This window comes from Goekera deserti, from assembly GCF_010685995.1.
GTDB classification, from domain to species: domain Bacteria; phylum Actinomycetota; class Actinomycetes; order Mycobacteriales; family Geodermatophilaceae; genus Goekera; species Goekera deserti.
This window is the reverse complement of sequence record NZ_JAAGWK010000011.1, coordinates 171,901-224,455: the sequence shown is the minus strand read 5'-3', so window position 1 is coordinate 224,455 and position 52,555 is coordinate 171,901. Positions and strand designations below refer to the sequence as shown.

The 52,555-nt window shown below is 70.0% G+C and carries 32 protein-coding genes (1 of these 32 cut by a window edge); 20 read left to right on the top strand and 12 right to left on the bottom strand.

The window, feature by feature from the left end:
• Positions 1–206 (bottom strand): hypothetical protein (locus tag G1H19_RS22600; RefSeq protein ID WP_204282666.1); only part of this gene is annotated, 206 nt, incomplete at its 3' end.
• Between the two features lie 1,360 nt (positions 207–1,566).
• Positions 1,567–1,878 (bottom strand): helix-turn-helix transcriptional regulator, encoded by a 312-nt coding sequence (locus G1H19_RS24875; RefSeq protein WP_407647081.1) that lies wholly within the window; start codon positions 1,876–1,878, stop codon positions 1,567–1,569.
• Positions 1,879–2,147: 269 nt separating this feature from the next.
• Between G1H19_RS24875 and G1H19_RS10235 the strand changes: the two genes are divergently transcribed.
• The 3 genes from G1H19_RS10235 to G1H19_RS10225 all read left to right on the top strand — a co-directional run bounded on the left by G1H19_RS10235 (position 2,148) and on the right by G1H19_RS10225 (position 7,573).
• Positions 2,148–3,611, top strand: coding sequence for a recombinase family protein (locus G1H19_RS10235; RefSeq protein ID WP_152727592.1), 1,464 nt, complete (start codon positions 2,148–2,150; stop codon positions 3,609–3,611).
• A gap of 2,051 nt (positions 3,612–5,662) precedes the next feature.
• Entirely contained in the window at positions 5,663–6,874 is a 1,212-nt protein-coding gene (locus G1H19_RS10230; RefSeq protein WP_152727593.1) for a hypothetical protein, read from the top strand.
• 267 nt (positions 6,875–7,141) lie between these two features.
• On the top strand, positions 7,142–7,573 hold the full coding sequence (locus tag G1H19_RS10225) for a hypothetical protein (RefSeq protein WP_152727594.1): 432 nt from the start codon (positions 7,142–7,144) through the stop codon (positions 7,571–7,573).
• Here the strand turns inward: G1H19_RS10225 and G1H19_RS10220 are convergent.
• Both G1H19_RS10220 and G1H19_RS10215 read right to left on the bottom strand, forming a co-directional pair.
• Entirely contained in the window at positions 7,570–8,325 is a 756-nt protein-coding gene (locus G1H19_RS10220) for a 4'-phosphopantetheinyl transferase family protein (RefSeq protein ID WP_162392266.1), read from the bottom strand. The genes G1H19_RS10225 and G1H19_RS10220 overlap by 4 nt on opposite strands.
• A gap of 1 nt (position 8,326) precedes the next feature.
• Positions 8,327–9,175, bottom strand: a complete 849-nt coding sequence (locus G1H19_RS10215; protein ID WP_162392265.1) for a metallophosphoesterase family protein — start codon at positions 9,173–9,175, stop codon at positions 8,327–8,329.
• Positions 9,176–9,399: 224 nt separating this feature from the next.
• Between G1H19_RS10215 and G1H19_RS10210 the strand changes: the two genes are divergently transcribed.
• Genes G1H19_RS10210 through G1H19_RS10200 form a run of 3 tightly spaced genes read left to right on the top strand, consistent with a single transcriptional unit; the run spans position 9,400 to position 11,641 of the window.
• Positions 9,400–9,666 carry an acyl carrier protein gene (locus G1H19_RS10210; protein ID WP_152727595.1) on the top strand — a complete coding sequence of 89 codons (267 nt, stop codon included), beginning with the start codon at positions 9,400–9,402 and terminating at the stop codon, positions 9,664–9,666.
• A complete protein-coding gene (locus G1H19_RS10205) occupies positions 9,663–10,898 on the top strand; it encodes a beta-ketoacyl-[acyl-carrier-protein] synthase family protein (protein ID WP_268895980.1) in 1,236 nt (411 codons plus the stop codon). The genes G1H19_RS10210 and G1H19_RS10205 overlap by 4 nt, the downstream gene beginning before the upstream one ends.
• On the top strand, positions 10,895–11,641 hold the full coding sequence (locus tag G1H19_RS10200; RefSeq protein WP_152727596.1) for a thioesterase II family protein: 747 nt from the start codon (positions 10,895–10,897) through the stop codon (positions 11,639–11,641). The genes G1H19_RS10205 and G1H19_RS10200 overlap by 4 nt, the downstream gene beginning before the upstream one ends.
• Here G1H19_RS10200 and G1H19_RS10195 read toward each other — a convergent pair.
• The gene (locus G1H19_RS10195) at positions 11,619–12,011 is read right to left on the bottom strand and encodes an ArsR/SmtB family transcription factor (protein ID WP_162392263.1); all 393 of its coding nucleotides are present in this window, start codon (positions 12,009–12,011) and stop codon (positions 11,619–11,621) included. The two genes, G1H19_RS10200 and G1H19_RS10195, sit on opposite strands and share 23 nt — an antisense overlap.
• A 447-nt stretch (positions 12,012–12,458) precedes the next feature.
• On the opposite strand from G1H19_RS10195, the gene G1H19_RS10190 reads away from it, so the two are divergent.
• A complete protein-coding gene (locus tag G1H19_RS10190; RefSeq protein ID WP_152727597.1) occupies positions 12,459–12,827 on the top strand; it encodes a SaoD/DsrE family protein in 369 nt (122 codons plus the stop codon).
• 134 nt (positions 12,828–12,961) lie between these two features.
• Complete coding sequence (locus G1H19_RS10185; protein WP_152727598.1) at positions 12,962–13,684, top strand: aspartyl/asparaginyl beta-hydroxylase domain-containing protein; 723 nt, start codon at positions 12,962–12,964, stop codon at positions 13,682–13,684.
• Between the two features lie 4 nt (positions 13,685–13,688).
• Here G1H19_RS10185 and merB read toward each other — a convergent pair whose 3' ends face one another.
• Entirely contained in the window at positions 13,689–14,324 is a 636-nt protein-coding gene (gene merB, locus G1H19_RS10180) for an organomercurial lyase (protein ID WP_152727599.1), read from the bottom strand.
• A complete protein-coding gene (locus G1H19_RS10175) occupies positions 14,321–15,856 on the bottom strand; it encodes a VOC family protein (protein ID WP_152727600.1) in 1,536 nt (511 codons plus the stop codon). Before G1H19_RS10175 ends, merB begins: the two co-directional genes overlap by 4 nt.
• Positions 15,857–15,908: 52 nt before the next feature.
• Between G1H19_RS10175 and G1H19_RS10170 the strand changes: the two genes are divergently transcribed.
• Positions 15,909–17,132, top strand: coding sequence for a lipase family protein (locus G1H19_RS10170; protein WP_152727601.1), 1,224 nt, complete (start codon positions 15,909–15,911; stop codon positions 17,130–17,132).
• A gap of 89 nt (positions 17,133–17,221) precedes the next feature.
• Positions 17,222–18,646 (top strand): CUAEP/CCAEP-tail radical SAM (seleno)protein, encoded by a 1,425-nt coding sequence (locus tag G1H19_RS10165; protein WP_407647094.1) that lies wholly within the window; start codon positions 17,222–17,224, stop codon positions 18,644–18,646.
• On the opposite strand, the gene G1H19_RS10160 is transcribed toward G1H19_RS10165, so the two are convergent.
• Positions 18,625–19,206, bottom strand: coding sequence for an ankyrin repeat domain-containing protein (locus G1H19_RS10160; RefSeq protein WP_152727602.1), 582 nt, complete (start codon positions 19,204–19,206; stop codon positions 18,625–18,627). The genes G1H19_RS10165 and G1H19_RS10160 overlap by 22 nt on opposite strands.
• Positions 19,207–19,371: 165 nt before the next feature.
• On the opposite strand from G1H19_RS10160, the gene G1H19_RS10155 reads away from it, so the two are divergent.
• The 4 genes from G1H19_RS10155 to G1H19_RS10145 all read left to right on the top strand — a co-directional run bounded on the left by G1H19_RS10155 (position 19,372) and on the right by G1H19_RS10145 (position 28,137).
• Entirely contained in the window at positions 19,372–19,575 is a 204-nt protein-coding gene (locus tag G1H19_RS10155; protein WP_152727603.1) for a hypothetical protein, read from the top strand.
• Positions 19,576–19,610: 35 nt separating this feature from the next.
• Positions 19,611–19,742, top strand: a complete 132-nt coding sequence (locus G1H19_RS23925) for a hypothetical protein (RefSeq protein ID WP_268895274.1) — start codon at positions 19,611–19,613, stop codon at positions 19,740–19,742.
• A gap of 88 nt (positions 19,743–19,830) precedes the next feature.
• Positions 19,831–23,040 (top strand): non-ribosomal peptide synthetase, encoded by a 3,210-nt coding sequence (locus G1H19_RS10150; protein ID WP_322099342.1) that lies wholly within the window; start codon positions 19,831–19,833, stop codon positions 23,038–23,040.
• Positions 23,041–23,070: 30 nt separating this feature from the next.
• Positions 23,071–28,137 carry an SDR family NAD(P)-dependent oxidoreductase gene (locus G1H19_RS10145; RefSeq protein WP_162392261.1) on the top strand — a complete coding sequence of 1,689 codons (5,067 nt, stop codon included), beginning with the start codon at positions 23,071–23,073 and terminating at the stop codon, positions 28,135–28,137.
• On the opposite strand, the gene G1H19_RS10140 is transcribed toward G1H19_RS10145, so the two are convergent.
• The 4 genes from G1H19_RS10140 to G1H19_RS10125 are packed head-to-tail and all read right to left on the bottom strand — an operon-like array spanning position 28,134 to position 33,697.
• A complete protein-coding gene (locus G1H19_RS10140; RefSeq protein WP_152727606.1) occupies positions 28,134–30,026 on the bottom strand; it encodes an SGNH/GDSL hydrolase family protein in 1,893 nt (630 codons plus the stop codon). The genes G1H19_RS10145 and G1H19_RS10140 overlap by 4 nt on opposite strands.
• Before the next feature lie 7 nt (positions 30,027–30,033).
• Entirely contained in the window at positions 30,034–31,767 is a 1,734-nt protein-coding gene (locus G1H19_RS10135) for a carbamoyltransferase family protein (RefSeq protein WP_152727607.1), read from the bottom strand.
• Positions 31,764–32,159, bottom strand: a complete 396-nt coding sequence (locus G1H19_RS10130; protein ID WP_152727608.1) for a DUF5990 family protein — start codon at positions 32,157–32,159, stop codon at positions 31,764–31,766. Before G1H19_RS10130 ends, G1H19_RS10135 begins: the two co-directional genes overlap by 4 nt.
• Positions 32,156–33,697: a VOC family protein gene (locus tag G1H19_RS10125; RefSeq protein WP_152727609.1), complete on the bottom strand. Its 1,542-nt coding sequence runs from the start codon at positions 33,695–33,697 to the stop codon at positions 32,156–32,158. The genes G1H19_RS10130 and G1H19_RS10125 overlap by 4 nt, the downstream gene beginning before the upstream one ends.
• Positions 33,698–33,773: 76 nt before the next feature.
• On the opposite strand from G1H19_RS10125, the gene G1H19_RS10120 reads away from it, so the two are divergent.
• The 6 genes from G1H19_RS10120 to G1H19_RS10095 form a co-directional block, all read left to right on the top strand.
• Positions 33,774–35,045, top strand: coding sequence for a Rossmann-fold NAD(P)-binding domain-containing protein (locus tag G1H19_RS10120; RefSeq protein WP_152727610.1), 1,272 nt, complete (start codon positions 33,774–33,776; stop codon positions 35,043–35,045).
• A 29-nt stretch (positions 35,046–35,074) separates the two neighbouring features.
• Entirely contained in the window at positions 35,075–35,458 is a 384-nt protein-coding gene (locus G1H19_RS10115) for an ArsR/SmtB family transcription factor (RefSeq protein WP_152727611.1), read from the top strand.
• A gap of 46 nt (positions 35,459–35,504) precedes the next feature.
• On the top strand, positions 35,505–41,861 hold the full coding sequence (locus G1H19_RS10110; RefSeq protein ID WP_152727612.1) for a non-ribosomal peptide synthetase: 6,357 nt from the start codon (positions 35,505–35,507) through the stop codon (positions 41,859–41,861).
• A gap of 15 nt (positions 41,862–41,876) precedes the next feature.
• Positions 41,877–50,063: a non-ribosomal peptide synthetase gene (locus G1H19_RS10105; RefSeq protein WP_152727613.1), complete on the top strand. Its 8,187-nt coding sequence runs from the start codon at positions 41,877–41,879 to the stop codon at positions 50,061–50,063.
• On the top strand, positions 50,060–51,817 hold the full coding sequence (locus G1H19_RS10100) for a condensation domain-containing protein (RefSeq protein WP_152727614.1): 1,758 nt from the start codon (positions 50,060–50,062) through the stop codon (positions 51,815–51,817). The genes G1H19_RS10105 and G1H19_RS10100 overlap by 4 nt, the downstream gene beginning before the upstream one ends.
• 77 nt (positions 51,818–51,894) lie before the next feature.
• Positions 51,895–52,555: the 5' end (the start) of an aspartyl/asparaginyl beta-hydroxylase domain-containing protein gene (locus tag G1H19_RS10095; RefSeq protein ID WP_162392260.1), read on the top strand. It continues 1,268 nt past the right edge of the window; the window shows 661 of its 1,929 coding nt (coding positions 1–661); its start codon is at positions 51,895–51,897; its stop codon lies beyond the right edge, outside the window.

Genomic DNA, 52,555 nt, shown 5'->3' with positions numbered 1-52,555 from the left:
GCTGCCCAGAAGGCCGCCTCGGCTGCCTCGGGGTCGTTGCCGGCGCACGTCCGGCACGGCCCCTGCCCTCGCAGAAGATTGGCGGGGCGGGGCGCGCAGTGATGGCCGGTGGCGCAGATCAACGCCACCGGCGTCTGGGAGTTCTTGTAGACGGCGTGGGGAGCGGGGAGCGCGCGGCATTTGTCGACGGCTGCCCAGAAGGCCACCTCAGCGGCCGCTGCGTCGTTGCGGGCACATACACGGCATGGCCCTTGTCCTTGCTGAAGGCTGGTTGGCCTGGGGTGGCATGCGTGGCCAGCCGCGCAGATGAGCGCCACCGGGGTGCGGCTGTCCCGATACTTGGAATCGGGAGCCGGGCGAGCGCCGAGTTCGCGGACGCGGGCCCAGAACGCCGATTCGGCGGCGTTGGAGTCGTGGTTCGCGCAGATTCGGCAGGGGCCACGGCCCCGCTGCACGTTGGCCGGCCGTGGCGTGCAGAGGTGCCCCACCGCGCAGATGAGGGCGACCGGTGTGCGGCTGTTCCGGTACGTGCTGCCAGGTGCCGGGCGGGCCCCCAATTCGGCGACGCGCGCCCAGAACTTCGAACTGTGTGAATCGCTCACGGAATGCCTCTCTGGATGTGGGTGGCCAATACCTGCCAAGACGGCTGGCTCGGACACGCATGATCGAGATGAACGCGGCCTGGACACAGAGATTGGTCGTCGAAGGCGCAGACAGTTAGCGGACGATCTTCAGGTGCCGCCGCGCCTTCCCGCCTCGGTCGGTCCCCGGCGCGGAGCCCGTGCTGCTGTCCCTGGGCGGGGTCGAGGTATCGGGCCCGGCCGGCGGGGGGTGCCCGCCGGGGACCGCGAAGGGATCGATTCCGGAGGGGTCGACGTAGTAGGGGCTGTCTGTTGTCGTCGAGGGTGAAGGCCTGGCCTTCGCCATCCGATAGCCGGCGGGGAGTGCGAAGGGGTCAACCTCTACCCCCGGAGCGCCAGCGGCACAGGCAGTGGGCGTCGATCCGTGGGGATGCTGGGCTGGGATAAACCCGTAGCGGCGTTCGGTCAGCACTCGGACGCCTCGGACCTCGATCTGTCCGGGCGCGACCGGATACCCGAGCGCCTCGCATGCTTCAAGACGCAGCACCTCGGCGTCGTGCTCCGCGTCGCCCTGCTCGGTGTACGCGACGTCCCCAACGACGACTCCGTCGTCGAGCAACAGCCACAGTCCTGCCGGAACCATCCGAGTCGCTCCTCAGCCATCGGGTCAAGTGAGGCCCGAACGTACTGACTACTCTGCGTGCGCGCAACCGTCACTCTCAGTTGACACAATGTATGCATCGCTCGTGGATTGGCGGCGCCGCCGCGGCTCATGCCAGCCGGACACCGGGGTCTGGTCGGACACCCAATGTCTGACAGGACCTGCTGGGCGAGGGCGTGAGGGTCGTCTGCCGTTCGGCGTAGCCATGCCACTGAGGGCGCGGTGCTCCTGCAGAGACGGGGCACGTAGGGGCGGCGGGACTCCCGGCTGAACAACCTGGTCGAGGGCGTCAGCCCGGTCGGCGAGAGACGCTGCGAGCAGCGATCAGGCAGGGGACCTGGCGTGGTCTCCACTGGCTGCCGGCTGGACCGACTGAGGTCTCACTGCGTCGTGCAACGTGTAGCCAGCGGGCGCCAGAAGTACGTGGAGTGGCAAGCCGAGGGCGTCGCCGATGCGCCACAGCCTGTCCACGGACGGGGAGTAGGCGCCTGTCTCCACTCGGCTCACCGACTTGCGCTCGATGCCGGCCCTGTCTGCGAGTTGCTCCTGGCTCATCCCTAGGGACTGCCGACGCAGACGGATCGCATCGCCAAGGGCCTTCCGTCGGGCCGTCCTGACTTCGTCGGCGCAGGGCACCCGTCGATCTTGGGGTCGGCCTCACGACGTGTCTGTACCATTCTTGGTACACTTGACTCAAGGTGATGACCTCCCCGCGGCCGACTTGTCGGACGGGGGCCGTTCGGCGGCGAGAGAGGAGGGAACCGCATGCATTTCACCAAGTGGACCTGAGTAGAGCCCTAGCGAGGTTGGTCGAGAACACGCACCTGGCGCTTCTAAAGCCTCAGGGCGTTGCGGCCGATGATCAAATGAAACTTCCGCCACGAGGATGACGAGGGTCGAGCAAGATGCCGTTGCGCGCGCTCATCTATGTGCGCCTTTCGTCTTTCGCGGGCGAACGGGACACGAGCACCAGCCCAGAGCGGCAGGAAGAGGCCTGCCGCAATTACGCGCAGGCGCATGGGTGGACCGTCGTCGAGGTCATCTCCGACCTCGACGTGTCTGGCAGCGACAAGGGTCTTCGACTGGATCGACCCGGGTTGCGCAAGGTGCGCGAGCGTTGGGCCGACGTCGACGTCCTGCTCTTCGCCAAGTTGGACCGCATCGCTCGCAATGTCGCTGACTGGAACAACCTGCGGGAAGAAGCCGAGCAACACGGCGTCGCTCTGGTCAGCATCGGAGAGAGCCTCGACCTTACGACGCCCAACGGTGTCTTCGTCGCGAACGTCCTCCAGTCCTTCGCGCAGTTGGAGGCGGCTGTCATCAGTTCCCGCACGCGGGAGGCCGTGGCATATATGGCCCGGGAGGGCCGGCACCGCGGTGGGATGCCGGCTTTCGGCTGGACAGCGGGGCCGCACCCGGAGCAGCGCGGCTTCCGGCTCGTCCTCCACCCGGAGCGGTCGGTCGTCCTTCGCGCAATCATCGAGCGCGTGCTCGCCGGGGAGTCGACCTGGAACATCGTCGACGACCTCAACCGTCGAGGAGTCGGAAGCCCAGAGGGCAAGGGCTGGGCGCCCGACACACTCCGGAAACTGCTGCGTCGGCCCATCCTGCGCGGCATGCAGATGCACCGTCGCCAACTCGTCCGCGGGGACGACGGGCTGCCGATCAGGCCCCACGAACCACTCGTCGACGACGACACGTGGCATGCGCTCCAGGCGGAGTTGGACCGCCGATCCACGACCGGCGGCAACAACGCATCGGTGCCCTATCTCCTGCGGGGCCTCGTTGTCTGCGACCTGTGCGGCGTGCGGATGAACCGGCAGTCGCAGGCGGGCAAGCCGTCTGTGATGGTCTGCGGTCGCCGATCTCGGACGGGGGAGAGGTGTCCTGGCGTCGCGGTGGGGCGTCTTCGCCTCGAGTCGCATGTCGCGGAGCGGTTCCTCGCGATCTTCGGCGACCTGCCGGTCACGGAGGAGGAATCCATCGAATCTCCGCGGGGCAACCTCCGCGAGGTGGAAGAGGCGCTGGCGGCAGTGATGCAGGAGATGTCCACCGTCGAGCCCGGCACCAACGAGGACGAGGTCCTGCAGGAGCAGAGAAAGGCTCTGTATCGGGAGAGGCAGCGGCTGCGCGCCGTGCCCAGTGCGCCGGCTGTTCGTATCCGGCAGACGGGGGAGACCTTCGCCGAGGTGTGGGAGCGTTCCGAACTGCTGGAGCGGAACGCACTACTGATGAGTCAGATTGCGGAGGTGCGGATCAAGAAGGGGTCACGCGGTCGGCACGGTCTCGACCCCAACCGCGTGGTCATCCGCTGGAAGGGCGTCCTCGCCGAGGCCGCGGGCGCGGAGGAAGTCGTCCCAGTCGGTTGAGACCCGTCCGTCCGCGTAGACCACCTGGGCGATCAGGCGTGGTTCGGGGTCGCGAACGATCCGGATAGTGGGGACGCCGATCTCTTGGGCTCCCTTTGTTCTCCACTGCTGTGCTGACATCTCGAATCTTCTCCAGTGGCCATTTGCTGTACGGGCCCTTGGAATCGGTCGAGCCATGCGCAGAACAGACCGATAAGTCATCCCTCAATATGGTGAGATCTCTTGTGCCCCAACTCTGGCCGCCCAGCAGGACTTTATGGACGACGGACCTTGCGCATCGCAGTGGTGTGGCGTCTCTCGGTCGGAGTTCCGGAGAGCGTCATATCGACAGTTGGACGGTCCGCCACAGGCTGGAGCCTTATGGAAGCAAAATGACCCGATGGCGCTCGCCGCCGTGTCGTCGTCACGACAGCCCTTCGCCCTCCCGCCGTTGACCCTGCCGTCTCCCGTGACAGAACGACCGTCGGCGCACCGGGAGACGGAGAACCGGGAAACCGGGGCCCCGGGCTGTCCATTCGGTCGGGGCCCTGAGCGGCACGCATTGTCGGTTGCCGACGAGCAGGCGGACGACTCAGGTCGCCGGTGCTTCTGGCCAACCCACCTATGCCGAACGGTGTTGTACGCCGCCCGCCGTCCGTTGGGCCTGCGGCGGACCGGGAACCTACGGTTCCCCGGAGCCCTCTCCTCTGCGGCGAAGCCTGAGGTCGCCCGCTTCGGGCTCGGCCCGCCTTGCATACACCGCCAGCGCCCCGGCCGTGAACGGTGACGGCTGTCCGCTGAGCACATAGAAGAACGGCAACCGGCGGTAGGGGCGACTCCGCGTTGCGCGGCTGTTGGTCCCCGCCGCCTGGCCGAGATCCGCCCTGGGGGCGCCCAGGCAGGCGGCTCCCCTGCGCAAGCGTGTTCGCGATAGGACGATCCGGCGGGCGCGATCGCTATCCACGATCAGTCCACAGATGTAGACACCGACCGCAAGTCAGAGGACCGGCGGCAGAGCCAGGTAGGCACTTAGAACCGGAGTGGAGACGGGACCAAGCGCTGCTGGACTGACGCGCAACGCGCCGATTGTCTGCGTGTCAGGTGCGGTCTTTGGGCCTTCGGCCCGTCGGGGAAGAACAAGGAGCAGCGCGATCCGCGCAGCGGGTCACGCTGTTGAGCGCGAGCGCAGCGAGCACCAGTCGAGCGAAGCGAGCGCTGTAACTTGTCGGTAGCCACGCGCTCCAGGTCCCGAGTGAGATGGCGGGACGCTCAGGGAGCGTCCCGCAGCAAATCGTCTGGCCCGTCAGCCGTCGCCGCACCCGCCCTCCGAGGTGAGCCCAGGGTTACGCGCGACCCTCAGCCGTCCCCGTCAGGGACGGGTGTCGGGGTACCCCACCCGCACAACACCGGGTACCCCTCCCGTGCGACACCTGCCTCGGGTACCCCTCCAGGTCACCTTCGGGAGGGCGATTCTTCGTTGTGCGGTGAAGGGAGGGGCGACCTCACCAACCGGACGGGGAGGGGAGGGCGCGGCTGCGGCCTCCCCGGCGGGGACGGCATTCGAGCGCCAAGCGGGTGGAGAGCCCAACGCCGTCCACCGATCGACCAGCGCCTACCGGGGCCCCGGGATTCCGTCGTTCTCGCGTATCGATCGGGCGAAGGCCGAGGGTGCACGACCCGATGCGATGGGAGCGCAGCGACCAGGCAGCGGGGAGTGCAACCAGGCCGCCCCAGCCACCGGAGCCGATCGCAGATGCAGCGAAAGTCCGGTGGACCGCTTGACCGGAGCGCTGTTCGCAGTCTCTGGAGGTCGCGAACGCGCCTTCAGCCGATGGGGAGCGGGCTGAGGGCGCGAAGGTCGAATCATGGCTCTGACCTGCGGACATACCGATTCGTGGGCGTCGCGACGGACATTGCATCCGAGCAACTGTGTGTGTGAGGACTGTCGTGAAGGGTGACGCCCTCTCGTCCGCTCATTGCAGGACTTCTCGAGCAACTTCTCGAGCAACCTCAAGTGGGCCGCCTGCCGTGTCGAGACGTCCGAGCGGAAGCCACCCACTCAAGGAGCCTCGATGACCTACCCCGCACACGACCGCGACGACAGTCCTTTCGCCGTCCCCGAAGACGGGGTCGACATCTTCTTCGGCGCGCCCGATCTCGCCCCGCCGGGTACCCCGGACCCGTCGACGAGGAAGGGGAAGGGACGGCGGAAGGAGGGACCCGTACTCCTAGTCGCACAGAACCGGGCCCTCGTTACCTGGTTGTGTCGGGTCCGGTATGCAACGCGGGCCCAGATCCAGGAACGCTGGTACCCCCTCGATCAGATGCCCACCCGCCAGGCGGTCGCTGCACGCTTGGCTGCCTTGCAGGCAGGGGGGTGGATCGAGAAGCACCCGGGTATCGGGGGGTACCCGATCTACCAGCCCACGGTCCGGGCTTACAACGAGGTGGGGGACGGCACGCGCTACCACCCTAACCCATCGCTGGGCACGATGGAGCACACCCTGCGGTTGACCGACCTCATCGTCGAACTTGAGACCGGTCGCCACGAACTCCCGGCGGGTTATCCGACGTCGGTGACCGTGTTGACGGAACGAGAGATCACGGCGGAGGACAAGGCTCCGCCCAAGATGCGTCATCGCGCCGGCGCTCGATCAGACGTGTGGCGGTACCAGCCCGTGTACGGCTACCTATCCGACGACGGGAAGCGGAGAGGCTTCCCGGACGCGCTGGTCCTGCCGATCGACCCGGCGGAATGGGAGTCGGGGCAGTCGTTCGCCAACGCGATCGCCGTCGAGTACGAGCGCAGCGAGAAGCCTCTGGCTGAGTACAGGGCCATCATCCGTGCATACCGCGACACCACTCGGCGCACGGCACCACAGGAGGCGGTGGCCGCCGCTCGGCAGTCGCTTGCGGGACTGAACCTGCCGCAGATCGAGGCCCTACCGGTGATCTCGGTTCCTCGAGGGGGGCGCTATCGGTATGTGCTCTACGTCTGCGAGACCCCGCGAATCAAGGTCCTCGTCGAGCGAGCAGCACTCGACCTCCGAGTCGGCGATTTCGTCCTGACCATGCTCGCGCCCCCGCCACGGTTCAACAGATCACCCGAGCGCACCACCAAACCGTGGCCGCCGAGCAAGCGTGGTCGTCCCGAAGCCCCTTTGGGTGTTCAGTTGATGCGCCTGCCGAAGGCTCGTCTCGTCGACTACCTCTTGTCGATGGGTGCCGGGGAAGCAGCGCTGGAGGTGTTGACCTCCGGTGATGGGTCCGGCACGGCGGCTTGATCGACCTCGTGCCGGCAAGCCGAGCCTCGCGCCATCCATCATCGCGGTGGAACGGTGAGTCGGCCGCAGCAACGTGAGGTCGGCTCGTCTTCTGAGACGGGACCGGCCGGCGCTTCCCCCCTGGTGTCGACCCGCGCGGTACAGGAACCCGCTCGCAACGGAGCCCGTCGGAGTGCCGGAAATGTCGGAGGCCCCTCCGATGATGGGCCCATGCCAGACCCACGCCGGATCCAGTGGACGCCCGGCCCCGTCGCCATGCTGTGGGACATGGACAACGTCCTGACCCGCCGACAAGACGTCGCCGGGTTGGCTCGCCTGCTGGGGGACTTCGGCGGGCCAGCCGTGCGGCGCATCGCTGCCGGCCACTTGGTCACCTGTCGGGCTCACGCGGCGACCGCGAGCGACATGGGCTTCGAGGTCCTCAACGGCGGTCGTCGACGGCAGGGCGCAGATGGTCTGTTGATTCGGCATGCGTCCAGGCAAGCCCAGCGTGGCGCCCTGCACTTCTGGGTGGCCAGCAATGACGGCGCCTTCTCACGGATCGCCGAGTTGGGGTACCTGACTGTGCTCACCCTCGACGAGACGCGCGTGAGTGCCCGACTCCGTGCGGCGGCGATCGCGGTCATCTCTCTCAGGCGGGCCGCCAATGAGTGGAGAACTCACTACGAGAACTGCGTTCCCTATACCTGGCCCGCCTAGCGAGGGTTGGCCGCTCCTCCCGCCCCGGTCACGTCATCGAGCCCGTGGGAGAACGTCGCAGCGTTCGTCCTCCCACGGGGTTCAGGCAGGGGGCCGGTCGCCGGGGTCGCGATCGCGGTCAGCACGAGCCCATCGCGGGCGAGCCACCGACCCTGGAAACCGGTGACTTCCCGACCGTCGATCATCGGCCCGGGAACCAGGAGGCGCGCGGAGAACGTATTGGTCGTCGCCTCCGCGGACACGGTCGCCTCCTCGAAACCCAGCCATCGCCCGGTGAGCGGAAACCATGCTTTGTAGACGGACTCCTTCATGCTGAACAGGAGCCGGTCCCAGCACACGTCCGGCCGCGAGAGTGCCAATCGCTCAAGTTGTGCTCTCTCTTCGGGGAGCGAGACCAAGGGGAGTACTCCGCGCGGCAGCGGAGCGTTCTCCTCCGCGTCGATGCCCACGGTCACGACTTCGGCAGCACGCGCCACGGCACTGCCGCGGTAGCCGGCGCAGTGGGTCATGCTCCCCACCACCCCAGGCGGCCAGATGGGGGCGCCTTTCTCGCCGGGCAGGATGGCGCCGGCTGGGGCGCCGAGCCGCGCCAGCGCCTGGCGGGCGCAGGATCGCACGGTCGTGAACTCCAACCGCCGCCTTTCCACCGCCCGCGCCACCACCGCCTCCTCCTCGGGAAACAGAGGAGACGCATTCCCGTCCTGAAAGGCCTCGACGACGAGCACGGCTGGGGGGAGCAGTTCCTCGAGCACGTCAGTTCTCCGGGGGGAGGACCTGGCGCATCACAGGGGTGCTCAACCGCGGCTGCCATTCGCGCGGATATCCGAGCGACACCTCTTCGAACCGCACGCCGTCGTACCAGGTCGTCCGCGGGATGTGCAGGTGGCCGTAGACGACCACCTCAGCCCGATAGTCGAGGTGCCACGTCGCGCTCTCGACGGTGCCGCACCACTGCGCGAACTCGGGGTAGCGCAGGATCCGCGTGGGCTCCTGCACGAGCGGCCAATGATTGATGAGGACCGTCGGCATGCGCGGATCGATGTCGGCCAGCCGGGCAGCCGTCTCGTCCACGCGAGCGCGACACCATGCCTCCCGGCTCTCGTACGGGTCCGGGTGGAGAAGGAACTCGTCCGTGCAGATCACGCCCGTCTGCTGTGCGCGTGCCATGGCGGCCCCTTTCGTCGGCGTGTCGTCGGGGCGGAACGAGTAGTCGTAGAGCAGGAACAGAGGCGCTATGACCGCCGGTCCACCGGCACCCCGCCAGACCATGTACGGATCCTCGGGCGTGACCACGCCCAATCGGCGCGCACACTCCACCAGATGTCGGTAGCGGGCCTCTCCCCGGAGTCGGACCGGGTCGTCCCGCGTCGTCCACAACTCGTGGTTGCCGGGGACCCAGAAGACGGTGTCGAACCGTGAGGCCAGCAGCCCGAGCGCCCACTCGATGTCCGCGACCGATTCGCCGACGTCGCCCGCGACGAGCAACCAATCACCTTGCGATGTCGGACGGAGGGCTTCGACGACCTCCCTATTGGCGCCGTACCGGACGTGCAGGTCACTGATGGCGAGCAGGCGCGCTGGAGGGAGCTCGCCCGCGACCACGGAGGCAGACTAGTCAGGCCGGGGGAGTGCAACGAGGGGGAAGGCCGGTGCGCCGCCGCTGAGCAGGTGCCGAGGACGTCGCCGCCGCGCCCAGATTGTCTTGACGGCGCTCAGCGCCGGTGCTTCATTGAGCCGGCACAGACTCGATTCACCGAGCCTGCGGGGGCTGTCGTGCGAGGGCACGCCGCGCCGCACACTGACGACAGCCTTGCGGAGGAGAAGCGGTGGACCAGACGGAAGTGTTCAGCCGGGTAAGGCGCGTTCTCGAGGACGAACTCGGTGTCCCGGGGGACCGCATCCGGCCCGACGCAAATCTGCGCGACGACCTGGAGATGGATTCCCTCGACCGCGTCGAATTCGTGACCGCCATGGAAGGCGAGCTGGGCGGCCGTATCGAGTCGAGCCAGGTAGAGCAGGTGCGCACCATCCAGGACGTCGTGGACGCGGTCGTCGCCGCGAGCAGGGATCAGCGACCCTCGGCGGCCTCGTGACGAGCAGGCCCCGCGTCCTCATCACGGGGATGGGGGTGGCCAGCCCGGCGGGAGTGGGTCTCATGGAGTTCCACGCCGCCCAGTTCGGCGGTCGCAGCGGGGTCCGTGCCATCCGGTCATACGAAGCAGCGGGCGACGGTGTTCGAATTGCAGGTGAGGTCGACATCCCTGCCGACATGGACCTCGCGCGTCGTGAAGCCCTCAAGACCGATCGCTGTACGCGGCTGGCGGCGGCGGCGACTCGGCAAGCCCTCGAAGACGCGAACATCGCCGACGTGAGCGAGCTCGACCGCGCGCGGGTCGGGGTCGTCATCGGTTCCGGCGTCGGAGGTGCCACGTCGGCGGAGCAGAACTACCTGACGTACTTCCGTGAGGGACCCGACGGACTACGGGCCCGGGCCATCCCCATGGCCATGATCAATGACGCGTCGGCCTGGGTCGCCATCAACTACGGCTTCCGGGGACCGTGCACCACGGTGGCGACAGCCTGTGCCTCGGGCGCGGACGCCATCGTCGCCGGCTATCAGATGATCGCGCTGGGGGAGGCCGACATCGTCCTGGCCGGGGGCACGGACGCCCCCATCACGCGGACCATCGTCTCCGGCTTCGACAAGTTGGGCGCGCTCTCGCGGAGGAACGACGACCCGGCCGGGGCCAGCCGTCCTTTCAGCGCGGACCGCACCGGCTTCGTCATCGCTGAGGGCTCGGCAGTCGTCGTCCTGGAGTCGGAGAAGTCCGCCCGCGCCCGGGGTGTCCGGGCGCATGCCGAGCTCCGGGGCTTCGGGCGGACGTCGGATGCACACCACGTGACGATGCCCCACCCGGACGGCCGCGGAGCGTGCGAGGCCATGCTCCAGGCACTGCGCAGCGCCGACGCGGCACCCGGCGATGTCCGAATGGTGAATGCTCACGGCACCTCGACGACCCTCAACGACGCCATCGAGGCGAGGGCCGTGCGAGCCGCGCTGGGCACTGCCTCCGCCCCGGTCACGGCCACCAAGTCCCTGATCGGCCACACCCTCGGCGCGGCTGGTGCGATCGAAGCAGTTGCGACCGTCCAGGCGCTGGCCAGTGGCATGATCCCGCCCGTCCTGAACCTGGAGGACGTGGATCCCGAGATCGAGCTCGATCTCGTGCGAGGAGAGGCCCGAAAGATGGCTCCGGGGCTGGCCCTCTCGAACTCGTTCGCGTTTGGCGGACACAACGTCGTTCTTGCCTTCGCTCCCGCGTGACTGCATTTTCGCCCTCAGCTACCTGGCTGCGGAGGTGGCTGGCGCCGGCACCCGCTCGCATCCGGCTCGTGGGCCTGCCGCACGCCGGGGGCGGACCGGCGGCGTTCCAGGGTTGGCGGACACGGCTGCCAGACGACGTGGACCTCCTCGTCGCCCACCTGCCGGGCAGGGAGACACGGTTGCGAGAAGCGCCGCCGTCGGACGCCGGGCGGGTGGTGCGCGAGCTCGTGGCGGCGATCGGCACGGGAGCCCCGATCGTGCTGTTCGGGCACAGCTGGGGTGCGCATCTCGCGTTTAGGCTGACCCGACACCTACCTGACGTTCGACACCTGATCGTGTCGGGGGCGGGAGCACCCCATTGCCCCCGGGTGATGCCGCCGATAGCGCACCTGCCCCGCCGCGAGTTCCTCGACGCGCTGGCTGCCCTCGGGGGGATCCCCGAGCCGGTGCTGGCCCATGAGGAACTCATGGATGCCTTGCTTCCGGCCTTGCGTGCGGACTTTCGTCTGGCCGAGGCGCCGGCTTCCGAACATCCTGGAGCCCCGCTGCCCTGCCCGATCACGGCGCTCGGCGGATCTCGCGATCCCCTCACGACCGACGAGTCGCTGTCGGCTTGGTCCAGCTACACGGCATCGACATTCCGCCGGCTGACCATCGCGGGCGATCACTTCTTCCACGTGACCCGGCAGGACGAGGTGGTCGCCCACGTCGTGCGGGTGATCAGCGAGGCGCGACCGGTCTGACCCCGCCACCGGTGGCTGAGTCGATGCGCACACAGTGCGCCAGGGCAGCCGAGTTGTCCGCGGCGATCAGGCGGACCAGAGCGATCAGGCTCGCCACCCGCGGATCGGTCACCTGGTAGTAGACGAATCGACCCTCTCGGTGCGAGGACACGTAGCCGCAGTCGGAGAGACAGGCGAGATGTGCAGACACCCGGCCCTGGGAGAGGCCCACCCGCGCCACGCAGTCGCCGACCGTTCGAGCGTCGTCGAGCAAGAAGTCCAAGAGACGGAGTCGTGTGGGGTCACCAAGCGCGCGGAAGAACTTCGCGATCAGTTCGATGCCAGAATTCTCGCTGGGCAGCAACGACCCGACTGGCCCCGAAACTTCCACCCGCTGGCCTCCTTAATGAATTTGCCTATCCGAATATGAGGTATGCCGTGGAGCCGATCGACGCGTCGAAGCGTTCACGAACACTCTACGGCGACTGACCCGTGATGGGCCAGGTTCAGCCGTGCTGCCTCTGACCGATGACCTCGTAGGCCCAAGAACCGGGGGACCGGCGAAGCGTGGCGACTCGCTGACCAGCGGATACGACCGCGACCGGGCGGCGCGAGGCGCGGGGATGCCACGGAACTCCCCATGATCACGGCAGCTGAGCAAGGTCGCCTGGAGGGGAGTTCGCCTCGAATTCGCTGACCGGTCACGGTGACTCCGCGAACGGAGATGCGGGCTTCCGGATACGAGCGGTTCTGCACCTCTACGACGGCGGAAATTTCGCTGCTACGTTCCCGGCAATCGCCTCCGAGCGCAGTGATCAGCCGACGAAAGGGAGTTTCGATGAAGGTCGCCTATGTCTTCAGCACGTCCGGCCACACCGCGAGCTACAAGCTGGGCCGCATGATCCTGCCCCAGCTCGAGGAGAACCGGCACGGGGCGGAGGTCGTCGGGATGATGTTCTTCGACGACAACAACTACGTACTGCGCTCCGGGGATCCGATCGGTGAGCGCCTGTCCAAGGTCGCGCTCGAACAGAACATCCTGCTGATGATGTGCGACCAGTGCGCGATCGAACGCGGTCTCGCCGAGGGCGAAGCGGGAGCAGCGACTGTCGCAGCTGGGGTCGTGGACGGGGTGGCCGTGGGCTGCTTCCCCGACCTCTACGGGGCGCTCGCCGGCAACCCGCCCGATCACATCATCACTCTCTGAGGCGAGGCCTCAGGGGCTCGTCGGCCTCCGCCGAGGGCGGTACGGTTCCGGGACCTTCGACCCGGACCGTGCCGCCCTCGGTGCTGTCCGGCGCCGAGTCGAGATCGTCCGTCGTGGACCGGAGTGCGTAGTCGATGGCTCTGCTGGCTCGTCTTGTGACATGGCTCAACGCATGGTTCGTGAAGCCGGCGGGCGGTGATTCCAGGCCGCCGTTCCTCGACATCGACGCCGTCTATCCCTCGCTCCGCTCGCTGGAGGCCGCGTATCCGGCGATCCGGGACGAGGCACTGGCGGTGATGGAGGGGGTGGACAGCATTCCCGTGTACGACGAACTCGACCCGGTGCAGCACTGCATCTCCGCCGTGACCCCCGGTCACTGGCGGGTCTACTACCTCCGGGCCATGGGTAGGCCGGCGGAGCCACACAGCTCGCGATGTCCGCGAACGACGGAAGCACTGGCGGGCGTCCCGGACGTCTTCCAGGCGCAGTTCTCGATCCTGGACCCGGGCAAGACCGTGCCGGCCCACCGGGGACCCTTCAGCGGGTACCTGCGCTACCACCTCGGCCTCATCGTCCCCGAGGTGGAGCCGCCTCGCCTGCGGGTGGCCGACGAGGTCCGCGCCTGGCGGAACGGCGAGGGGATGTTGTTCGACGACCGTTTCGAGCACGAGGTGTACAACACCTCCACCGAGTTCCGGGTGGTGCTCATCGTCGACATCCTCCGGCCGATGCCACTGCCGCAACGGCTCGTCAACCGTGCCCTCGTGCCGGTCATCCGGAGGTTCTACGGGCGGCCGGTGCTGGAGCGGGCTCGTCAGTACGCGGAGGCGACCGAGCGGCTCGACCGAGCCGCCTGAGCTCTCACTCCGCGAGGCGTTCCCGCCAGCGATCCGACGCAGCGGCGGTGGCCACGGGAAGGCTGACCTGGCGTCCGCGCACACCGGCTCCGGCCGCCCACCGCTCGGCTGCGTCGGCGTCCGGAAAGAAGTTCACGGATGGGCACCAGCTGTCGATCACCGGCGCCCCCGCCTGGTGGTCGGGCATGAAGACCACGCTGTCAAGCGCGCCGGCGGTGGGATGGCCGTCGGTGAACTGCACTTCGACCGATTCGTCGGTCGCCGGCACCGTCGAGCGAACCGTCCCGGTCTCGGAGAGCGCTCCGAGGATGCCCAGCGCGTCGATCACGCACCAGGTGTGCCAGCTCGTCGAACCGATGAGGAGCTCGTGTCGGGTCGTGTCGATGGTGAGGCCCAGTGCACCGGTGACGCTCCCGTTCCGGTCACGCCCTACCCGTCCCGCCGCGGCGAGTTGCGCCAGCTCCTCCTCGACTTCGACAGCGGCGACGCCGGACAAGTTGGCGAGTCGCTCGACACCGACAGCCGCGGAGGTCGTCATCAGCTCGCGGAAGGCGGCACGCAGAAGGGCGTCCTGCGTCTTGGTGAGGCGGGGCAACGGGATGGTGCACGTGGTTTCCGCGACTTCCCGAGCGTCATTCATGAATTCCGTCCTAGCACTCGGTCAGCGGTGACCTCGGCCAGGCCGCGATCGTGGACGAGATGGTCCCGAAGCATGGTGACCCCCTCGTCGGCGGACAGGCCGTGCTCGGACAGCTCTGCGCTGAGCTGGTCCGCCCTTTTCACGTAGGAATCCGGCAGGTCCCCGTCCGCCGCAGCGATGAGGGCGTACTCCGCCGCCAGGTACATCGCACGCAGGGGACTGGAGTGGAAATCCCGCCGGTAGTAGCTCACCGCCCCGACGTGGACGACCTCGTCCGACATGTCCTGTTGCCAGACGGGGGAGTCCTGAGCCGCGCTGCTGAGGCCCGCCTGCGTCCGGTGCGCGAGTGGGCGTACGGCTTCAGTTCGGAAACCTCGGGCATAGGCCCCTACCTGGTAGGCGACCAGCGTGTCGAAGAAGGTGCTCCCGCCCGGCGGCCGGGGCCGACCGGAGGGGTCTTCCGGGAGCACCCGCAGGAGCAGCTCGCGTTGGCGCTTGGTGGGAACTCGGCACTGCGTCCGAGGATGCAGCAGCGAGATCGTCGCCCCGGTCCAGTCGTAGTTCGTGGGACTCAACGCGTCGCCCTGGGTCCGGAGGTCGCGCAGTACCTCGGCGTTGATGAAGGCGAAGTGCGTGCAGGCGATCGGCGCTCCAGGTACGGCGTCGTACGTCCACATCCCGTTGACGGCCACGCCGGGCTCGAAGCGAGTCATCTCCGCGAAGAGAGCGGGGTTCAGGACGAAGCAGTCGATGTCCAGCCAGCCGAAGTCGGACTGGTGCGCGTCGAACAGGAACTCCCAGGTGGTGTTGTCATCGACCCCCAAGGCGATGTTGTGCACGGGTCTGTCCAGCCGCTGCCGCAGCCACTCAAGCTCGTCCGGTGGCAGATCCGAACCGATCAGCGCCAGCGTGACGTCCGGAGGAACCTGCGCGGCGGCCTGACGCACCCAGTGCAGCAGGCCTTTGGTGAAGAACATGTAGAAGGGCTTCTGGCCGTCGAGGGCGGCACAGAAGTCGCGCACCGCCTGGGCCGGAGCGCGCTCCTCCCGCGCTGCTCGCAGCTCTCGTACCCGTCGCATGACGGGTGGCGGCAGCAGCCGCCGCGCTCGGTCCGTCGCGTGGCTCAGCAGTCCGACCGGTGCGCCGGCGAACGCCAGGAGATTGCCCCAGGGATCACGGACCTCGAGGGTGTGGTCGGAGACGGGCGTGATGCCCAGCCCCACGGTGATGCGTGCTCCCCTCGCCTTGAGGTCGGCGGCCAAGGCCTCGACATCGTCGACGAGGAGCAGGGCATCCCAGGCGTGCACCGCCAGACGACGTGGCGACACCTCGGCGACGGAGGCGTCTGCCCGGTCCGTGGCCTGCAGCAGGAGCGTCGCGGATCCGCGACGGACGTAGAGCGCCACGGGGGGATCCTCGAGGAACTCGATCTCGCTGAAGCCCAATGTGTCCCGGTAATACCGCGCGGCCTGTGCCACATCCGCCACGAGGAGACAGGGAACAGCTGCCAGCGCCGGTCGAGCGATGCTCATGGAATTGCCTCGATCTTCTCCGCGGCCGTCTTCCCGTTGCTAGCCTGCCAGGATGGCGCGGTACGCGGTACTGGCAGTCGTCGCCGCGCTTGTCGGAGTTGCCGGCTGCAGTGGTGCCGAGAGCGACATCGGCGAGGAAGGACTGGGCGACACCGCGGCGGTGGACATCCCGGTCGCCCCGGGCGGGTCGGAGTTCTACATCGCGCCGCCGACCGCCGTGGCCTCGGAGCCGGGAGATCTCATCTGGGCTCGCCAGATCGAATCCCCCGAGGACGGGGAGGGCTACGGGATTCTCTACTGGTCGACAGCCGCGGACGGATCCCTGATACCGGTGTCGGGCGTTCTGTTCGTACCCGAGTCCGGTGCCGACACGGCCCCCGTCCTCGCGTGGGCTCACGGCACGGATGGGCTGGGCGACGGATGTGCGCCGTCCGTGAGCTTCTTCTCCGGTCAGGGTGACCTGGCGGCGCTGGCTGAGCATGCGATCGACGACGGTGCGGTGTTCGTGGCGACCGACTACCAGGGGCTCGGTACGCCGGGAGAGCACCCGTACATGGTGAACGAGCTCTCGGCCCGAAACGTGCTGGACTCGGTCCGGGCGGCGTCTCGGTTCACGGGTGCGGAGTCGCCGGCCGTCGCTCTCATGGGCCAGTCGCAAGGTGGAGCCGCCGCGCTCTTCGCGGCGGAGTTGCAGCCGACGTATGCCCCAGAGCTCTCGCTCATCGGCGCCGCCGCCCTGTCGGTGCCCTACGGGCTCGACTCGCTCGCCGACGTCCTGGAGGGCGGGCAGGCATTCGGATATGTGCCCATGACCGTGCACGGATACGGCGCCACCTACCCCGAGCTGGATGTCGACGGGGCGGACCTGAACGACGCCGGCCGGACGGCGTTGGATGACATCGGCGATCAATGCATCGGGCAGATCATCGAGGAGTTCGCCGGTAAGTCGCAGGACGACTACGGACTCGACGCGGTGCTCGACGACCCGCGGTTCCGCGCCGAGCTCGACCGCAACGATCTGGGGCACGTCATGCCGACCGTTCCGGTGTTCCTCGCGCACGGGAAGCTCGACGACACGATTCCCGTGGAGAGCGTCCGCGAGCTCGGCCGCGCGTACTGCGAGGGGGGCGTGACGGTGGAGGGCAAGGTCTACCCCGACGCCGGGCACGTCGACGTTCTCGAGGCCGCGTCGGACGACCTGTTCACCTTCCTCGAGGACAGGGCCGCCGGCGAAACTGCAACCTCCACCTGTGACAGCCTCACGCAGGATCGTTGACACGCCTCTCTGCCGGTGTTCTGCTTGCGCGGCTTGCCCGGTGAAAGGACGTGACGGTGTCCGGTCCGCTCCTCGATCCGACCCGCTCGGTGGTCCGCGAGCCCCTACGGGTCCTGCTGATCTCCACTTACGAACTCGGGCACCAGCCCTTCGGGCTGGCCTCACCTGCAGCCTGGTTGCGTGCATCGGGCGCTGACGTCACCTGCGTCGACCTGTCGGTGGAGATGCTCACCGAGGCGGTCGTGCGGTCGGCGGACCTGATCGGTTTCTACGTGCCCATGCATACGGCTACCCGCATGGCCGTCCCCATGATCAAGCAGGCGCGCGAGGCCAATCCCGACGCGCACATCTGCGCGTACGGCCTGTACGGGCCGCCCAACGCGCCCATGCTGCGCGAGGTCGGCGCGGACTCGATCCTCGGCGGCGAGTTCGAGGAGCCGTTGCGTCAGCTGTGCGCCGATCTTCGCGACCCTTCGGCAGCGTCACCCGCGCTCCTACCGATCGTCTCGTTGGCCAGGCAGGACTTCCTGGCGCCGGACCGATCGGGCCTCCCCGACCTGTCTCGGTACGCCTACCTCCAGATGCCCGACGGCACTCGCCGCGTCACCGGGTACACCGAGGCGACCCGCGGTTGCAAACACCTCTGCCGGCACTGTCCCGTCGTCCCGGTCTACGGCGGCCGCTTCCGGGTCGTGCAGAACGATGTCGTCGCCCGCGACATCGACGCCCAGGTGGCGGCCGGCGCGCAGCACATCACCTTCGGCGACCCGGACTTCTTCAACGGTCCGGGTCATGCCATGACCGTCGTGCGGCGACTGCACGCCGACCACCCCGGCCTGACATACGACGTCACGATCAAGGTCGAGCACCTCGTCGGCCAACCGGACCTTCTTCCGGTGCTCGCGGAGACCGGATGTGTCCTCGTGACCAGCGCCGTCGAGAGCTTCGACGACCTGGTCCTGGAGGTGTTCGACAAGCGGCACACCAGAGCTGACCTCCACCGCGCCATCGGCCTGCTCGCCGACGCGGGGATCGCTCTCAACCCGACCTTCGTGGCGTTCAGTCCGTGGATCACCGCCGACGCCTTCGCCGACTTCCTCGTGGCCATCTACGAGCTGGACCTCGTGGGCACCGTGTCTCCGGTCCAGTACGCGATCCGGCTGCTCATACCAGCCGGCTCGCGCCTCCTGGAGCTTCCTGATCTCGCGCCCTGGCTCGGACCGTTCGATCCGGACAAGCTCTGCTACGAATGGGCTCACCCGGATCCGGTCATGGACCAACTGCAGCTGGCGTTGTTCGCCGTCACCGAGGAGGTCGCCGGAGCCGAACTCACCCGTGGGGCGGTGTTCGACCGCATGGTGGCGGTGACCAGCGAGATGCTCAGCGGGGCGGCGGCCGACCGGGTTCGGGCCCTACCGTCCATGGCTGCAGCTGACGTGGGAGTGCCACACCTGAGCGAGCCGTGGTTCTGCTGCGCGGAGCCGGTGGCGACTCAGATGACCCCGCTCTTCTGATCGGGCACCAGGTCGAAGTCATCGGGTACGGCGAAGCCCAGCTGTTCCGCGCAGAAGGATGTCCACTCCGCCGACACGTCGGCGTAGAGGACGTCCTCGTCCCGCCACATGTCCCGGGTGACCGTCAGGTCGTCGTGCACGAACACGATGGCCGCGTCGTCGAGGTCGGCGGCGTCGTCCCGCCAGCCGGGGGCCGCCCGGAGCCTCCCGATCGGATAGGCCCGGCAGTACGGCCGCCACTGGTGCTGCGCTGCTGTCGCGGGGTCCGCGGCCTCCAGCGCGGCCCGCAGCACCCGCGCGGCGTCGACGTGTCCGGCAGCCAGAGCGATCCGGTAGGCAGAGCGCTGCTCACGGCCCTCGGCGGCGGGGTCGGCACCGGCGTCAAGCAGAATGCGGACGATCTGGGCGTCACCCCGCCCGGCGGCGTGGTCCAGCGGACTCCAGTCGTCCCCGTCCCGAACAGCGGGGGAGTCGCCCGCGGCCACGGCGGCCCGCACGGCATCCGCGTCCCCGGCGGCTACAGCTTCGAACAGGGACTGCGCAGGACGGTCCTCGGTCATGTCGGCTCCTTCGACGAGACGGTTCTGCCCGATCGGATGCTACGGGCGCGCCGGCGAATCGCCGATGCTTGTGGCGACCGTTGTTGACACGGAGAGTGCCCACGCGGTTCCGTTGTCCCTCTCGCCGCTGGTCGGCGGCCGAAGGCGCGTTGTCCTGGGGGCGACATGGCAGTGGTGGATGACCCGGACCGGTCCCGCGCGCTCAGTCTCCCCTTCGGGTCCGAGCTCGCCCTCTCGGACGAGGACGTGCGTGACCTCTTCCCGCGAGCCGTGCGGCCCGCGGTATTCAAGATCCTCTGGGCAGTGCTCGTCGCCCTCCTCGTTGTCCTCGTGCTCCTGGCGCTCCAGTACCGCCGACTGTTCGGCTGAAGTCGATTGTTTCGCGCTCGGAATCCGGTGGGGAGGTGAGGGAGATGGACGAGAAGGAGCTGGAGGCTCTGGAGCTCGACGACGCCGAGCTGTCAACCGTGTACGGCGGCATGGAGGCGCAGGCGCGGTGCGCCGAGGCGGCGTACGAGGAAGCAATGGTGATGTGACCCTGCACCCGACCGTGCTCGTCACCCGACGGGGGCCGAGCACGGTCGGGGCAGAGGCCGCCGCCCGACACTTGGGGGCACGACGGAGATCGGCACGGACGACGACGATTGGTTCCGCCTGCCACCGCCACAGGCGCGGCTGTGGTTCCTGCACCAGTTGGACCCGTCCGACACTGCGTACAACGTGTGTCTTGCCGTGGAACTGCGCGGCGCCCTGAATCCGCACGTCCTCGGCGCGGCGCTCTCCGGAGTCGAACGACGCCACGCAGCCTTCCGCTCGCGGTTCGACGTGCGCTCCGGAAGAGCTGCCGGGACCGTCTGTCCTCCTGGTCCAGTGGCGCTACCAATCGTCCGTCTGGAGCACGGTCAGGACGTCACCGCCGTGCTCGGCGCCTTCGCGCGACACCCCTTCGACCTCGTGCTTGCCCGTCCCTATCGCTGGTGCCTCGTGGCGGTCGCGGAGGAACTCCACGTCCTCGCTCTGGTGGTCCATCACATCGTGTTCGACGGGCGGAGCGTGACCCCGCTGGTCAGCGACCTCGAAGCGCTGGCCCGCGCGTCCGCGTTGGGCGTCCCCGCCGCCGTTCCCGGGGGATCCCGAGACTCCGGCGCTCGTCCGAACCCCTCGGGAGGCGCGAGCGATCTGGACTTCTGGCGGTCGGCGCTGTCCGACCTCCCCCCAGTCGCGCATGTGTGGCCGGAGCCCGAGGTGGGGGACGCGGACCCGGCTGTCGCAGTGCCCACAGCGCGCTGGACCCTCCGGTCTACGTCGCGGCGGCGCGCACAGGAGCTGGCCCACCGGCATCGAAGCACGGTGCCGGCAGTGCTCCTGGCGTGTCTCGCCGTCGTGATGCACCGGTACACCGGCCGTACTGACGTCGTGATCGGTGTTCCCGTCGACCTGGACGACGACTCGCAGGAGATCGGCCACCGGGTCAACGTGCTCCCCGTGCGAGTACGGATCGCGCGTCATGAGTCATTCGATGCGGTGCTGGCCCTCGCTCGGGAGGCTCTCCTCGAGGCACTCGGGCATCGGCACACGCCGTTCGAGGAGATTGTCGACGTGTCGAGGCACTTCCGGGCGCCCGGGGTCGCTCCGTTGTTCCAGGTACTCCTCACTACGGTCAGCAGGCCGGCCCCCCCGCGGTTCGATGGCCTCGACACCCGACTGCTGCGGGTTCCCACTCCGGCGGCCAAGTACGAGCTGGAGATCACGGTGAGTGATGGCGAGGACGGCGCGGAGGTGCTGCTCGAAGCCGATCCCCGACGTTGCTCTCCGCCGCTGCTCGAAGAGTTCGCCGAGCACTTCCGGACCGTGGTCGAGGCGGCTCTCTCCGATCCCACGACGCCAGTGACTCGGCTGACCGCCGTCCGGGCCGGCGGGCCGCGCCCGACACTGGCCCGCAGACGAGCACGCCAGGGTGGTGCGCCCGCCGGCCGCGAGCGCGGGATGTTCGACGTCGTGCGCCCGGTGGTGCGAGCCGGTGCCGACCGGACCGCGGTCAGAGCCTTCGACGGGCAGCTCAGTTACGGGGCCCTCGACCACCGGACCCGGTTGGTGGCCCGAAGTCTGCAAGCGGTCGGCGCGGGACCCGAGCAGGTTGTGGCGGTCTGCGTTCCCCGAGGCCTTTCGCTGCCGGTCGCCCTGCTGGCGGTTGCCCGGACCGGAGCTGCGCCTCTTCCGCTGGACCCAGAACACCCGGAGGAGCGGCTCCGCGCGATGCTCGACGACAGCGGCGCGGTTGCGCTCGTGGGTTCCCGGGCCGCTCTGGCACGGTGCGCATTCCGCGGGCCGACCGTCTGCATCGAGCACGGCTCCGTACAAGCGGAACCGCAGGACGACGGTCCGGCCGGGGGATCCCTCTCCGGCGTGCCGTTCCCCGCCCGCAGCCATCCCGAGCAGGCGGCCTACGTGCTCGCCACGTCCGGATCCACCGGCCGTCCCAAGTTCGTCATGATGAGGCGGGAGGGGTTCACCGCGCTGCTGGACTGGACACGGGCGGCCTACGACGACCGGGACCTCGGCGAGGTGGTGGCGCTGACCTCCGCGAGCTTCGACCTCTCGGTGTTCGAGCTCTTCGCGCCCTTGTCCACCGGGGGCACCGTCGCGTTGGTTCGCTCGCCCGGAGATCTCGTGGGGCATCCCGCACTCCGCCATGCCACCCTCCTCAACACCGTCCCCTCGGTGCTGGAGACGCTGCTGGACCTCGACCTGGTCCCGTCCACGGCCAGGTGTGTCAACGTCGCGGGAGAACCGCTCGAGGGTCGACTCGTTGCCCGCGTCCTCGACCGACACCCCGCGGTCGCCGTACGGAATCTCTACGGGCCCACGGAAGCGACGACGTACGTGACCGCGACTGAGCCGTTGGGACCGGATGGCACACCGACCATCGGCTGCGGCATCGCAGGCGTCCGGCTGTACGTCACCGACGACGACGCAACGACCGTGCCGACCGGCGTTCTCGGAGAACTCCGCATCGGTGGGCCCCTACTCGCGCGGGGCTACCTCGGGGAGCCGGCCATGACCGCACAGGTGTTCGTCCCGGATCCGGCTGCTCTCGACGGCTCCCGGGTCTACCGCTCCGGTGACATCGTCCGTCGAACCGCGACGGGAAATCTCCGGTTCCTCGGTCGACGTGACCACCAGGTCAAGATTCTCGGCGTCCGAGTGGAACTGGGCGAGGTCCAGGCTCATCTCCGCGTTCACGCGGCCGTGCAGGAGGCCCTCGTCATCGTGGTGGGAAGCGGTCGAGAGCGGCGCCTCATCGGTTGTGTCGGGGCGGGGGCCGCAGCGGCCGAGCTCCGTGGCGCCGATCTTGCGGCCTGGCTCATGGCCCGTGTGCCAGAGGCGATGACGCCGCGCGAGTGGATCGTTCTGGAGCGCCTGCCACTGACGCCGAACGGAAAGGTCGATCGGACTCGGCTGGCGGCCCTTCCCGTAGCTCCTGCGTCTACCGAGGTGGTCGCGCCCCGGTCGGAGCTGGAAGCCGCCATCGCGCGCTGTTGGCAGTCGGTGCTGGGGCGGGACGCCGTCGGCGTGCACGACGTCTTCTTCGACGCCGGCGGGAACTCCTTGACGCTCTTGCTGCTGCACGCTGCACTTCAGGAGCAAGTCGATACCGGGGTCCGCCTCGTTGACCTCTTACGGAGCCCGACCATCGCAGCGCAGGCCGACATGGTGCAGGAACGTCGCGGCCAGGGCGGCGCGTCGGCATTCCAGGTCGCTGGGCTCTCCGAAGGGGCCGCCCGGGGATCAGCGCGGCGCATGGTCAGGGCTCGACGGTCGGGAAGGGGATGATCCTCGATGCCACAGCGTGACGATCCGGCCGTGGCCGTGATCTCGATGGCCGGCCGGTTCCCTGGAGCGGCGGACGTGGCGTCGTTCTGGCGGAACCTCACCCATGGCGTCGAGTCGATTAGCCGGTTCGGGCTCGGCGACGCCGCGGTGGATGCGCGTGCATCCCATGACGATGACCGCTTCGTCGGAGCCGAGGGCGTACTCGACGACATCGACGTGTTCGCGAACGACCTCTTCGGCTTCACCCCGCGCGATGCCGAGATCACCGATCCACAGCACCGCGTGTGTCTCGAAGTGGTGTGGGAGGCGTTGGACACCGCCGGTTACGTCTCGAGCCCGGCTCCTGGACCGGTCGGCGTGTTCCTGGGCGCCACGATGAGCTCCTACCTGGTCCGCAATCTCCTGCCCCACGAGGAGCTGGTCCGAGATCTGGGCGGCTTCCGGGTGCTCACGCGGAACGACAAGGACTTCCTCCCGGCAACCATCTCCTACAAGCTCGGCCTCTCCGGGCCCAGCATCGCCATCGGCACCTCCTGCTCGTCCTCGCTCGTCGCTGTCCACGTCGCCGCGCAGAGCCTCTTGTCAGGAGAGTGCGACATGGCGATCGGGGGAGGCGTCTCGCTGCTCATCCCGACCAGGCAGGGCTACCACTACCGCCAGGACGGGATCTACTCACCCGACGGGCACTGCCGGGCCTTCGGCTCGGGCGCGTCGGGGACGGTAGGTGGCAGCGGTGTCGTCGCCGTCGTCCTCAAGCGGCTCGCGGACGCCGAGCGGGACGGCGACCACGTGCACGCCGTCCTGTTGGGCTCGGCGGTGAACAATGACGGCTCGGCCAAGGCCGGCTTCACCGCTCCCGGGGTCGCGGGGCAGGCGGCCGTCATCGCCGAGGCACATGCGGTGTCCGGCGTGACTGCCCGCGAGGTCGGGCTCGTCGAGGCGCACGGCACCGGAACGGCACTGGGCGACATGATCGAGATCGAGGCCCTGACCCAGGCCTTCCGGCTCGGCACCGCCGACCGGTCCTTCTGTGCGATCGGCTCGGTCAAGAGCAACGTCGGGCATCTCGACGCCGCCGCTGGAGCGGCCGGGCTGGTGAAGGCAGTGCTCGCGGTCGAGCACGGAGTCATCCCCGCCACCCTGCACGCAGACCCGCCGAACCCGGCGCTGGACTTCCCCTCTACTCCCTTCCAGCCGGCGATGGACACCCTGGCGTGGGACGGCGACCGGCGAACCGCAGGTGTCAGCGCATTCGGCATAGGTGGGACCAATGCCCACGCCGTGGTGCGGCAGGCGACGGCCGACGTCGCCACCCGGCCGCCCATGGTGCCGCTCGTCTTGTCAGCGGTGGACGCAGAGACGCTCTCGACGGGTGCCCGGCAGCTGGCCGACTGGCTGGAGGGCGATGGCGTGGACGCGGACCTCGCTGCGGTGTCCCGGACCCTGGTCAGCCGCAGCCCGGCGGCCCACCGCCTGGCCGTCCTGGCGGCCGACCCCCGGACGGCAGCCGACCTGCTCCGGTCGAGGCCCACGACTGGTGGCTACCGCTTCGCCGGAGATGCGCCCGCAACTACCGCCCCCGTGCTCCTGCTGAGTGGCCCTGTGCTCGAGCCCGACGTAGTGACCAGGCTGGCGCAGCTGCCGATCTTCGCTGACAGGCTGGCGGCGATCGGATCCCGCGGCGGTAGCGGTGCAGCAGCGGACGAGGCACTCGTTCGGACGCTCCTGGAGCTGGGTGTCCCGGTCGGCGGCCTGACCGGTGCGTCCGAGCGCTGCGCCCTGGTGGCTGCCGAGACGGGGATCGCTCATCGTCCGGATCTCGCCCCGTCGGCCGCGCTCGACGTCACCGCCTCGGTGAGCGGGCCGGATCCCGATCCCGTCGTCAATTTGTATGCCTGCGTGGCGGCCCTGTGGGCGGGCGGCCACGACATCGACTGGGGGCGGTACCGCCGATCCCACCCGGGGCCGCGGGCCCTGGTGCCCGCACGGGCGTTGCGGAGACGGCGGTGCTGGATCGATCCTCCGGTCACCGACCGAATGGCCGGCGGTGCGGACCGTGGGGGCCAGACCCGCCTCGACCAACTGACCGACGGGCTTACCGCCAGCGAGCGGTCCCTGCCTGCCGGCGCGGACGGTTCGCTGCTCGACCCGTTGTGCGCGGCCCTCGCGCTCACCACTCTCCGACAGGCCGGCCTTCCGCTGGACGAGGGAAGCTCCTTCCAGCTGTCGGACGTCCACGAGGCGCTGCAGGTGCTTCCTCCGCTTCGCCGGCTCGCTGACTTGCTCGTCGGCATCCTGGTGGAGGATGGTCTTCTGATCCGGCAGGGGGCCGTCTATGCGGCAGGCCCAGGAATCGGCGACGCGGCCACGCCGGACGCGGTGGCGGCGGCGGTTCGCGAACGGGCGCCGGCCCTCGCCGGGATGATCGAATTGCTCAGGCACTGTGCGGCCAGCTACCCGGTGGCCCTGTCCCGGCCCGGAGCAGCTCTGGCAACGCTCTATCCGGACGGCAGCGGAGCTCTGCTCGAGCGCACCCTCGGGGGCGCGCCGGACGGCAGCGCACCCGCCGGGACGCGGGACGACGTGGGCCACGCCGCCGGGCTGCTGGCCCGGCTCGCCAGACGGATACAGCGCTCGACCCCGCGACTGCGCGTGCTCGAGATCGGTGCCGGAGACGGACGCCTGACCCGCGCGCTCGCGGCGGAGCTCGATCTCCGCCGCGCCGACTACCTCGTGACCGACATCAGCAGAGCCGTCGTCGACCGATTGGCCGACCGTGCCGCGGACGTGCTGACCACACCGGTCGACCTCCGGTTCGGGGTCCTCGACATCTCGACGGACCCGGTGTCCCAGGGGCTCGCCCCGGGCTCCTTCGACCTGATCGTCGGGCTGGACGTCCTCCACGCCGTGCGCGACCTACCGGGAGCACTAGGACACTGCGAGCGGCTACTTGCTCCCGGCGGCGTGCTGGGAATCGTGGAGACCACCGCTCGCCACCGCTGGCTGTCCATGGTGTTCGGCCTCTCGGCCGCTTGGTGGCACTTCGATGACGACCTGCGGTCGACGTCGCCACTCCTCGAACCGGAGGGGTGGCGACGGGCCATCTCCGACATCGGCGACGAGCAGCAGGTGATCGAGGCCGGCACCGACGCGGCGCTCGTGCTTGCCCGCAGGTCCGGTGCTGCACCGGTGGAGGAGCCCTCTCTCCAGCGGATGCCGCCGCGCCGACCGGACCCGGGGGACTGGTGTTACCTGCCCGGCTGGCGGCGGGTGCCCCCCGCGTCGGTGCCGGACGACGAGCACTCTCCCGTTCGGCGTTGTCTGGTGCTGGGTGACGGCCCACTCGCTGCCGCGGTCGTGGTCGTGCTGCAGGCCCGCGGGGTCGATGCGCAGAGCGTGGAGCGGCGGACCCTGTGCGGGGCCCGGGGGTTCAGCATCGAGGCCGACCGCGTCGGTTCGGTTCTGGACGAGTACGACCCGGACGCGATCCTGTACCTGTATCCGGCCTGCACGGAGTACGGCGAGGGCGGCGCGGAGGACGAGCAGGAAGCCGGGCTCCACGGGCTCGTCGCAGTGGCGCAGGCCGTCGGGAGGCGGCGGCCCGGCCGAACGCACCTCCTGCTCGCCGCGACGCGCGCCGCGCAGGAGGTCGTCGGCCAGGACCTTCATCGGCCAGCCCAGGCCACCGTCGCTGCGGCTACCGCGGTCATGGGACAGGAGTACCCGGCGCTACGGTCGGCGGTGCTGGACCTGCCGGACGACGCCGGCGCGGACGCGGTTGCGTCCGTCGTGGTCGACGAGTTGCTCGCCGGGCTGCCCGATCAGCGGGTGGCCGTGCGGGGTCACCTTCGCTGGCTCCCCACGGTCGAACCGGTGCCCCTCCCAGCCTCGCGGTGGCTCCCTCGCGGGCTCCACGTCATCTGTGGCGGTACGGGGGGAGTGGGGCTCGCCCTCGCGGAGCACCTAGCGAGCGCCGGTGCGCCCGTCGTCCTCACCGGGCGGACGGCCCTTCCCGATCCCGCGGACTGGGAGGCCCACCTCGGAGCGCAGATCCTGCCGGAGCGGCAGAGGACGGTGATGGAGCGGCTGCGACGCATCTCGGCTGCCGGCGGCATCGTGGTCTACGAGCAGGCCGACGTCACCGATGCCGAGCGAATGCGAGAGGTGCTCGCCCGGGCAACGGACCGGTTCGGGCCCCTGCGCGGACTGGTACACGCCGCCGGGGTAACCGATCCGGCAGGCGTGTTGCAGCGGCGGACCAAGGCGGAGACCGTCACGGCTCTCACCGCGAAGCTGCACGGTGTATCCGCGTTGGCCGAAGTGCTCGCGGTCCATACGCCGTCCTTCGTCGTGTTCTGCTCCTCGATCGGCACGGTGCTTTCGAGGCTCAAGTTTGGCGAGGTCGGGTACCTGGCCGGCCATGAGTTCCTGAACGCCTGGGCGGCCCACCGTGCCACGGGTCCCCGGCCCGACGTCATCACCATTGCCTGGACCGACTGGGTGGAGGCGGGCATGTGGGCGCGTGCCCGTGAGCAGCTCTCCGCCCGCCCGCCGCGTCCCGGCGCCACCCTCCTGGACGACTCCGACCTGCTCCAGGGCCTGACGGACGCGGAAGGCGTCGACCTCTTCGACCGGATCGTGAGCCACCGACCCGGTCCGGTGGTGCTGGTGTCGACCCAGCCGCTCGACCAGTTGCTCGATCTCCAGGGCCGATACGAGTCCCTCTCCGCAGTACCGACCGTCAGTCCCGCTGCCGCACCCGTGCCCGCGCCGAGGCGGTCGGCAGAGGAGACGATCAGGGCCATCTGGATGGAGCTCCTCGGAATCGACGACGTAGGCATGGACGACGACTTCTTCGAGCTCGGCGGGGACTCCCTGGTGGCGCTGCGGGTCCTGGCGCGGATCCGGGAGGAGACCGGCACTGAACTGCCGTTCGACGATCTCTTCGAGGCCCCCACGGTGCGCGAGCTGGCCGTCTCCGTGGAGGCAGAGTCAGGGACCGAGTCGACTGACGGTGCGGCGGCGGCATCGGCGGACGACGCACTCGGTGAGCTGGTGATCTCGGTGGACGGGACCCGCGAGGAGATCGTGATCTAGGCCGGCATCCCCGTGATCTGGATGCGGGCGTCGTACAGCTCACCGAACACCGGGACGATCATGGGGAACTCGCCTGTCTCCAGGGCGTCTGCGTCGGCGCAGATGGCCGCCTCTGTGTCCTGGCGTGGAACAGGCCAGGAGATTCGGATCCGATTGACGCCCTGTTTCGTCTGGGCCGCTGCGATCGACAGTCGCACCGTCGACCAGCTGCGACTCGCTTCCGGGCCCGCGAGCCGTGCTGAGTTGCACCCGACCTCCACCGACGCGGCTGGGTCCGCCCATGGGGTCCGGAACTCGATGGTGAGTTCGAGGTCACGAGGCCCGTCGAGAGCGAACAGCAGGACCGACTCCGACGAGCAGGCCACGTGGTGCGCCCACGGCTGCGTCCAGTTCGGGAGCGGATGACCGTCGGGATCCGACGGGAGGAGCAGGTCGACCTGGGACTGGCTGGCCACGGTCTCCGACTGCCCCAGCACGCTCTCGAGGCAGTCGCGGAGGCTCCAGAGCTCCGGTGTGAGCCCTGGGTTCCCGGTCATGACGCCCACGAACGGCTGGATCTGCGGGTCCTCGGACAGACGTGCCATGGCGGGATCGGTCCAGCCAGGAACCGGGGCGCTCAGCAGTTCGCGGACGTCGCGCAGCAACGGGACCAGCCCCGGCTCCAGGTCCAGCGCCGCCTGCAGGTGCGCTTCGACGGCGTCGGCCGGTTGTGCCTGGAAGGCGAGATGAGCCGCTGCGCGCGCGTGGCCGAAGGCGCGAACGACGGGGGACAGGCCCGGCCCTGGCGCGGTCGATCCCGCAGGCCTGGCCAGCACGGCATCAGTGATCGCCGCTGCGGCGCGCTCGATGCCGGTATCGCTGAGATGGCAGTAGTCGTGGAAGCAGGACTCGTCCGGAATGTCCGGAAGGTCGGGATCGGCCAGGACCCGTCGGAGATCGACACAGGGGAACCCGTTCTCGGCGGCGACGTCGACAAGCAACTGCTGCACATCCCGCGTGACGCGTGGCGTGTACCGCAGCATGAGTCCGCATACCGAGTCACGCGACTGCTCGAAGGCGAGGCGAGCCGCCCGGCCGTCGGCGGCCAGTACAGCCGCGCGGCCGGCGAGCCAGCCGGGCACCGGGCTGCACCCACCGTCGATGTCGATCATCTCGGCCGCGAGCCGGGCGACAGCCCGCGCGTTCCCGGACGCGAGCGCCTGTTGGGCCTGCCTCCGTAGCTCGTGCCAGCGGGCGAGGTCGGATCCTGGGAGAACCGGTGTCTGGATGTCCGGGGGTGGAGCGAAACCGCTCAGGTTGTACTCGGTCACGACGATGACCACGGTGGCGCCCGTCTCCGCATGGAGGCGCACCAGCTGCTCGGTGTACGCACGCACGGCAGTCATAGCGTGCGCGGTCGCGGCCTCCTTCAGCCCGCGATAGCCCCCCGCCCGGAGCGCGTCGGCCAACCGGCGGTTGAGCCCGTCGTCTGCGCACTGGTCCATCCGGCGGCCGTCGGTAGCCGGCGGCATCATCCAGTTGTTGCCCGCGAAAGAGACGACCACGTCAGGGTGCAGCAACGACAGCTTTCCGGCGAGATCGAGCAGGACGCGGCCGTCCGCTCCCACCTTCGCCAGGTCGATGCACTGGAACTCGCCGGCCGACTGCAGGTTCCGGGCCAGCACCGATGTTGGTGATCCGAACGATTCGAACGGCCAGCCCCGGGCGGTGGACTCCCCGAGCACGACGACCCGGCGCGCATCGCCGGCGGCCGGAATGCTGTCGATCGGATCCCAGTCGGGGCCGGACGCACCGGGCCGCGACTCCTCGTCGCTGCGTCGGAGCGCCGCCCCGCCGGCCACCGGTTCGATGAGCCAAGGGCCGACGTACTGAGCCTGGGTGCCGGTCATCTCCCGCTCATCCGAAGCTGTAGATGTCCCCACTGACGCCCCTCGGTCTGATCGGGGCGACCTGGTCGACCGCCGACGCCCAGAACGGCGGCACGTCCGCCGCCCGGAGGATGAGATTGCCGATGACAAGGGCGTCGAGACCGCATCGGACGAAGCTCGCCAAGGCATCGCCCGGCGTGCAGACGATGGGTTCCCCGCGCAGGTTGAAGGAGGTGTTCAGCAGGATCGGGAACCCGGTGCGAGCGGCGAAGGCAGTGAGAAGGGCGTGGAAGCGGGGATCGACGGCGGCGTCCACCGTCTGCAGGCGGGCCGACCCGTCGACGTGTGCGATGGCGGGCAGATCCGCGGGGCGACGGACCTGGGCGGTGTCGAGCATGAAGGGTGACGAGCCGTGGAAGTCGAAGAACTCAGCGGTGCGCTCGGCGGCGACCGAGGGTGCGAAGGGACGGAACGCCTCACGCTTCTTGACGAGGTCGTTGATCCGGTCTCGCATGCCGGGGTCCCGGGGGTCCGCGAGTATGGACCGGGCGCCGAGGGCGCGCGGCCCGAACTCCATACGTCCCTGGTACCACCCCACGACGGCGCCCGCCGCCAGCATGTCCGCGGTCTGGGAGATGGGCCCGTGCTGGTCATCGCAGTGATCCGAGAAAGGCACGCCGGCAGCCTGTAGGGCGTGTGCCAGCTCCGTGGTGTCGTAGGAGGGCCCGAGCCGGGCGTCGACCAAGCGCTCGGCGCGGAAGCCGCCGGTGAGCCGATGGTGGGCCAGGGCGGCGGCGCCGATGCTGCCGCCCGCGTCCCCGGCCGCAGGCTGGACGAACATCTCCGCGAACGGGCCGTCCTGCCGGATGCGCGCGTTGGCGACGCAGTTGAGGGCCACACCCCCCGCGTAGCAGAGGCGTGGGTTGCCGGTGACCCGGAACAGGTGTCGCGCCTTCTCGAGCAGCACGTCCTCCAGGACGACCTGCAGGCTGCGTGCCACATCCGTGTGCGCGCCCTCTGTCGGCGCATCCGGAGGCCGTGGGGGGATGCCCAGCACGTCGCTGAGAGCGTCGGTGTACATGCGGCTCGGGTCGGTGAAGTCGAAGTACCGGGCGTCGAGCTCGAATTGGCCCTCCGGCAACTGGTGGATCAGCTCGCTCAGTGCGGCGACGAAGGTCGGTCGCCCGTAGGGCGCCAGACCCATGACCTTGTTCTCGTCGCTGTTCACCTCGAACCCCAGGTAGGCGGTGAGGGTGCTGTACAGCAGGCCGAGGGAGTGCGGAAAGCGCACCTCCTCGAACGTGCTGATGCCCTCAGGTCCCGCGGACCCGTAGCTGGTGGTCGCCCACTCGCCGACGGCATCAGCTGTGAGGACGGCCGCGTCCGGGAAGCCGGAGCAGTAGAACGCGCTGGCGGCGTGGGCTTCGTGGTGGCGCACGGTGGTCACCGGTCCCGCGTAGCCGAGACGGTCCCGGATTTCCCGCAAGGGCCGTCCGGCGTCCGGTGGCATCGCAGACGGCGTTCCCGCGGAGAGAATGCGATCGCATCGCGCCACGGGATCTTCGTAGTAGGCGACGTGCTCGACGTCTCCTATGCCGGCACCGATCTCGTGGAGGCAGGCGCGGAGCGCTCGTGCCGGGATGGTGGCGTCGTATCGCCGGCGGGTGAACCGCTCCTCCTGCGCTGCCGCGACCAAGCGGCCGTCCAGGAAGATCGCGCACGCGGCGTCGTGGTAGTGCGCGGAGATCCCGACGACGATCATGGCGCTGCCGGCTCGGCGGGGGCTGCGGTCCAAGCGGCTTCTACCGTCACGCGGGTCGTGCCCGTGTCCCGGACCCGGGTGACCAATGTGTCCGCCGTCGCCGCCACATGGTCCGGTAGGGCGATCTTCGTGCGGCGCATCCACTCCCCGTCCGAGCCCCGGTAGCTCAGGTAGAGGAATCGATCACCCGATTTGCCGTGCACGTACGGACCGCCCGGGACACCGGCGCCGTCGGAGCCCGTGCGCACCGTGATCAAGCAGCGGAACTCCTCTCCGTCGTCCAAGGGGATCCCGGTCGCGAGACCGCCGGACTTGTCCTGCAATCCGTACTCGAGACCGCACGGCCGGACCCCGCCGACGGAGACGACGAGCGAGACTTGACGCGTGCTCATCGAGCGCTCCTACGGGCCGTCGGGGACTGGTCGTGACCGCTCAGGACGGGCGGCCGGACAACCAGCTGAGCGGCTTCGTCCGTCAGCCCCCGTACAGCCACGAGGTGGTCGATGACCAGTGCGGGTGCCCCCTCCGGGTCCAGGCCGACGGCGGTCAGGGCGTCGTCGATCAGCGTCGCCCGGCGTTGGTACCAGTCGGGCAGCGATCGCGACAGCGGTGTCAGCACGACACGCTCGGCGAGCAGGTACAGCTGGCGGACCGACGGATCGTGGAAGTAGCCGCTGAACTCCTCCAACGGGTCCGCATACGAGAGCGCCCCGATGTACACCAGCTCGTCGGAGTACTGGTCCTGCACGTCCTCTGCCCGGGCGTTGCCCAGGGCGGACAGGTGACGCACCTGGTGCACCTGGCGACCAGCCGCTCGGGCGAGGAGTTGGTAGAGAACGGTCGCCTCGTAGAACGGCAGGCCGGCGGGGACGGGCGGATGAGCATCGGTGGTCGGGACGACACCCGCCAGCAATCGGCGCGCGCGCCGGGACGGAACTCGGCTGTAGCAGCGGCGCCCTTCCACCTGCCGGTTGAAACGCTGCCAGCTGTGGATTCCCGCGGTGGCCGATGGATCCAACGCGGCCACCTCACGCAGGCCGCCCGCCGACAGGTACAGGAGATAGGGAGCCGCCACCGGAAAGCCCCAGCCCGATTCGAAGGACCAGGTACACCCCAGCGACGCGTCGGGGGGCAGCATCGCAAGATCGTGGAGTACGGCTGGGTCCAGGACGAGGCACCCGAGCTCGACCCAGCCGAAGTCGGATTCCTCGGCGGCGGACAGCAACTCGAGCGCGCCGGCGTCGTCCAGCCGGTCGGCCACCGCATGGAGCGGGCGGCGGAGCTCCGTGGTGATCCAGCGTTGCTCGTCAGCCGTGAGGTCCGATCCGATGACCACCACGTCGAGGTCTGCGGGAAGTCTGCCGACCGTGGCCGCCAGCCAGTGCAGCAGGCCACCGTGCACGTGCACGTAGAACGTGGGGGGGCGTGAGCCTCGGCCGGTGAGGAACTCCCTCAGCCGGCGGACCTCACCGGACTGCGCGCGGTCACTCTGCCTCCGCCGGAAGGCGCGCCGCGTCCTGTCGACGCGGTCGTCCAGCGCCCCCCGCAGAGAACCCAGGCCCGTGGTCGGGCAGAAGGTGAGAACGTTCCCGTAGAGGTCCCGGACGCCGAAGCAACCGCGACCCGCGGCCTCGGGTGGCACGTCGACAAGGTGGGCGCCCAGGTCGTCCAGGTGACGTCGGAGGACTGCGGGGCGATCGACGAACAGCGGTGCTGCCGGCTGTTGCTTTCCGGCTTCAGGTCCGGCGGCCAGGCTCAATCGGACCGTCACCCCGTGGCCGGTCAGCCAGGCCTCCCGCTCGTCCTGGCTGCGGACGAGAAAGCCGAAGAACCGCTGGTAGTACGCCACAGCCTTGCCGAGGTCAGGCACGTCGACGGAGAGGGCACCGGTGGGCCGCCGTGCCCGCGCATGCAGAGCCTGGCCCGCCACGCGGCGGACGCTAACACTGACCGTCGGCGGGACGACATGCTTGTGCGCCGCTACGTCGCGTGGTCCAGTGAGCCTCATGACCCGCATCGGCGTCGTCGGTCTGGGCAAGTTGGGCCTCCCCGTCGCGATCTGCCTGGCTCTTCGTGGTCACCAGGTCATCGGCTACGACAAGGACCCGTCCCGGATGAGCGTGGCGGCGCTGTCGCCGCTCGAGCGGGCCCCGGGCGGGCCGGGTCGGCTGGCGGACCTGGTCGAACCGTCGCTGCCGTTGACCTTCTCGTCGCTCGAGGATCTCGTCCGGGGCAGCGACTGCGTCCTGGTCGCCGTCGAGACACCGCACTCCGCCGCGCACGAGGGCATCACGCCCCTTCCGGACGCGCGGGCCGACTTCGACTACCGGCCGCTCCTGAAGGCTGTCGGCGACCTGGTCGCGGTAGCGGACCGCCCCATGGAGATCGGCATCATCTCGACCGTGCTCCCGGGCACCGTCCGGCGACTCGTCCTGCCGCTCCTGGGCGACCACCGGTTGGTGTACTGCCCCCAGTTCGTGGCCATGGGCCAGGTGGCGTCGGATCTGTTCGGCCCGGAGTTCGTCCTGATCGGTCGTGACCAGACCGGCCCGTCGGTGGTTTCCGAGGTCCTCGCAGGACTCTCCGACGCTCCCGTGTTCGACGTGGGGATTGAGACCGCCGAGCTGACGAAGGTCGTCTACAACACGTTCGTCAGTGCCAAGGTCACGATCTCCAACGTCGTCCAGCAGATGGCTCACGAGACCGGAGCGGATGCCGGAGACGTCTTCCGGATCGTGCGTGCCGCAGACCGGCGGCTCATGGGTCCGGCCTACATCGGCCCCGGAATGGCCGACGGTGGTCCGTGCCATCCCAGGGACAACATCGCGCTGTCATGGCTGATGCGAACGACGGGAGCGGGAGCTGACCTGTTCGGAGACCTGATGCGGAGCCGTCAGGCCTACGTGGAGTGGCTCGGCGCTCGCTTCGTGGAACTGGCCGGGTCGTTGCCCCTCGTGCTGTTGGGTACCGCGTACAAGCCGGGAACGGATCTGCGCACGGGGAGTTCCGCGCAGCTCCTGGCCACGCTGCTGCAACTGCAAGGGGCGCAGGTAACGGTCGTCCACACGTCAGCGGACCTCGCAACCACGCTGGCGGCCGAGGAGCCGGCCGCCTTCTTCGTCGGCTGCCCGGAGCCGGAGTTCGTGCGACGGAACTGGCCGGAGGGCTCCGTCGTCATCGATCCGTGGCACGTCGTCGAGCCCGCCGAGGGGGTCACCGTCCACCGCCTCGGGGCGAATGGGAAGAGCACTCAAGGCGACGCGTCCGACCCCTGTTGATATCAGGCTGACCTGTTTACGATCCCCGCATGCCCACGGCCCCGATCGACCAGCGAGGGCCGGGCCACGAGACCGCGTTGACACATCTGATCGACGACATGGCCGTCACCGGCCGATTCTTCAGCGTGCTCGCCGACCCCACGCGGCTGGCGATCCTCCGGCTGCTCCTTCAGCGCGAGCACAGCGTCGGGGAACTCGTCGAGAGCCTCGGGGTCTCGCAGAGCCGGGTGTCCAACCACCTGGCCTGCCTTCGGTGGTGCGAGTTCGTCACGGTCGAGCGCCAGGCGCGCCGGGCCATCTATCGCATCGCGGACACGCGACTGGCCGACGTCCTGAACGCGGCCGACCGCCTTTCCGGCGACATGTGCGATCACCTGTCCAGCTGTACGCGAATCGGGCCGGCGTGGATCTGAACCGCTGACCTGCGCGGCCTGAGCACGTCGACGAGAGGACGCACGGGTGGACGACCACACGGTCCAGGGCTTTCGCACTTCCCCGGTCCAGCGCTTCCTGGCTGCACCGACCAGCGATGACGGAGGCGCCTGTCCACCGTGCCCGTGGGTGCAGGCGACCGTCGAGGTCGACGCGGAGGTCGACCAGCGCCGGCTCGACCGCGCGCTGCGGTCGGTCTGGGAACGGCACGAGGCGCTACGCACCCGCGTGGTGACGAGGCCGGGTCTGCCCGAAGCCGTCCAGGTGGTCGACGACATCCGGACGTTCACCGTGGAGGAGTCGGCGGGCGATCCCGATGACCGCTCCGGATCCGTCGCGCGCCTGAGGGAGGACGAGCGACGGCTGGTGGAGCCGGCGCTCCGCAGCGTCCGGGTGCTCCGGGTCGGTTTTGGCGCAGAGGGCGCTGCCCTCCTGGTCACGGGATCGGCGGCGACCGTCGACGAGCGGTCCCTCGGGATCGTCCTCGACGAGGTCTTCGCGGCCTACCGCGGCGAGAGCTGGCCGGACGAGCCCGTCCAGTACCCGGACGCCTCGATCTGGCAGCACGAGGTCCTGACCGACGCCGACCGCTCGGACGCCCGGGAGCGCTGGGCGGATGCTCTGCGGCTCGAGGCGGCATCACCGCTCCCCTCGATCCTTCTGTCCGGTCGTGCGCCGGGGGAGTGGCGCCGGATCGAGCGCCCGTACGACCAGGGCACGCAGGGCTTCCTCGACCGGTTCGCCGAGAAGTCCGGTAGCGATAGGGCCGAGGTCGCCGCGGGCGCGTGGCTGGCGCTCCAGCTCCTCCTCCTTGGTGAGCGCGACATGGTCGCCGGCGTCACCGTCGCCGGCCGCGGTCCGGCCGAACTGGCCGATGCTGTCGGCCCGTTCGAGCGCGAGGTCCCGCTGCAGCTCCACGTGCCGGAGGGCACGACGTTCCGGCAGTTCCTCGACCTCGTGCGGTCCGCGTGGCAGCGGGCGGCAGACGACGTGGACGACCTCGATCCGGCTCGGCGGAGCGGACCTGTGGCGGCCTCGGTCTCCGCCTCGATTGGGGAAGCGGTCCCGCACGGGGCGCACGCCGGCGTGCGGTCGATTCGTCTGGACGGACGCGGCGGTGCGCCCCTGCACATGCGGTTGGGAGCTTCGACGGCCGTGCTCGACCACGACGCCGGCCGACTTCCCGAGTCCTCGGCGCAGGTTCTCCTCAACCGCACCCTGCACCTGCTCGCCACCGTGGCCGCCGACCCGGACATCGATCTAGACGAGCTGTCTCTGCTGCTGCCTGGGGAACCGTGTGCAGCGCCTGCCGCGGTCGGTCCACCGGCCGGGGTCCCCGAGGAGCCGACCCTCTCGGCGGTCGTGGCCGCCCGGGCGGCGGCCGCTCCGGACGCGCCGGCCGTCGACGACGGCCGCACGTCGCTGACCTATACCGAGCTGGTCCGTAGGTCGGACGAGGTCGCTGGACTGCTCCGGGAGGCGGGGGTGACCGCCGGCTCCCACGTCGTCCTGTCGATGCCCAGGTGCTCGGAACTGCTCGTCGGACTGCTCGGCATCATGCGCGCGGGTGCTGTCTACGTACCGGTCGACGCTGATGCCCCGGCCAGCCGTCTGCAGACCATCCTTGCCGACGTGGGAGCCCGCGTCCTGGTCCGGGGACCCGAGACCATCGTCGAGGTCGAGGCCGATAGCGACGGGGCTGCCCCGGCTCCCGGCGTCCGGATCATTCGCATCGACGCCATGTCGGGAACCGACGGCGGGGCGACTCCGCTGCCGGACGCCGTGCCCCAGGACTGCGACGCGGGCGCGTACGTCCTCTACACCTCGGGGTCGACGGGCGTGCCCAACGGTGTGCCGGTCACCCACCGAGCTCTGCTGAACTACCTGGGCTGGGCAGCCGAGGCCTATCGGCTCCACGAGGGCCGCGGAGCCATCGTCCACTCGCCCATCGGGTTCGACCTCTCCCTGACGACGATGCTCGCCCCCTTGATGGTGGGGCAGCGCGTCCGATTGGCGCGGGGCAGCGGCATCCAGGGACTGCTGGACGCCATCCGCGTCGAGGACGACATCTCGTTGGTCAAGGTCACGCCGGCCCAGATTCCCGCGCTCCTCGAAGGCCTCGGCGACGGAGAGTTCGGCCGCCGGGTCCGCACGCTCGTGTGCGGGGGAGAGGGACTGTTCTGGGACGCGGTGACGCCGGTCCTCGAGGCCGGGGTGCGCGTGGTCAACGAGTACGGCCCTACCGAGACCGTCGTCGGCTGCACGGCCTACGCAGCGACGTCGCCGGCGGGCACGGGCCCCGTGCCGATCGGCCAGCCGATCGCGGGCACGGCCGTGCACCTTCTGGACCGCCGGGGCCACGCCGTACCGCAGGGCGGCGTGGGGGAACTGGTGGTCGCGGGCGTCGCGGTGGGCACCGGCTACCTCGGTCGTCCCGAGGAGACGAGCCGGCGCTTCGTCGCCGATCCCGGGGGCGGAGAGAGCAGGGCCTACCGGACGGGCGACCGCGTCCGGTGGCTCGCGAACGGCGACCTGGTCTACCTCGGACGGATGGACGAGCAGCTCAAGGTGCTCGGCATCCGGGTGGAGCCCGGCGAGGTCGAGGCAGTGTTGCGCCGCCACCCTGCCGTTGCGGAAGCGGCCGTCGTGGGGTTGATACCGCCGGCCGGCGGGCCGCCGACCCGCCTGGGGGCGCAGGTCGTACTCACGGCGGGGGCATCAGTGACCGGAGCCGCTCTCGTGGCTCATTGCCGTGCCCTGCTCCCTGCCGGCCTGGTTCCCGCCGTCGTAGCGCCCGTGCCGCGGCTGCCGTTGACCACCAACGCCAAGCTCGACCGGGCGGCGGTTCGGGAGGCGCTCCAGCGGTCGGTCCCGGAGGTCGAGCACGTCGAGCCCCGCGACCGTACGGAGACGATCCTGTGCACGGCCGTGGCGCAGGTCCTCAGGCGGAACCGGGTGGGCATCGACGACAACTACTTCGCCATCGGCGGCGACTCCATCCGCAGCGTGATGGTCGCGAGTCGGGCCGCGGCCGAGGGTGTGCCGGTCGCCGTCGTGGATCTGCACCGCTGGCCGACGATCCGAGCGTTGGCCGCCGAACTGAGCACCCGGCCCGCTGCCGAAGCGGCGCCGGCGACGGCACCCTTCGGACTGATCGACGATGCCGACCGCCGCCTCATGCCCGAAGACGTCGAGGACGCCTTCCCCTTGAACCTGCTCCAGCAGGGGATGATCTTCCACCGGAACTTCGCAGCGAAGTCCGCCGTCTACCACGCCATTGCGTCGGTGCGCATCCACGCCCCGCTGGATCTCCAGGTCATGCGCGAGGTGATCCGCCAACTGGTCGCACGCCATCCGATGCTGCGGACCTCGTTCGACCAGCGGACGTTCAGCCGTCCCCTGCAGCTGGTGCACGGCACCTTCCGCGATCCCCTGGGGTTCGCGGACCTGTCGTCGGTGGACCCCGGGGACCACCAGCGGCGGATCGACGAGTGGGTCCGCGCGGAGAAGGAACGGGGCTTCGACCTCGACGCGCATCCCCTCATCCGGTTCATGATCCACCGCTTGGACGACCAGACGTTCCAGTTCACCTACGGGTTCCACCACGAGATCGTCGATGGCTGGAGCGAGGCCCTGATGGTGACCGAGCTGTTCACCCACTACTTCTCGGAGGTGTTCGGGGAGAAGTGGGTGCCGACGCCTCCGGCGTCCTCGATGCGCGACGCGGTCGCGCTGGAGCTCGAGGCACTCCGACGGCCGGAGGACCTCGCGTTCTGGACGGAGTACCTCGACGGTGCCTCGCTCATGAGACTGCCGCGGCTGGACGTGCCGCTCGGGGCGGACACCGGGGCTCGCGACATCGTCCGGATACCGGTCGAGGTGGGGCGACAGTTGTCCGACGGCCTCAAGGCGCTGGCCACGTCGCGGTCGATGCCGTTGAAGAACGTCCTCCTCGCCGCCCACATGGCCGTGATGAACCACTACCACGGCCAGCCGGACACGTTGAGCTACACCGTCACCAACGGGCGGCCCGAGGAGGTCGACGGAAGTTCCGCGATCGGCCTGTTCGTCAACAGCCTGGCGCTCCGACTACGGATGCACGGGGGAAGCTGGACCGATCTCGTCGCCGACACGCTCGATGCCGAACGCCGGACGATGCCCTACCGACGTCTGCCGATGGCCGAGCTGAAGCGGCACCAGGGGAGTGAGCCGCTGGCGGAGACGCTGTTCTTCTTCACCGACTACCACGTGTTCCACGCGCTCGACCGGTGGCGGGACCGGGGCGTCCGGCACGAGGCGAGCGAGCTCTACGGCGAATCGACGTTCCCGTTCTGTGCGATCTTCCGGACCAACCGGGAGAGCGGCGAGCTGGAGATCCGCGTGGAATACGACGGTCTGCAGTTCACCGCGGACCTGATGGACCGCGTCGCCGCCTGCTACCGCCGCGTCCTGGATCGGATGGTGCAGGACCCCGACGCCGCCTATGACGCCGATTCGCTGCTGAGTGCGGAGGAGCGACGGCTCGTCATCGACCGGGTCAACGGTCCCGGTGACGCGCTCGACGACGGCTCCTGCATGCATCAGGTGATCCGGCGGCAGGCGGAGCGGACGCCGGACCGGATCGCCGTCGTCGGAGAGTCCGGCCAGCTCACCTATGCCGGCCTGGTGCGAGCAGCTGACGGCGTGGCCGCATCGCTCCGGGCAGCGGGCGTCGGCCCGGAGGACGTGGTCGGCCTGCTCGCGGAGCCCGGCGTCGACGCCGTCGTCGCGATCCTGGGGATCCTGGGCAGCGGAGCCGGCTATCTGCCTCTGGATCCCGCACAGCCGGCCGCTCGTCTGGCCGCGCTGGTCGAGGCGGCAGGGGCGTCGCTGGTGCTGGCTCCGGCCGAGGGTGACCTGTCCGATCTGCCCGTCCGCCGGCTCACGCGCTCGCAGTACCTCTCCGCGGCCACGGGTGGGGACCGGGCACCCGACGTTGCGCTCAGCCCCGAGTCCGCGGCCTACCTGATCTTCACGTCCGGTTCGACAGGGGCGCCGAAGGGGGTGGTGGTCTCCCACCGGGCGCTGGTCAGCTCCACCGCGGCGCGCACCACCACGTACCCGTCCGATCCCGAGCACTTCCTGCTGCTCTCGTCACTGGCCGTCGACAGTTCCGTGGCCGGCCTCTTCTGGACGCTGGCTCGAGGCGGCACGCTGCACAGTCCACCCGCCGGGAGCCGGCGCGAGCCGGCAGTCCTCGCCGGCCTGATCGCCCGACACGGAATCACCCACACGCTCGCTGTGCCGGCGCTGCTGTCGGCGCTCCTCGCTCGGAGGGAGCAGACGTGGGCCCGTTCGCTGCAGCACGTGATCGCGGCGGGCGACGTAGCCCCACGACAGCTCCAGGAGGAGCTCCGGCGCATCGCACCGCAGTCTGTGCTGCACAACGAGTACGGGCCCACCGAAACGTGCGTGTGGAGCACGCACTTCTCCGGTGACGCGGACGGCTTCCGAGCCGCCCTGCCGATCGGATCGCCCGTTCCTGGCGCACGCGTCTACCCACTGGACGGTCGTCTCCACCCCGTGCCACTCGGCGTCACCGCCGAACTCCACATCGGCGGTGCTCATGTCGCCCGTGGTTACCACCGGGACCCCGGCCGCACCGCCGCGGCGTTCCTGCCGGATCCGCACGCCGGACAACCGGGTCGCCGGATGTACCGCACTGGCGACCTGGTCCGCGCCACGAGGGAAGGGCCGCTGGAGTTCCTGGGCCGCTCCGACAACCAGGTCAAGATCCGCGGTTATCGGGTCGAGCTCTCCGAGGTCGAGACGGTGCTCGAACAGCGGGCCGATGTCCAGCGGGCCGTCGTCGTCGCCCGGCCGGACGCCGGTGGGGACGCCCGGCTCCACGCCTATGTCGTGACCGTCCAGGGAGCGGACGTGGACGCCGCCTCGGTGCTGCGTCACGTGCGCGACCGGCTACCCGCGTCGATGGTGCCCTCGGACGTCACGGTGGTGGATGCGCTGCCTCTGACGCCGACCGGCAAGCTCGACAGGTCGGCGCTCCCGGCGCCCTCGGCCGCGACGGGGGCGGGTGCCGCGTGGGTCGCTCCGGCGACGCCCACCGAGGAGCTCGTGGCAGCCATCTGGTCCCGGGTGCTCGGAGTCGAACGGGTCGGCGGGAACGATGACTTCTTCGGACTCGGCGGCGAGTCCCTGCGCGCCATGCACGTCATCAACCGGGTGAACGCCGCCTTCCTGCTCGAGCTGCCCGTCCGCAGCCTGTTCGACGCTCCCACGCTCGCTGCCTTCGCCGGCACGGTCGACCGGACCCTCCGGGAATCCGGCGATCCCGGCCGGCCCCACAGGGTCGACGACCTCCCGGTGGGCGTGGTCGCCGGATGAGCAGCGGGCGGATCCATGGGTGGTGACCGGTTCGCGACCCTCGTCGAACTGATCGAGCACCGTGCCACCCACGACGCGGAGCGATCCGCCTATCGGTTCCTCCCGGACGGACTCACGGAGACAGGGCACCTGACGTTCGAGGACGTCCATCGCCGAGCCACTGCGATCGCGGCTGCGCTCCAAGGAGCCGGAGCCGTCGGGCAGCGCGTACTGGTCACCTATCCCGGACAGCAGCTCCAGGAGTACGTGACCAGCCTTCTCGGGTGCGTGATGGCCGGGGCCACGGCGGTCCCGTGCGACAGCCCTAGGTCTCGAGGGGGTCCCGAAAGGTTCGCGGGGATCGCCGCCGACTGCCGCCCCGCACTCGTCCTGGGCCCGTCCGCGGACATCGGTCTTCTGGGGCCGCTGGTGGCCGACGTGCGCCATCTTGACGTGGCCGACGTGCCGCCCGCCCTCGCCGGTGAGTGGCGACGCCCGGACGTGGCGCCGTCCTCTTTGGCACTGCTCCAGTACACGTCCGGCTCGACCCGGTCCCCGCGGGGTGTACGGGTGACGCATGCCAACGTGCTGGCCAACGAACGGGCGATCGCCGAGACGTGCGAGCACGACCGGGATTCGCATTTCGTCGGATGGCTGCCGCTCTTCCACGACATGGGGATGATCGCCAACGTCCTGCAGCCGCTGTACCTCGGTGCGACGTCGGTCCTCATGCCCCCGGCGGCCTTCCTCGCCGAGCCGCTGCGCTGGCTGGCCGCCATCCAGCGTCACGGTGGAGTCGCCGGTGGGGGGCCGAACTTCGCCTTCGAACTGTGCGTGAGCCGTATCCCGCAGGAGCAGCGCGCCGATCTGGACCTGTCGACCTGGCGGACGGCGTTCAACGGGGCGGAGGTCGTTCGGGAGGCGACCCTGGATCGGTTCGTCCGCGCGTTCGGGCCGGCTGGTTTCGCTCCCGAGTCCTTCTTCTCCTGCTACGGACTGGCCGAGGCGACCCTCATCGTGGCTGGAGCGCCGCGCCGCCGTCCTCCAGTGGTGCTCGCCGCGGACGCCGAAGCCACCCGGGGGGGACGGCTCGTTCCGGCCGCCGAGGGCCTGAGCGGCATCTCCGTCCGCCCTGTCGTCAGCTCGGGTCGCGTCGTCGCGGAGACCACTGTCGCCATCGTCGACCCGGGAGACCACAGCCGGCTTTCGGAGGGCGCGATCGGTGAAGTGTGGGTGCGCGGTCCTGGCGTGGCCGACGGCTACTGGAAGCTCGACGCCCCGCGGGACGACTTCGACGGCTTCGTGGCCGGCGATGAGGTCCCGTACCTGCGTACGGGGGACCTCGGTGCCCTGGTCGAGGGTGAGCTCTACATCGTCGGCCGCACCAAGGACCTGATCATCGTTCGGGGTGCCAACCACCATCCCGCCGACATCGAGTGGACGATCGAGGACAGCACCGACGCCGTCCGCCCCTCGTGCATCGCCGTGTTCGCCGACTCCGACGGGGCAGCGGGGGAGGAACGGATCGTGGCGGTGTGCGAGCCGGCCTCCGACGACAGCGTCGACCGGTTGCCGGAGATCTCGGCGGTCATCCGCTCGGCCGTCGCACGGCGCCATGGGCTGCACCTCCACGACGTGGTCCTGGCGGCGCGGGGCACGGTGACGAAGACGACCAGCGGCAAGGTGCGGCGGGCGGCGTGCCGCTCGGCCTACGGTGCTGGCAGTCTGCGGGTGCTCGCGCGTAGCGCGAGCGAGACCGCCGGTGCAGGGATCACACTGCCGAGCCTCCCCGGGGTGGAGGACCTACGTGAAGCCCCGGCTGCGTCGGCCACGCTCGCGCTCGCGGACGCCCTCGTCAGGGTCTCGGGGCGGGAGTGGTCCCCGGGGGCGGCCCTGGGCTTGCGTCCGTCGGCACTCGGGATGGATTCAGTACGAGCGGTCGAGCTGCAGCACCACGTGGAGTCGACGTACGGCATCCGCCTGCCGCCGTTCACGCTGGTGGGCGGAGGAACCCTCGGCTCGATCTGCGAGGCGATCATCACGGAGGTGCGCAAGGGTGCCCTTCCAGTCGCACCATCCGTCGAGGCCGGCTCGAGCGGACCCGCGTCGCTGATCCAGCAGGGGATGCTGCTCGAACAGGAGCTGGCCCCACCCGGACCGGCCTACGTGCTGACCCGTGCCCTACGTCTTCGGGGGACCGTGCAGGTCGCCGCCCTGGCGCGGGCCGTCGCACGTGTCCAGGCGCGTCACCCGGCCCTGCGCACCCGCTTGTCCCGGGCTGACGGCGCCGTCGTCCAGATCGAGCAGCCCTCGGTGCCCGACATGCTGGTGGTCGAGCCCCTCACCGGTGATGTGCAGGCCGCGATCGACTCGGAGGCCTCGCGCGGCATGACGACCGACGGGGAGAGCCTTGTCCGCTTCCTCCTCCTGCGGCGCTCCGGCAACGACTCGGTCCTGGTGCTGCGCGCTCACCATGCCGTCCTCGACTTCTGGTCCGCGACCCTCCTGGTGCGCGAGCTGCTGGCCTTCTACGACGAGGAGGCAGGTGGCGCCGCGGCCGTCCTCCCCGTGCCCGGCCCGGGTCCCGTCGTCCAGGCGCAATTGGAATCGGCTCTGCTGACGTCGCCACGAGGGAACGAGCTCCGCACCTACTGGTCGGCCCGGTTGGCGGACGCGCCGGCCTCGTCGGCGCTTCCTCATCCACGGCCACGTGGGCAGGTCCGTCTGTTCCACGGTGGCCGGGCCGAGATCCGGATCGACGAGCGGACGACCGCGCGCGTGAAAGAACTGGCGTCAGGTGCCGGCTGCACCCCCTTCACGGTCCTACTGACCGCGCTCCAGGTGCTCGTTGCGCGATTGTCCGGCCGGCGGGACGTCGTCGTCGGCACCTTCGCGATGCGGCGTGACAGTGCCGGTCTGGCGAACTCCATGGGGTGCCTCACCAACCTCGTCCCCGTGCGGGTGACGGTCGATCCGACGGAGAGCGTCGCGGCCCTCCTGGGGCGTGCCGGAGCTGGTCTCGCCGCCGATCTCGCTCACTCGGCTCTGCCGTTCGCCGAGACCGTCCGGATCTGCGCGCCAGACCGCGACCCCGGCCGGCTGCCGCTCGTGCAGACGGCGATCGTGCTCCAGAGGGAGCCCGGCCGGCCCGACGAGGGGCTCCGGGCGCTGGCGCTGGGCACCGATGGGCAGATCGCCGAGGTCCCAGCGGGCGTGCGGGTCGAGGTCCTGCCGGTCGTCCAACGGTGGACACACCTGGACCTCACGCTCAACGTCGCCGAGATGGCCGGCGGACTGTCGGTCGTGGCTGAGTACGACGAGTCGCTGCACGATCAGGAGAGCGCCGCGGTCCTCCTGGAGCAGTGGGCAACGCTGGTGCAGCACATGGCCGACGACCCGGACGCGCCGGTCGGCCGGCTCCCGCAGCTGTCCGCGCGGATGCTTGCCGATGCGGTGGCGGCCGGCAGCGGCTGCGACGTGCCGGCCGACCCCACGCCCGTGCACGTGCTGGTGGATCGCCGGATCGCGGTGGCGCCGGACCGAGTGGCCGTCAGCATGGACCGCGGCGACCTGCCCGAGCACCTCAGTGCGGCGGCCGCCCACCGGTGGGCTCGCGAGCTCGCCATGCGGCTCCGCGCGGCGGGCGCCGGGCCGGGCACCCGTGTCGGCATCCTGCTCGACCGTTGTCTCGCACTCCCGGTGGTCCTGCTCGCCGTGCATCGGGTCGGTGCCGCCTACGTGCCCCTGGACGCGAGCGACCCGGCCGAACGGATCGCCTGGACCGCGGACGACGGCGGAGTCACGGTGATCGTCTGCGATGCGGCGCACGTTGGGCTCGCACCGGCGGGCTTGCCCCTCGTCGACGTCGACCCAAAGACGACCCGGGAGGGCTCGGCAGAGCCGGCCGCACCCACTCACCCGGAGCTCCCCGCCTACGTGCTCTACACGAGCGGGTCGACCGGACGGCAGAAGGGCGTGGTGGTGCCGCACCGCGCCGTGGTCAACCGACTCCGTTGGATGCAGCGTGCGCTGCCGCTCGGTACGGACGACCGGGTACTCCAGAAGACGCCGATCAGCTTCGACGTCTCGGTCTGGGAGCTGTTCTGGCCGCTCATCGTTGGCGCCACGCTGGTGATGGCTCCTCCCGGCATCCAGCGCCATCCCGACCGGCTGGCACGGCTGCTGCGCAGGGAGCAGATCACCGTGATGCACGCGGTGCCGACCGCCCTGACGCATCTGCTCCCGCATCTCGATCAGACCGAGGGGGAGGCGCCCCTCGCGCTCCGGCGGTTGGTGAGCAGCGGCGAATCGCTGACCGGTGCTCTCCGAGACCGGACCCACCGGACGATCTCTGCCGAGTTGCACAACATGTACGGCCCTACCGAAGCCGCCGTGGACGTGACCTGGTGGCCGTGCCGCCGCACGGACACCGGGGCCGTGCCGATCGGTCGGCCCATCGACGGCACCGAGGTGTACGTGGTCGACAGGGACACGCAGCCGCGCCCGGTCGGGACCATCGGCGAGGTGGCGATCGCGGGGCTGGCGCTGGCCCACGGGTACAGGGACCGGCCGGCGGCAACGGCCGCGTCCTGGCGTCCGCATGCCTTCGGCTCGCGGGGCGCCCGCATCTACCTCACTGGTGACCGCGGGACGCGAGGCCGGGACGGCGCGATCCGGTTCCTCGGGCGCGCGGATGCCCAGGTGTCGGTGGGTGGCCGTCGGGTCGAGCTGGGTGAGGTGGAGGAGGCGCTGCGCCGTGCGCCGGGCGTCCGGGATGCCGTCGTGGCGACCGAGGACGCGGGCCACGGCGTGCGGCTGGTGGGATTCGTCGTACCCGAACAGGACGATCCGGGGGAGTCCGGCCGGATCCGGGCATGGCTGCGACAGCACCTGCCTGCTGCCCTCGTTCCCTCGACGCTGCGCCTGCTGCCGCAGTTGCCGGCGACCGCGAACGGCAAGCTCGACAGGGCGGCACTCGCCGAGCGTGCCCGGGAGCCGTCCGCCGATCCCGCGCCCACCCCCTCCACGGACCCCCTCGTCCGGAGGGTGGCGTCCGTCTGGTGCTCGGTCCTCGGGGTGGCCGCCGTCGATGTGGACGACGACTTCTACTCGCTCGGTGGTGACTCCATCACGGCGCTCCGGGTACTTGCGTCGCTGCAGGCCGACGGCCTGCACGTGACGGTCGCCCAGCTGCTGGCCAACCCGTCCGTCGGTGCGCTGGCGCGCGCTGTGTCACCGACCCGGGAAGCCTTGCCGGCGAGCCCACCTCCGGCCGCCTTCGGGCTCTGCCCGGATGACGTGCGTGCACTGCTGCCGGCAGACGCGGTCGATGCCTACCCGGCGTCCTCGGCGCAGCTGGCGGTGCTGTTCCACCAGATGCAGGGGCAGCGCCACGAGGTGTACGTGACGAGCCTGCACGTGCGAGGCGCCCTCGATCCCGACCGGATGAGGGATGCGGCCCGGATCGTTTCGGAGCGTCATCCGTACCTCCGTTCCTCCCTCGACCTGACGGCGCACCGTGAGCCGCTGCAGGTGGTGCACCGCAGCCTCGAGCTACCGGTGCAGTTCGTCGATCTGTCTCCACTCCCGGTCGCGCGGGCTGATGCCCTCCTCTCGGAGTGGCAGCGCTCCGAGAGGACCCGGCCCTTCGACGTGGAGAAGGGACCGCTGGCTCGGGTCACGGTGCATGTCCGCCACGACCGGACCTGGCAGCTGACGTTGAGCAGCTTCGCGTTGGACGGCTGGGCCACGGCCACGGTCCTGACGGAGTTGTTGTCGGCCCACGCCTCCGGCAAACAGCTGGCACCCCCGCCGCAGTCCGACTACCGGCACTTCGTCGCCCTCGAGGAGGCTGCGGTGTCGGACCCCGCGCACCGCGACTTCTGGGCACGGGAACTCGATGACGTCCCGGCGGTCCGGCTCCCACCTCCGTCGAGCGGAGGCACGGCCGGGCCCACCACTCGCCGCGTCGAGATCCCGATGTCTCAGGACACCGCACGCGCGATGGGGAACCTCGCGCGGCGGCTCCATGTCTCGGAGCGCACCCTGCTGCTGTCCGCACACCTTCGCGTGGTGCAGGCACTCACCGGCGCCCCGGAGGCGCTGACCGGGGTCGAGTGGAGCGGCCGGCCGGAGGAGCCGGACGGTGACCGGGTCGTCGGCGTCTTCAACAACATTCTGCCCCTGCGGGTGCCGTTGACCGGTTCGTGGACCGATCTGGTCCAGGCCACCGCGGAGGCGGAGCGCCGGGCCGCACCGTTCCGGCGGTACCCCCTGGCCCGACTGGAGCGGGACCTCGGCCGGCCCGGTCTCCTGCAGACCATGTACGTCCATACCCACTTCCACCTCTACCGGGATCTCGAGCACCAGGCGGCCGCGCAGATCCTGGACAGCTGGGCACCGGACCGGACATACATCCCCCTGACGGCGCACACCAACGTCGACGCGCATAACGGTCAGATCCGGCTGCTGCTCGACTACGACCCAGCGGAGGTCGACGACCACACCATCAGGCTCGCTGCCGAGCTGTACCCGCGCGTCTGGCAGGCGATGATCAGTGATCCGGACGCACCCTGCACCGCGGTCCCTGTGGTGGACGGCGCCCGCCTGCGAGCACAGCTGGCGGCCTCCGACGGCGGGGACGCTTCCGCCGGCCCAGCCTCGGCCTTCGACCTCATCCTGCAGCAGGCCCGCCGGACACCCGATCGGATCGCTGTCCGATCGGGCGCTGTGCAGTACTCCTACCGTGAGCTCGTCGAACGGGCCGTTGCCCTGGCGGCGGTCCTTGTCGGGGTGGGCGTGCAGCCGGACGCGGTCGTCGCTGTTCCCGCCCGCCGGACCCCCGATCTGCTGATCTCCCTCCTGGGGGTCTGGGAGGCCGGCGCCGCCTATCTGCCGATCGACCCGACGGAGCCGGCGTTGCGGGTCCGCAGCATGTGCGCCACCGCGCAGGTGACCCACGCCGTGGCACTCGGAAATGACCCGCTGGCCGCGGTCGTCGCGGCTGCGGTCCCGCCGCGCGGACAGGCAGTTCCCGCGGCGAAGCAGTCCGCCCGAGACGGCCGGCTGCTCGCCTACGTCCTGCCGACCTCGGGATCGACCGGCGCACCGAAGCTGGTCGGGGTTCCTCAGGACGCCCTCGTCAACTACCTGCTGTGGTCTGCAGCCTCCTACGGCGGCGCGGGGCGCACCCCCGTGCACTCACCTGTCGAGTTCGACCTGACGGTCACGTCGCTGCTCACCCCTCTGGTGGCCGGGGGAACGGTGGAGCTCCTGCCGGAGAACGCGGGACCGGAGGCGATCGGGCAGGTCGCCCCCCACGTGGACGGGATTATCAAGATCACTCCGGCGCACCTGGCCGTGGTGGCCGATCAGCTACGGACAGCGGGCGAGCGTGCGCCGGCTGCATGTGTCGTGGTGGGCGGCGAGGCACTCGCGCACCAGCACGTGACGGCCTGGCGGAAGGTCGGTGGCAGCGGACCGATCATCAACGAGTACGGACCGACCGAGGCGACAGTCGGTTGCATCACCTGGCGCATCGAACCGGGACAGGATGGTTCGGAGCAGCATGGTTCCGACATCCCGATCGGGCGGCCCATCGCCGGAACGCGGGCCCGCGTGCTCCTCGCTAGCGAGGTGCTCCCCGACACGGTGACCGGCGAACTCGCCGTCGGCGGGCGGGGCCTGGCGCGGGGCTACGTCGGGTCACCTGGACGCACGGCGGTCCGCTTCGTGCCGGACCCTCTCGGCCGCGGTGAGCGGCTCTACCTCACCGGAGACTGGGCCAGACGGGACCGCGACGGGCTGCTCCATGTCCAGGGACGGCGGGACCGCCAGGTCAAGGTGCGCGGACGCCGCGTGGAACCGGCGGCCACGGAGGCCGTCCTGCGGTCACATCCCCAGGTGCGGGAAGCCGCTGTCACGACCGTCCACGGAAGCGGAGGACGCCGCCAGCTGGTCGGCTACTGGGTGTCCGACCACGCCGACGTCCCCGGCGAAGCCGCCCTCCGCACCTGGTTGCGCCGCCAGCTGGCCCCGCACCAGATCCCTGATGTCCTGATGTGGCTGCCTCTTCTTCCGCTGACGACCCGAGGCAAGACCGATGTGTCCGCTCTGCCGGACCCTCGCGAGGGGGCGGGGCCGGCCATCGCCGCCTTGGTGTCGCGGATGTCGGATGAGGACGTCGCGGCACTCCTGGGCCAGGGTGCGGCGGGTCCGGGATGAATACCCCCGATGCAGCCGACCGAACGGCGGCGCGTGAGGCCCTGGTCCGCCAGCTCCTCGCTCGCGCCGGTGCGAACGCCGGCATCGACGAGGCTGCTCCCCGGCCCACCCAGCCCGGGGAACTGCAATTGATCGCCATCTGGGAGGAAGTCCTCGAGCGCACTGCGATCGGCGCCGACGACGACTACTTCGCTCTGGGCGGCGACTCCATCTCAGCCGTCGCGGTGGTGTCGCGCGCCCAAGCCGCCGGCATCGCACTGACCACCCAAGACCTCTTCGAACTGCGCACGGTCGGGGCCATCACGGCGGCCTTGGCAGACCTCTCGCCCGTCGCCCCGCCCGGAGCCTCCCGATCAGGTGCGAAATCCAGGCCCGACCGGATCCGGCTGACGCCGCTGCAGGACGGGATGCTCTACCAGAGCCTGGCCGATCCGAGCGGGACCACGCAGCTCGTGCAGGTCGGGGCACAGCTGACCGGGGACATCGACGTGGATCAGTTCTCCGCCGCTTGCCAGACAGTGGCACGGCGGTATGGCGCACTCCGGGCGTCGGTGCGCTGGGACGCGACCGGTAGCTGGATGGTCGCCGCCGACGACGTCGTCCTGCCCGTCCAGGTGGTCGACCTGCGCGACGTCCCGGTGATGGCCCAGCCGGCCGCCGTTCAGCGTGAGATCGACCGGGATCTCGCCCGGGGGATGGACCTCCGTTCGCCTCCGCTCGTCCGCATCACGCTGCTCCGGCTCGCCGATGATGTCCTCCGCTTCCTCCTCACCCATCACCACCTCGTCCTGGACGGTTGGTCCCAGCAGATCGTCCTCAGAGACATGCTCGATCTCTACGACGGAGTGGATCCGGCGGCCCTCCCCGCCCCGCACGACGGGACCGCGGACCACCGCACGTGGCTGTCCGGCCTGGACGCCGGGGGCGGGACGTCCCGCTGGCGAGAGCTGATGGCGGGATTCCGCCCGGCCCCTCTCGCCCCACGCCCATCCGACGCGGTCAGCGGGCCCCGTGCCGTCACCGTTCCCGGTCCCATCCCTGACCTGTCCGCCGCCGCCCGTCGATGGGAGGTCACCCCGGCCACGCTGGTCTACGCCGCCTGGTCGGTCCTGATCGCCGAGATCACGCGCTCGGACGACGTGGCCATCGGTGTCACACTCTCGGGTCGGCCCGCACTGCTTCCCCGCGCCGGGTCTGCCGTCGGCATGTTCATTGCCACCCTGCCGCTGCGGGTGCGACCGGATCCGGGCGAGATGCTCGCGTCGTGGCTCCACCGGGTCCAACGCGGACGGGTGGAACTGGAGGGGCTGCAGCACTGTGCGCTCACCGACATCGCTCGAGCGACCTCCACGGTGCCGGCAGCCGGCCATGAGCGGCTGTTCGACACCATCGTGGTCGTCGAGAACTTCCCGGAGTGGGTAGTGGAGGGAACCCACAGCCGACGACTGGCCGTGAGTTCGGTGACGGGGTCCGTCTGGGAGGGATACCCGCTGGTCCTCGAGACGAGGATCGGACCGCAGGGCTCGATCCTGCTGCGCGCCGACGCGTCGGTTCTCCCGGAGGCGCGGGTACGGACCCTGAGTTCGACTGTCCACGCTCTGCTGGAGGCGATGGGTACGGCCGACTCCGTGGCGGACCTGCGCTCGATCGCCCGCCGTCACCTCGAATCGGCCGGGGACCCGGGCCGTGCCCCGCGGGAGGCCCGTCGCCAGGTCGTCGCCGGACCATCGGCCGACGAAGCGGGATCGGCATGACCGTGCCAACTCCTCGCGAGCGGCCCCTCCGGCAGTTCGGGCGGCTCCTCTCCGGCCATCTCGCCAAGAACCGGACCGTGCCCCTGCAGGACCTCGCGACCTCCATCCTCAGGGACCCGTCGGGTGGCCGAGGTTGGATCATCCCGGCGATCAACGCGTCCATCCGGGCGCGGGTGGCGTTGACCTCGGCCCGCGACAGGTCCGTGGCCATCCTCGGCAACCAACCGCCGGTCCGCGACGACGACGTGCCGCACGCCCGGCTCTCCGTGCTCTGTCCCTCCCGCCAGCGCCCGGGCGGCCTCCGCCGGTTGCTGCGGAGCATGGCCGGCACGGCCACCCATCCCGAGCGGATCGAGGTCCTGTGCTACGTCGACTCGGACGATCCGGCGGTGGCGCGCTACCGGAAGATGCTGGACGGCCGATTGGTCACGGGCCTGGACCGGGTGGTGCTCCAGGTCGGAGAACCCATCGGCCTGCCGGCGGCGTGGAACGCGCTGGCCGCCGCCGCCACCGGCGACCTCCTCGCGATGGCCAACGACGACCAGGTGTACGTCCAGAGGGGTTGGGATCTGGCTCTCGACCGCCGGGTTCAGGAGCTCTCGGCGAGTCACGCCGACGGCGTCTTCTGCATGTACTTCGATGCCGACCAGTACCCCGAGGGGAGCGCCGACTTCCCCATCGTCACCAGGGCATGGTTCGAGGGCCTCGGCTACTTCTCGCCGGAGATGTTTCAGCAGT

Coding starts and splice junctions, on each gene's coding strand:
- G1H19_RS10140 (WP_152727606.1), bottom strand. CDS start 30,026: ATGACCGGCACCCAGGCTCAGTACGTCGGCCCTTGGCTCATCGAACCG.
- G1H19_RS10170 (WP_152727601.1), top strand. CDS start 15,909: ATGGCGCGGTACGCGGTACTGGCAGTCGTCGCCGCGCTTGTCGGAGTT.
- merB (WP_152727599.1), bottom strand. CDS start 14,324: ATGAATGACGCTCGGGAAGTCGCGGAAACCACGTGCACCATCCCGTTG.
- G1H19_RS10175 (WP_152727600.1), bottom strand. CDS start 15,856: ATGAGCATCGCTCGACCGGCGCTGGCAGCTGTTCCCTGTCTCCTCGTG.
- G1H19_RS10160 (WP_152727602.1), bottom strand. CDS start 19,206: ATGACCGAGGACCGTCCTGCGCAGTCCCTGTTCGAAGCTGTAGCCGCC.
- G1H19_RS10235 (WP_152727592.1), top strand. CDS start 2,148: ATGCCGTTGCGCGCGCTCATCTATGTGCGCCTTTCGTCTTTCGCGGGC.
- G1H19_RS10135 (WP_152727607.1), bottom strand. CDS start 31,767: ATGATCGTCGTCGGGATCTCCGCGCACTACCACGACGCCGCGTGCGCG.
- G1H19_RS10100 (WP_152727614.1), top strand. CDS start 50,060: ATGAATACCCCCGATGCAGCCGACCGAACGGCGGCGCGTGAGGCCCTG.
- G1H19_RS10225 (WP_152727594.1), top strand. CDS start 7,142: ATGGACAACGTCCTGACCCGCCGACAAGACGTCGCCGGGTTGGCTCGC.
- G1H19_RS10115 (WP_152727611.1), top strand. CDS start 35,075: ATGCCCACGGCCCCGATCGACCAGCGAGGGCCGGGCCACGAGACCGCG.
- G1H19_RS10105 (WP_152727613.1), top strand. CDS start 41,877: ATGGGTGGTGACCGGTTCGCGACCCTCGTCGAACTGATCGAGCACCGT.
- G1H19_RS10130 (WP_152727608.1), bottom strand. CDS start 32,159: ATGAGCACGCGTCAAGTCTCGCTCGTCGTCTCCGTCGGCGGGGTCCGG.
- G1H19_RS10155 (WP_152727603.1), top strand. CDS start 19,372: ATGGCAGTGGTGGATGACCCGGACCGGTCCCGCGCGCTCAGTCTCCCC.
- G1H19_RS10120 (WP_152727610.1), top strand. CDS start 33,774: ATGACCCGCATCGGCGTCGTCGGTCTGGGCAAGTTGGGCCTCCCCGTC.
- G1H19_RS10230 (WP_152727593.1), top strand. CDS start 5,663: ATGACCTACCCCGCACACGACCGCGACGACAGTCCTTTCGCCGTCCCC.
- G1H19_RS10190 (WP_152727597.1), top strand. CDS start 12,459: ATGAAGGTCGCCTATGTCTTCAGCACGTCCGGCCACACCGCGAGCTAC.
- G1H19_RS10185 (WP_152727598.1), top strand. CDS start 12,962: ATGGCTCTGCTGGCTCGTCTTGTGACATGGCTCAACGCATGGTTCGTG.